A 56398-nucleotide genomic window follows, 5' to 3' on the forward strand; every position below is an offset into this window, starting at 1 on the left:
GGCCTCGGTGAGCGAGCCGCCGCCGTTGTTGCGCAGGTCCATCACCACCCCGTCGACCTTGTCGGTGCGGAACCGCTGCAACAGGCGCGCGACGTCGCGCGTGGCCGAGGCATAGTCGCCGTTGCGGGTGCGGCGACCTTCGAAATCCTGGTAGAAGGCGGGCAGCTCGATCACGCCGATGCGCTTGCCCGGCTGGCCCTCGCCGGTCGGGATCGTCAGCACCTTGGCCTTGGCCGCCTGCTCCTCGAGCCGGATCTTGGCGCGGGTGAGCGTGATGCGCACCGGCGTGCTGTCGAGCACGGCCTCGGCGGGCACCACGTCCAGCCGCACCTGGGTACCGGCCTTGCCCTTGATCTTCTCGACCACGTCGTCGATGCGCCAGCCGACCACGTCCTCCATCGGGCCGCTGCGGCCCTGGCCGACGCCCACGATGCGGTCCCCGGGCGTGAACTTCTCGCTCATCGCTGCCGGTCCGCCGGCGATGATCTCGCGGATCACCACGACGTCGTCCTGCTTCTGCAGCTGCGCTCCGATGCCCTCCAGCGACAGCGACATGCTCTGGTTGAACAGCGCGGCGCTGCGCGGGTTGAAATAGTCGGTATGCGGATCGATGGCGCCGGTGTAGGCGTTGAGGAAGCTCTGGAACGCATCCTCCCTGTTGAGCTGGGCGACGTTCTTGGAGATGTTGGCGTAGCGCTTGTCCAGCGTCTTGCGGATCTCGTCGGGCTTCTTGCCGGCCAGTTTCAGCCGCAGCCAGTCGTTGCGGACGGACTGCTTCCACAGGTGGTCCAGCTCGGCCTGGTCCTTGGCCCAGGCTGCATCCTCGCGATCGTAGTGCCAGCGGTCGTTGCCGCTGAAATCGAAGATGTCCTGCTTGAGCAGCCCGCGGGCGTGCTCGACGCGCTGGTTCACGCGCTGCTGGTAGAGCGCGAACATCGCGAAGGCGGGCCCGGTGTCGCCCTGCTTCAGCGCCTCGCCCATCCTCGCCCGGTAGGGCGCGAACTTCGCGACGTCCGGGGCGGTGAGGAACAGCTTGGCGCCGTCGAGCGACTCCAGGTAGCGCTTGAAGATCTCGGCGGACATCGCCGCGTCCAGGGCGCGCGGCCGGTAGGCGTAGCGGCTGTCCGACAGCAGTCCGTAGACCAGCTTCGAGGTCGTGGCGTGGTCGACGCGCGCGGCTTCACCGATCGCATTGTTGGAGTCGCCCGCGGCTCGGGCCATCAGCCCGAGCGGCGCCGCCAGCGCCAGTGCGATCAGGGAGGTGGACAGGACCTGGGAGAGTTTCATGCGGGGTACGGACCTCTGGGGGATTTGCCGGCTGCGACGGTCTTGCGGGGACGGCCCGGTCGGCGACCGGGGGACCACCATGCGCCTCTCAGGGACGTGCGCACAGTGCTGAAAGTTGCATCCGGACGCTTGCGGGAGCCGAGAATCCACTCTAACCGCCCGTCAAGGCGCGGAGGTGAACGATTCTTCAGCCCGCAGGCACCGCTCGTCGCTTTCACGGGCCCGCTGGCTTCCGGACCACGCAAACGGCCCTGCGCGCCCGTGGGCAGGCCTCACGCCGCGCCGCGGGCACCCTGCGCACGGGCGGCATCGGCCGCCTGCTGGTCGGCGTGGTAGGACGAACGCACCAGCGGACCCGAGGCGACATGGGTGAACCCCAGCGCCATGCCGAAGTCTTCCAGCGCCTTGAACTCGTCCGGCGTCCAGTAGCGCAGCACGGGGTGGTGGTGCGCGCTGGGCTGCAGGTACTGGCCGATGGTGACCATCTCGACGTCGTGCGCGCGCAGGTCGCGCAGCGTGCCCTGCACCTGGTCCATGGTCTCGCCGAGGCCGAGCATGATCCCCGACTTGGTCGGGATCGACGGATGCTGCTGCTTGAACTTCTGCAGCAGCGTCATCGACCACTGGTAGTCGGCGCCCGGGCGGACGTTGCGGTAGAGGTCGGGCACGGTCTCGACGTTGTGGTTGAAGACGTCCGGCGGGTGGGTCGCGAGGATCTCCAGCGCGCGCTCCATGCGGCCCTTGCCGCGGAAATCCGGCGTCAGGATCTCGATGCGGGTACCCGGCGACTGCGCGCGGATCGCGGCGATGCAGTCGACGAAGTGCTGCGCCCCGCCGTCACGCAGGTCGTCCCGGTCGACGCTGGTCACGACGACGTAGGCCAGGCCCATGTCGGCGACGGTCTCCGCCAGGTGGCGCGGCTCGTCGGAGTCCGGCGGTTTCGGACGGCCGTGGGCGACGTCGCAGAAGCTGCACCGGCGGGTGCAGACCTCGCCGAGGATCATGAACGTGGCGGTGCCGTGGCCGAAGCACTCGTGGATGTTCGGGCAGCTCGCCTCCTCGCACACGGTGACCAGGCGGTTCTTGCGCAGCTTGGCCTTGAGGATGGCGACGGCGTTGTTGGACGGGATGCGCACCCGGATCCACGAAGGCTTGCGCAGCACCGGGGCGTCCTCGAACGTCACCGGCGAGCGCGCGATCTTGTCGCCCGCGACCTGCCGCGCACCGGGCACCAGCGACGGCGCGGCATCGGCCTGCAGGACTTGCAGCGGGATCGTGCGGTCGGTCGGGAGGCTCATGGGCACTCGGGTCGGCAGGGACGCGACGGGGTGGCCATTGTAGACCAGCGACGCCGGCCGCCCCTGCGCAACGCACGCGGGCGGTGGCCGCCTTTCAAGCCGCCAACAGCGCTTCCGGGCGCGCGTCGGTGGCCTGCAGCGCCAGTCCGAACTGCCCCGCCAGCTGTTCGAGCAGCACCGGCTTGACCGCGTCGATCCCGCCAGGGCCGCCGAGGTCGTGCAGCGACGTGACCCGCAATCCCGCGAAGCCGCAGGGGTTGATGCGATGGAAGGGTTCCAGGTCCATCGCCACGTTGAACGCCAGGCCGTGGAAGGTGCAGCCGCGGCGCACGCGGATGCCCAGGGCGGCCACCTTCGCGTCGTTGACGTAGACACCCGGCGCGCCATCCCGGCGCGCCGCGCCGATGTTCCATTCCGCGAGGCTGTCGATGACCGCCTGCTCGATGCGGTGCACGTACTCGCGCACGCCCACCTTCAGCCGCTTGATGTCGAGCAGCGGGTAGGCCACGAGCTGGCCCGGCCCGTGGTAGGTCACCTGTCCGCCACGGTCCACCTGCAGCACCGGGATGTCGCCGGGCGCGAGCACGTGTTCCGGTTTGCCCGCCTGTCCGAGGGTGAAGACCGGGTCGTGCTCGACCAGCCAGATTTCATCCGGCGTACCCGCGTCGCGTGCGTCCGTGAATCGCTGCATCGCCCGCCAGACCGGCTCGTAGGGCTGGCGACCGAGGTCGCGCACGATCGCCGGCGTGTTCACCACCCGCGAAACGTGGTGCGACGGCCCCCTGCCCGCGGTGCCGGCAGGCAATGACCGCGCAACCGGCCTACAGGGTCCACTTCACTTCCGGATGCGCGCGCAGTGCGGCATGGGCGCTGTCGTACTGCTCGCGCGAGGCGGCGTGGAACGCCAGGCGCACCGACACGTACTTGCCGCCGCTGGACGCCCGCGTGGCGCACCTCTCGTCGACCACGGTAATGCCTGCCGCGCGCAACAAGGCAGGCAGCGCGTCCTCGAGCCCGGCCTCGGCCAGGCCCATGGCGGTGATCTCGAACTCACCGGGGAACTGGAACCCGTGTTCCTGCGACTGCGGATCGATCTCCATGGCCCGATTATGGCGGCCTTGCGCGTCCAACCCAAGATCCGCGACGCAAGGTCCCTCGGCTTGGCCTGTCGCACGCGGGTTTGGCGTGGCAAGGGGAGAAGGGTGCCCACGGCCTTCCTCCGTGCGGCCCTTGCGCGGCCTGCCCGTCCGGAGGGAGACCCCATGGCGATCCGATTGCTCAAAGTCGTGCTGCTGGCGCTGGTCGCCCTGCTGGCGCTGCTGTATGCCGCCCAGAACGTCGCCAACCTCGACGCCGCGCTGCAGGCCGTCGCCTACGTCCTGCGCATGGACGACCACGCCGTGTACCCCGATACGGTCGGGGTGGCGATCGACAGCCCGGCGGTGGCGGCCCTGGCCCTCTCGGTGATCATCGCGGGGGAAATGGCGGCCGGCCTGTTCGCCGCCAAGGGCGCCTGGGACCTGTGGGCCGCGCGGTCCGACGCCCCCGCCGCGTTCCAGGCCGCCAAGACCTGGGGCCTGCTCGGCTGCGGCCTGGGCCTGGTCGTGTGGATGGGCCTGTTCGCGGTGGTCGGTGGCGCGTTCTTCCAGATGTGGCAGACACCGGCGGGCTCGGCCTCGCTGGCCGGCGCCTTCCAGTACGCCTCGCTGTGCGCGTTCGTCCTGCTGTTCGTCAACATGCCGGACGCGTGACGCCCGGAGGCGCCCGGGGTGCGGCGCTAGACCGAATCCCACCACATCAGCAGTTCGTGCCAGAGGCGCTTGAAGAATCCGCCTTCGGGCACGCCGTCGAGCGCGACCAGGGGCGCCTGCGCCACGACCTTGCCGTCCAGCGAGACCCGCACGTTGCCCACGGCCTGGCCCTTGGCGATCGGCGCCACCAGGACCTTGGGTACGTCCATCACCGGCTTGAGCTGCTCGTACTTGCCACGCGGCATGCTGACCAGCAGCGGGCGGGCGACGCCAAGGCGGACCGCGTCCGCCTCGCCCTTCCAGATCTTCGGCGACGCGATCGCCTTGCCGGCGTCGTAGAGCTTGTGGGTCTCGTAGAAGCGGAACCCCCAGTTGAGCAGCGCCAGCGAATCGTTGGCGCGCTGTTTCTCCGAGGTCGAATGCATGACCACGCTGATCAGGCGCTGGTCGCCCCGCTTGGCGGAGGCCATCAGGCAGTAGCCGGCGGCCGAGGTATGCCCGGTCTTGATGCCGTCGACGCTCGGATCGCGCCACAGCAGCACGTTGCGGTTGCGCTGCGTGATCGGCCCGACGGTGAATTCCTTGATCTTGTTGTGGCTGTAGGCCTCCGGGAAATCGCGGACCAGCGCACGGCCCAGCAGGGCCAGGTCTCGCGGCGTGGAGTAATGGTTCTCGGCCGGCAGGCCATGGGCATTGACGAAGTTCGAGTTCTTCAGGCCGATGCGCTTGGCGTAGGCGTTCATGAGCGCGGCGAAGGCGTCCTCGGACCCCGCGACGTGTTCGGCGAGCGCGATGGCGGCGTCGTTGCCGGACTGCACCACCATGCCCTTTTCCATGTCGACCAGCGGCGCGGTCTTGTTGACCTCGAAGCCGCTGTAGCTGCCGTCGGTGCCGGCGCCGCCGCTGCGCCAGGCGTTCTCGCTCATCATCACCGGGTCGGTGGGCTTGATCTTGCCGGCCTTCAACTCGGCGGCGATCACGTAGCTGGTCATCACCTTGGTGATGCTGGCCGGTTCCATGCGCTTGTCCACGTTCTCGCCCGCCAGCACCTGCCCGGTGGCGTAGTCCATCAGCACCCAGGCCTCGCCGACCACGTCCGGCGGCGGCGGCACGGGCAAGGCATCGCTGAGCGCGGCCGGTGCGGCGGGCTGCGGCTGCGGCGTCTGCGCCACGGCCAGGCCGAAGGCGCCGACCGCGAGGGCGGCCAGCAGTGCGCGACGGGTCAGTACGGAAATCTTCATCGACGACGGAACTCCAGGGGGGCGGCCAAGAGCGGCCGGGAACGAGGGGGCGGGCGCGGACCTTACCCGGGTGGGAGGCGGCGCGCCATCATTCGCGCACCACGTGCGGCATGCCGAAGCCCAGCGCGGCGACCCGGGTGCTGAATTCCGTGACGCTGGCGGCATCCAGCGGACCGACGCGCAACCGCCAGACCGGCTTGCCGTCGGACACGCCGTCCATCAGGCGCGCACCGGCGACGCCGGCGTCGCGCAACATCGCGAGCGCGCGCTCGGCATTGGCGCGCGCGCCAAACGCCGCGACCTGCAGCATCACGCCGGGGGCGTTCGACGCGACCGGCTCGACGAGCCTGGCCGCGGGCGCCGCGGCCCGCTCGGCGGCAATGGGCGGGCCAACGGTGGCGGGTGGTCCGGCCTGGGCAACGGGCGACACCGCACCCGGCGCAGCCGCGCCGTAGGGGTCTGGCTTGCCCGGCTTGCCGGTGGCCACGCGGGCCCGGCGCGCCTTCATCCAGGCGTCGAATTCGTCGGCCGTCATCGCCCGGCCGTCCTGCAGCATGTCGAAGCGCCAGTCGCGGGCATCGGCGGCGGCGACGGTTTCCACGGCCACCGGCACGCCCGCGCCTTCGGCCACCGTGGACGCCGCTACCATTGTCTGCGCATCGGCCGCGGGCAGGGTCGCCACGAGGTCGTCGATGGGCGTGGGCGGCATCGGCTGCGGCCTGCCGGTGGCCACGCGCACGCCCGGCGGCAGGCCGGTGGACGGATCGACCGTCGCCGTCGAGGTGTCCACGGTGGTCGAGCGCGGAACGTCGCGGGGCGTCAATCCGCGCACTTCGACCAACCCGGTCCCACGCGGATGGATGCCGAGCTTGACCGCGGCGGCGAAGCTGAGGTCGATCACCCGTCCCTCGTGGAACGGTCCGCGGTCGTTGACCCGGACCACCACGCTGCGGCCGTTGTCCAGGTTGGTCACGCGCGCGAAGCTCGGCAGCGGCAGCGACCGGTGCGCCGCGGTGAAGGCGTACATGTCGTAGACCTCCTGGCTGGAGGTGCGGCGACCGTGGAACTTGTTGCCGTAGTACGACGCCAGCCCCTGCTCGACGTAGCCGTCGGGGCGGTCGAGCACGGTGTAGTGCTTGCCGAGCACCGTGTACGGCGAGCGGTTGCCGTAACGGGCGCGGGGTTCATCAACCACGTCCGGCTCCGGGATCGCGTCGACGTCGGGCAGTTCCTGCGGGATGCTGTCCTTGACGCCGGGCGCGTACAGGCCGCCGGCGACGTAGTCGCCTCGCTTGCCGGGGTCCTCGCGCGCCGGCGCGTACGGGGAGACCTTGCGGCCCGCGGGCGTGGCCGGTGCGGGCGCGGAGGCCTGCGGTGGCGGCGGGTCGGGCTGCTTCGGTGCGCTGCTGCAGGCGGCCAGCGCCAACAGCGATCCCGCCAGCAGGAAACGTCCCACCCGCGCCCCGCTCATGGCGACGACGGGTTGGCGATCGCCTGCGAGAGCTGGTGCACCGCCATCGCGTACTTGGGCGAATGGTTGTAGCGGCTGATCACGTAGAAGTTGCGGTAGGCCAGCCAATGTTCCTTGCCGCCGTCGCCGTCGAAGGTGAGCAGGGTCGCGCCTTCGGCTTGCGGTTCGCCCGCCCGCGGGCGGTAGCCGCGAGCGGCGAGATCGGCCAGCGGGTACACGGGGTCGAGCCCTTCCGGCTCGAAATCGGCGGCCCCGGGATCGCGTTCCGCACGCGCCACCACCGGACCGCCCCGCTGCCAGCCGTGCACCACGAAGTAGTTCGCGATCGAGGCAAACACGTCCGGCAGGTTGTCGAGCAGGTTGCGTCGCCCGTCGCCGTCCCCGTCCTGTGCCCACAGGCGGTAGCTGGACGGCATGAACTGGCCCATGCCCATCGCGCCGGCGTAGCTGCCCTTGAGGGTGGCGAGGTCGAGCTGCGGTTCGACCTCGGTCAGCGCGAACAGCTGCGCCAGTTCGCCAGCGAAGAACGGCGCGCGCTTGGGATAGCCGAAGGCCAGGGTGTAGATCGCGTCCAGCACGCGGTAGTTGCCGGTGATCTTTCCGTAGCTGGTTTCCACGCCGATGATGGCGACGATGACCTCGGCCGGGACGCCGGTGCGGGCCTCGATCCGGGCCAGCGCCGGGCGGTTGGCGGCCAGGAACTGCCTGCCGCCACGGATGCGGGCGTCGTTGAGGAAGATCGGCCGGTACTCGGCCCAAGTCCGGGTCTTCTCCGCCGGGCGGTTCATCGCGTCGACGATGCCCTGCTTGAACTCGGCCTGCGCGAGCGTGTCGCGGATGCGCTGCGGCGAAACGCCGTAGGTGCGCGCGGTGTAGTCGACGAACGCGTCGATGCGCTGCGCCTGCGGAATGGAGGGATCGGTGACCGACGGCGGCGCGACGGGGCGCTCCGGAGGCTGCGGCACCTTGGGCAACAGCCGGGGCGCCTGCGGCGCCTGGGGCGGGGCGGCCTCCGGCCTGGCCAGCACCTCCACCGGTGGCGGGGCGGTCTGGGTGGCGCAGCCGGCGAGTGCGAACGCGGTCGCCATCGCGATGGAAAAGGGCACGATCGACGCGCGGATCGGGGGGATTCGGTGGCGTTTCGTCATCGTCGGCGAGGTTAACACGCACTCCATTCGACCAAGGGCCCCGCAAGGACGGCGATCGGGCCCATGTTCAGGCGCGAACGGGCCTCGAATCACCGCCTCGTCGGGCGGTGCGCCCTGACCGCCATCACCACGCCCAACCCGGCCAGCAACGAGACCGCGGCGGTGCCGCCGAAGCTCAGCAGCGGCATCGGCACGCCGACCACCGGCAGCAGCCCGGAAATCATCCCGCCGTTGACCACGACGTACACGAAGAACGCGAGCCCGAGGCTGCCTGCCAGCAATCGCGAATACGCGCTGCGCGCCTCGGAGGCGATCCACAGGCAGCGCCCGATCACGAACAGGTACAGCGCCAGCACCGTGGCCACGCCCAGCCAGCCGAATTCCTCCGACAGCACCGCGAAGATGAAGTCGGTGGTGTGTTCCGGCACGTAGTCCAGGTGGGACTGCGAGCCCTTGCCCCAGCCCTGCCCCGTCAGCCCGCCCGAGCCGATCGCGATCTTGGACTGGATGATGTTCCAGCCGGTGCCCAGCGGATCGGATTCCGGATCCAGGAAGGTCAGGATGCGATCCTTCTGGTACGGCCGCAGCAGCCAGAACCAGGCCGCGGGGGCGGCGGCCGCGACGGCCGCGGCGGCGGCGATGAACCACCACCAGGACAGTCCCGCGAGGAACAGGGCGAAAGCACCGCTGGACGCCACCAGCATGGCGGTGCCGAAATCCGGCTGCATCAGGATCAGGCCGGTCGGCAAGGCAATGATCGCGATGGTGGCCACGGTGGTCAGGAAGCGCGGCGGCAGCGTGCCGACATGGAGCATCCACGCCGCCATCATCGGCAGGCTCAGCTTCATCAGTTCGGCCGGCTGGAAGTAGAAGATGCCGAGGTTGATCCAGTGCTGGCCGCTGCGACCGGTGCCCACGAACAGCACCACCACCAGGGGCACCAGCGACAGGGCGTAGACGTAGGGCGTGGCTTCCCGCAAGCGGATGGGCGGGATCCGGGACAGCGCCCACATCACCGCCAGCCCGACGCCGTAGCGCGCGGCCTGCGACACCACCAGCGCTTCGTTCTGGTTGCCGGCGCTGTAGAGCACGGCCAGGCCGATCGCCATCAGGGCCAGCAAGGCCACGCAGAGCGTCCAGTCGAGGGTGCGCGTGAACCGCTCCGCCATTTCCAGCAGCCATTGCAGGATGACGTTCACGCCGGCACGGTCCGTGCCGGCGCAGGTCGGTGCCGGCATCGACGCTGCCTGTCCGCGCGTCCGCGGGCCTTCGCCTTCACCGGGGAAGCGCCGGTGCCGGCGACGCGATCTCGGGCGTCGCCTGGGCGGCGATCCCCGGCGATGCGGACGACACGATGTTGGCGAACAGGGACGCTTCCGGCGCGGCCTCCTCCGACGGGTCGCGCACGGGCTCTGGCATCTCGCCGAGCAGCCAGGCATCGAAGATCTTGCGCGCGATCGGCGCCGCGGTGCTGCCCCCATAGCCGCCATGCTCGACCGAGACCGCCAGCGCGATCCGCGGGTCGTCCGCCGGCGCGTACCCGACGAACAGTGCCTGGTGCCGCAGGTGGTAGGGCAGGTTGCGCGGATCCACGCTGGCGCCGCCCTTGCGGCTGATCTTCTGCGCGGTGCCGGTCTTGCCTGCCATGCGGTACTCGGCGCCGATCGCCATCCGTGTCGCGGTGCCCCGCCCGTGGATGGTGGCGGTCATGCCCTCGCGCACGGCCTGCAGGTGCGCGGGGTTGTCGGTGATGCGGGAGGGCACGGGCTGCGGCACCGGCCGCCAGTCGGCGTCGTAGCCATCGCGCCGCTGCGCCAGCAGGTGCAGGCGGTGCAGGTCGCCGCCGTTGGCGATCGCCGCCGTGCCGCGGGCCAGTTGCAGCGCGGTGGCGACCCAGTAGCCCTGGCCGATACCCGCGATCACCGTCTCGCCCGGATACCAGGGCTCGCGCGTGCGGCTGGCCTTCCATTGCGGGGAAGGCACGATGCCGCTGCTTTCGCCGACCAGGTCGATGCCGCTGGGCTGGGCGAAGCCGTAGCGCCGCATGTAGCGGTCCAGCCGTTCGATGCCCATGTCGTAGGCGAGCTTGTAGTAGTAGTAATTGACCGAACGCGAGATCGAATCGCGCAGGTCGACCCAGCCCCCGCCGCCGTGCGCGTCGCGGTAACCGCGGCGCTGGCCGGGAATGCGGAACTCTCCGGTCGAGAACACCCGGGACTCGGGCGTGCGCAGCCCGCTGTCCAGGCCGGCCAGGGCCACGAACGGCTTCACCGTCGACCCGGGGGGGCCCCCACCGAGCACGTTGCGGTTGAACATGGGCCGGGAGGGATCGTCCACCAACCGGCGGTAATCGGCGCTCGAAATGCCGTTGACGAACAGGTTGGCGTCGTAGCTCGGCAGGCTGACCATGGCCAGCACCTCGCCGTTGCGCGGATCCACGGCCACCGCCGAACCGTGCAACTCGCCGAAGGCCAGCACCATCGCCCGCTGCAGGTCCGCGTCCACCGAAAGGCGCAGGTCGGCGCCGGCAGTGGCCGGCAGCATGCCGACCCGCCCCAGCGCGCGGCCTTCGACGTTGGTCTCGACCTGCTCGTAGCCCACCTTCCCGCGCAGGGCGGCGTCGTAGTAGCGCTCGATGCCGGTGCGCCCGGTGTGGGTGAACACCGCGTGCTCCTCGCCGAACTTCTCGATATCCCCCTCGTCGGTACGGCCGACGTAGCCGATCACGTGCGCGAACAGGTCGCCGTATGGGTAGCGCCGGTTGAGGTAGGGCACCAGCTCCACGCCGGGGAAGCGCCAGCGGTCCACCGCGAAGCGCGCCGCCTCCTCGTCGCTGATGCGCAGCTTCAGGGTGACGGCGCGGAAACTGCGCGTGGCCTTGCGGGTCTTCTCGAACTGCGCGATGTCCTCCGGCGACAGGGCGACGATCTTCGACAGTTCCGCGACCAGTTCCCTCGGGTCACCCGCGTCCTCCGGGGTGACGTCGAGCCGGAAGGCGGGGACGTTGTCGGCGAGGATCCTGCCCTTGCGGTCGTAGACCAGCCCGCGCCCCGGCACCACGGGGCGCAGCTTGATGCGGTTGTCCTCCGAGCGTTTGGCGTAGTCCTCGTGCTCGATGACCTGCAGCTTGAAGTACCACGCGGCCAGTCCCGCCAGCGACAGCAGCACCACGACGAAACCGAACAGGGCACGCATGCGGAAACGCATCGCCTCGACGGCGGGATTGCGCACCCGGCTCGATCGCATGCGCCTCAACGCCTGGCCCTCCGAGAAAACCTCAGTCCGTCCAGCAACACGAACAGCGGCGGCCACAACAGCATCCCCACCAGCGGCGCCCACCAGTACGTCCACGGGAGCAGGGGCTCGCCGAGCGTCAAATGCAGCACCGACGACACGACGCGGTCGTTGAGCAACAGGCCGCCGATCGCCAGCGACTGTTGCGCGAGCGGGAAGAACCGAAGCTGCGCGCGGAAACGCTGCAGGATGAAGGCCATGACCACCAGCCGCAGCGACTGCTCGCCCAGCAGTCCGCCGAAGGCCAGGTCGGCGACCAGGCCGAGCAGGAACACGGTGCCAAGGCCCACCCGCGCGTTGTCCTCGAGCACCCAGAAGGCGAGCACCAGGGCGAGCCAGTATGGCCGCAGCGGCTGCAGCACTTCGGGCAGGGGCAGCAGGCCGAGCAGCAGGGCGAGCAGGATGCTGACCGGCAGCGGCCAGTGGTTGCGGTGGCGGATCACGGCGAAGGTGCCTGCGTCGATGGCGCTCGCACTGCCTGGGGCGGGCCTTCGGCGGGCGGGCCGCTGGCGTCGACGGGGCCTGCGCGATCGAGCGCGGCGGTTGCACCCTCCTCCGCTTGCGCCGCGGCGCCCGTCCGCCGGCTTTCCCTGAGCAGCAGGACGTCGCGACCGCGGTCGAGCTGGGCCGCCGTGCGCACGTCGCCGACCAGGAAGGCGCGGTTGTCGTCGGGCTGCAGCGAGTCGATGCTGCCGACCGGGAACCCGGGCGGGAAGCGGCCGCCCAGGCCCGAGGTGATCAGCACGTCGTCGACGCGCACGTCGCTGGACAGGGGCACGTTGCGCAGCTCCAGCAGGCCGCTGCTGCCGGTTCCGTACGCCACCAGCCGCACGCCGGTGCGTGCCACCGCCACCGGGATCGCGTGGTCGGGGTCGGTCAGCAGCAGGACCACCGCGGTGGTCGGAGTGACTTCGATCACCTGCCCCACGAGCCCGCCGGCGTCGATCACGCTCTGCCCGCGGTGGACGCCGTTGCCGCTGCCGGCATCGAGCAGCAGGCGTTGCCGCGTGGGGTCCAGGTCCACGTCCAGGATCGGGGCAAGTTGCACGTCCAGCCCACCGCGCCGGGCGGCGCCGAGCAGGCCACGGAGGCGCGCGTTTTCCTCGGCCTGGACCTGCAATCGCGTCCGCTCGGCATCCATCCGCAACAACGCGTTGCGCAGGCGCCGGTTCTCCTCGGACAGCCGGGCGCGGGTCGCGGCGTCGTCGCGCACGCTTTCGCCCAGTCGCGACGGCAGGCCCGCGAGCCACCACAGCGGCTGGATCGCCACGCTCGCCTGCTCGCGCGCACGATCCAGCCAGCTACCGCGATGGTCGAGCACGATCAGCGTGATCGACAACGCCAGGTATGCGAGCAGGCGCAGCGTCCCGGCGACATCACCGGGACGGGGGGCGGCGGGAGCTGCGTAGGAAGGCATCTGGCGCGGACTGGGGATCGTGGCGTCGGTGGATTCGCCGGGCCGGGTTCGCGGTCGCGACCCGCGTGCGGGTCACCATCGTAAGCGATCGGACCGTGGGTGTCGGGGTTGGAAGCGAATCGGGAACACGTCACGGCAATCGAGCTGTCGCCATCGCCCATCGGGCGTTCAGATGACGCATCAGGTTCATGCCTCGACGCAACCTGTGGCCCATGGATGGGCCAACGCAAGCGGCGAAGCCGCTTGCGGCCATGGACGAAAATCGCACTTTTCGTTCATGGCTTCGGGGCGGGCCATGGATGGCCCGTCCCCGAACAAGACTATTCCGACGCGAAGAACTCGTTGCCGTGCAGGTCGAGCAACTCCAGCGCCCGGCCGCCACCGCGCGCCACGCAGGTCAGCGGATCCTCGGCGACCTGCACGTGCAGGCCGGTTTCCTCGCTCAGCAGGCGATCCATGTCGCGCAAAAGCGCGCCGCCGCCGGTGAGCACGATGCCGCGTTCGGCGACGTCGGCGCACAACTCCGGCGGCGTCTGCTCCAGCGCCTGGCGCACCGCCTCGACGATGCCTGCCAGCGGTTCCCGCAGGGCCTCGAGCACCTCGCCGGAACGGATCGTCACCATCTTCGGCACGCCCTCGGCCAGGTGCCGCCCGGAGATCTCCATTTCCATCTCGCGCTCCTGCGCGTAGGCGCAGCCGATCTCGAGCTTGATGCGCTCGGCGGTGGTCTCGCCGATGAGCATGCCGTGGTTGCGGCGCAGGTAATTGATGATCGACTCGTCGAAGCGGTCGCCGCCGATGCGCACCGACTGCGAGTACACGACGCCGTTGAGCGCGATCACCGCCACCTCGGTGGTGCCGCCACCGATGTCCACCACCATCGAGCCGCGTGCCTCGGTCACCGGCATGCCGGCGCCGATCGCCGCGGCCATCGGCTCCTCGATCAGCGACACGTCGCGGGCACCCGCCTCGAGCGCCGAATCCTTGATCGCCCGCTTCTCGACCTGGGTCGAGCCGCAGGGCACGCAGATCAGCACGCGCGGGCTGGGGCGCAGGAAGCGCGACTTGTGCACCTTGCGGATGAAGTACTTGAGCATCTCCTCGGTGTAGGTGAAATCGGCGATGACGCCGTCCTTCATCGGGCGATGGGTGGTGATGTTGCCGGGGGTGCGCCCGAGCATCATCTTGGCCTCGCTGCCGACGGCGGCGACCGCCTTCTGGCCGCCGAGACGGTCCTGGCGCACGGCCACCACGGAGGGTTCGTTGAGGACGATGCCCTGGCCGCGGACGAAGATCAGGGTGTTGGCCGTGCCCAGGTCGATGGACAGGTCATTGGAGAACATGCCGCGGAACTTCTTGAACATCGGGGGAATTGATCCGTCTGGAAGGTGGTTCGGGGGGCCCCGCCGGGGGAGCAGCGGCCTGCGGGGGAAACGGCGCGGAACGCGCCAGACCGGCCGCCCAGCCTAGCAATCGGCCTCGGACCCGGCAAGGACGAACACGACAGTTTGCACCATATGCTGGCCGGCATGTGGGTCAACGATTACCCTGAGCGCCCTCGCGGCGCCTGCGTGCCTCCCGCCCCCGCCTCCCCGGCACCCATACCCCCTCCTGGAGCGTTCGACCGATGCCTGCCCTGATCTGCGGTTCCCTGGCCTACGACACCATCATGGTGTTCCCCGACCAGTTCAAGAACCACATCCTCCCGGACAAGGTGCACATCCTCAACGTGTCCTTCCTGGTACCGCGGATGCGCCGCGAGTTCGGCGGCTGCGCCGGCAACATCGCCTACAACCTCAAGCTGCTCGGCGGCGACCCGATGCCGATGGCGACCGTGGGCCAGGACTTCGCGCCCTACCGCGAGTACTTCGAGGAGCTGGAGATCCCGCTGACCCACGTCAAGGAGATCCCCGAGCTGTTCACGCCGCAGGCCTTCATCACCACCGACCACGACAACAACCAGATCACCGCCTTCCATCCGGGCGCGATGATGCGCAGCTACGAGAACCACGTCCGCGACGTGCCCGGCGTCACCATCGGCATCGTCAGCCCCGACGGCCGCGAGGGCATGATCCAGAACGCCCGCGAGTTCGCCGAGGCCGGCATCCCCTTCATCTTCGACCCGGGCCAGGCGATGCCGCTGTTCAACGGCACCGAGCTGCGCGAATTCATCGAGCAGGCCGACTACGTCACCGTCAACGACTACGAGTCGAACCTGCTGCAGGAGCGCACCGGCTGGGACGAGGCGGAGATCGCCGGCAAGGTCCGCGCCTACATCACCACCCGCGGGCCGCAGGGCGTGGTGATCTACGCCGACGGCAAGACCTTCGACGTCCCGCCCGCGCACGAACGCCGGGTCACCGACCCCACCGGCTGCGGCGACGCCTTCCGCGCCGGCCTGATCTTCGGCATCGAGAAAGGCTGCGACTGGCAGACCATCGGCCGCATCGGCAACCTGATGGGCGCGCTGAAGGTCGAGCACCCCGGCACGCAGAACCAGCGCTTCGACTACGACGACTTCGCCGAGCAGTTCAAGCAGCAGTTCGGGTATTCGCTCTGAGTTAATGGAGGCGCGAGGCACGCGGAGCTGCCGACGGCAAGGTCGCCAGCCCCGTGCCGTCGATACGCGCGGGACGGCCGATCAGGTTTCCTCGTCCACGAACAGCACCCCGCGCACCAGATCCTTGCTGTCGGCGCGCCCGCCGAGCGAACCGGCCAGCACGCCGAGCGCGGCGACGAACAGGCTCAGCTTGACGTGGTCGAGCGTCCGCACCGCAGGATCAACCGTCGGCCAGGTCTCCATGAGCTTGCGCGGGAAGATGGTGACGATGCCGAGGTAGGTCAGTCCCATGAACACCGCGAACAGCAGCAGCATCGTCAGTACCAGGCTCAGCGACGTCGCCGCCGTGGTGACCACGGTACTCTCGGCCAGCACCCGGCCCCGGCCGAGCACGCCGCCGAGGGCGAAGGCGCGGTAGAGCACCACCGTGGCTGTCAGCACGGCGACCGCGGAGAACAACGCCAGCTGATAGAGCTCTACCGTGCTGGCCACGTCCCACATCTCGGAGCTGAAGAACAAGACGATGAGCACCGAGAGCGCCGCGGTGATCATCGTGGGCAAGCGCGCGACCAGGCGGAACGGGTTGGCGCGGGCCACCGCGCGGGCGATGCTGCGCCAGTCCCGCGCCAGCGTGTGCATCGCGAAGCGCCAATGCCCGTCGCGACAAGTGCGTTCGTGGGCCTCGGACGGGAGCACCCTTCGCATCCGGTCGCGCTGCGCGTCGGCCAGGCACACCATCCCGGACAGATCGTCCACGCCGGCGAATGCATGCATCACGTTGCGCGGATCATCGGCATGGGGAAGGTTGAGCAGGTGGCCGAAGGTATGCAGCAGCAGCGCGGTCAGGCGAGCGACGACCAGGTCCGTGTCTTCGGGATCGCCCCAAAATGCGGGATCGAGCCGCTTGGTCGACACGACCCCCACGTTGGTCAGCTGGCTCGGCAACGCAAGGGTGTAGGAGAGGGTGGTGGCCGTAAGGTCGACCTCAGTCACGACCAGCAGGAAGTGCGCGTCGCGCTCGAGCTTCTCGCTCATGCCGATGCGAAGGAAGTCCAGCGGCGCGTAGGTACCGGCGGTGGGGGTCAGGTGCGGCCCCTCGAAGGCGAGCAGCGCCACGCGCACGCCCAGCGCCCTGGCCAGGGCCGCCTCCAGCGCTTCGACGGCCCGCGCCACAGACTGGTGGAAGCGCTCGGAATCCCTGCCTTCCACTTCCATCGTCATGACCCCGACCACGTAATTCCGGTCGTTAGGCACCGTTGTCATGGCTGGGCCTCGCGAACGAAAGGGGCGTAAACCCCCGCAGGCGGGGCAGGGGCGCAGCAAGTCGTGCGGTCGCCGGCACCGGCTCGTCGATTACGAAAGGGGGCAAGTCCCTTTGCATCCGTCGCGCGACGGTACGCCTTAAGACGCAAGCGGGGTCCCGCGGCAACGCCGCCGTGTTCCACGCGATGTCTACCGCTGCCCGTACAACCGCATCAACCCCACGACCCCAAGCCCCCACGCCCCGTTGAGCAACAACGCCCCGAGGATCAGCTTCGGGTCGAACCCGCCGGCCATCGGCATGCCCTTGAGCGGCATCACCACCAACAGCGCGACCAGGCTCGGCAGCAGCGCGCCCCAGATCGCGCCCCACAGCCAGCGCGGGCCGCCTCGATATTTGCGCACCAGGGCCCACAGGACGGGACCCCAGACGCCGCCCCAGAACGCGAGCGACAGCACCGCAGGGACGCCAAACGGCGGCACCGCCGCCATGTTCCAGGCCGGGCGCGGGAACACCCCGGCGACGTGGAGCAGGTGGAGGACGCCCTGGTGGAACAACAGCGTCGACACGAATCCGGCGACGAACGCCAGTCCCCATTGCTTCATCACGGCCTCCCCGGGCGCACCCTGACCAGAGTCGAGTGTGCCAGAGACGACGCGCGTCGCGGGCACCCAACACCGGCAGGGAGGCGGCCTGGCCGCGCACCCCGCTTCACATCATGTGCTCGAGCCACAGCAGCTCGGGCGCGGCGAGGCGCTCGAAGTCGACGTAGGCCATGCGCACCGCATCGGTGTGGGAGCCGGCGTTGAACACGATCTCCGGCTGTTCGGCGAGCCTTGAATCGACGTACATCGGCATCTCGTACAGGTGCCCGAACGGCGGCATCGCGCCGACTTCGCAGTCGGGGAAGGCGTCAGTGAACTCCGATTCCTCGGCGAGCTCGACCTCCGCCCCGCCCAGCGCCCGCGACAGGCGCACGAGGTTGACGCGATAGGCAGCCGGCATCACCAGCATCGCCAGCTTGCCGTCGACCTTGAGCATCACGGTCTTGGCGAAGCTCTGCGCGCCGACGTGCGCGGCCTCGGCGGTGTCCTGCGCGGTGATGGCGCGGGCATGGGACACGCGCGCGTAGTCGGCGTGCCGTTCGTTGAGGAAGTGGTGCAGGCGTGGGGAAAGCATGGACGTCTCCGCCGGCGTCATCGTCCAGGGTCCGGTCGGACGTCCGCCGCTTGGCGTACCTGGCGCGCCTCCGTGCGTCGCGCTCCGGCTGCGCGGGCGCTCGCCGCGGGGCCTCGGTGGCAGCCTACTCCCGTGGCGATAAGTTTTCGTGATGCGCTGCGCCACGCGCCCGCCCCACGGGCCGGCGCCGGGCGGGTGAAACCTCGCTCAGTCCCATCCGGGCAACTTGCCGCGATCCAGTCCCGCCACCTCGAAGACCGCCGTGCGCTTGCCGCCGGCCTTGACCGGGAACTCGATGCTGATCTGCTTCGCCTCCCGCGTCATCCGCCACAGCGCGCGCTCGTCGTCGATGAACATGGCAATGGCCTCGTCGGTCTTCGGCCGGTTGGCGGCCATCGCCCGGGGCGCCGCGTCGTCCACCGTCACCTGGACACGGCAACTGGGGTAGCAATCGAAGTCGCCGGCCTGGAGGACCAGGTAGGCGCTGTCGCCCCAGGACGGATGGTCGCGGAAGATCAGGCGCACCGGATGCTTGCCGCTGCCATCGGTGTCCAGCTCCTCTCGGGCGAAGATCGCCGCGGACAACTGCTTCCCGCCCTTCACGGTCTCCACGTTGTAGGACCAGAGCGCCGCCAACCGCATTTCGTCGCGGGCGGCGTTGGCCTGGGCCTCGGCCTCGGCGTGCTGGGGCGCGATCCGCTTCGCCGCGGCGCTGTCGGGGAAACGCGCGAGCAGCAGATCACCCTGCGCCTTGGCCAGCGGCCAGTTTTGCGCCGTGAACGCGGCGTCGAACGCGGCGCCCATCTCGGCCGCCGCCTGTTCGTTCGCTTGCGCCTGCGCCGCGGCGGCGGCTTCCGCCTGCGCGGCGCGATCCTGGCAACCCGGGGTGGCGGCGATCGCCAGCACCAAAGCCAGCAGGATCGATTGCGGAACGGTCTTCGTGCTCATGGCGCCTCCTCCGTGCGCGGCCCGGTCGAACCGCCGGCCCGCGCGTCCTTCGATGCCGGTCGATCGACACCCTCGACCAGCGACCTTACCGCAGCCGCCACGACTTCAGGCGCCTCCAGCAGTGCCATGTGCCCCGCATCGGGGACCAGGAGGGCCTGCGCCCGGGGGATGCGGGCGGCATACAGGCCCATCGCGCCGGGGTCGATGACCTGGTCCTGCTCCCCCCAGGCAAGCAGGGTGGGTTGGCGGATGCGGGCGGCTTCCTCGCCCGGCAGGAACTGTTCTTCGCCCCGGCCGATCTCGTCGAGTACGGCTTGTTCGAAGGCGGCTTCCTGCCGCCGGTGGGCGATGAGTGCCGGCCCCGCCGGCCACGGCATCGGCGGCCGTGCCTCGCGCCGATGGAACAGGAACGACAGGTAGCGCTCCAGCGAGTCGGCATCATGGACGGCGAAGGGGTTCCCGCCGTCGAGCACCTCGCGCGCGAACCGGTTTTCCGCGAACTCGACCCCCGCCGCATCGAGCAGCACCAGGTGGGAGACGAGGTCCGGGTGGCGTGCCGCCACCACCGCCGCGATCCCGCCCCCCATCGAGTGCCCCATCAGCACGACCGGGCCCTCGGCCACCTCGCGCAGGAATCCCGCGACGCGGCCGGCCTGCGCGGCGAAGCCATGCCCGGCGCCCGCGACGCGTTCGCTCTCGCCCCAGCCCGGAAGGTCCGGCGCGACCAGCCGATAGCGTCGCCCGAGCGCATCCGCCAGGCGGTACCAGTTCTCCTTGCTGCCGGTGTAGCCGTGCAGCATGACCAGGGTCGGCGCACCCGAATCGCGGGCGTTGCCCTCGACGTGCACCCAGCGGCACCCATCGATGACCGCTTCACGCCGGACGAAACCCCGCACCAGGCGCTGTCGCGCGAACTCGGCGCGTATGAGCCGATACGGATCCCGGTACAGCCACCAGGCCGCCGTCGCCAACGCGACAAGCAACCCGACAAGCAGCCACCACCCCGCGGCCACGACGCGGCCGGGTCAGCCGCCGCCGGGCTCGGTCCTGGCTTCCGGCGCCGGACGCGTGGCATCGCCATCGGCCGCGGGCATGGCCCCCGGCGCGTCCGCTGCGGGCGGCGGCACCGCTTGCGCATCCGCCGCCGGCATCGCCGGCCCGGCGACCGGCTTGGCCTCGGCGATGACCTTCTGCACCGACGTGGTGGTGATCGGGTGGTAGCCCGCGCGTGCCTTGGCGAACACGTCCCTGGCGAACGCCAGGCCGGATTCGGTCTTCACCAGCGCCTCGTAGGTCGGCATGATCAGCTTGCGCCGGCCGATGGTCTGCAGGAAGGTCGCGATCGCCGGGTTGGCCCGCACGTAGCCGCTGCGCACCGCCAGCGGATACCAGCGCTGCGCGATCTCGCCATTGGGCGTGCCGGTGAAGGTGTAGGCGGTATCGAGCTGCGACAGCTGCTCGATGGTCAGCGTGTCCGGCATCGACTCGAGGAAGTGCACCCACTCCTGCGTGGTCCAGGCCTGGGTGATGGCCGGCGGCGGCAGCTGTCCGCTGCCCAGCCATGCCAGGCGGGCCGAGTCCACCACGTTGAAACGCATCGACCGCACCTGCGGCGCGTCGGCCGGGATGCCGGGATCGTAGAGCCATGCGTCGAATTCGGCCTGGCTGACCTTGTCCGGATGCTTGTCGAGCAGGTTGGCCTTGGCGTAATCGCGGAACTGCGCGCTGGTGATGCTCTGGAACGCGAAGTGGTCGAAGTACGCGCGCAGGAAGGCATCGAACTCGGCGCGGCCGAACTTCTCCTCCAGGTACTGCAGGAACCATGCGCCCTTGTGGTACACGGTGGAGGTCAGGGTGTTGTCGGGATCGTCGAGCTCGCCCGGCTTGATCGCCAGCGCCTGCAGCGGCTTGTTGTCCTCGGTGAACTCCTCGCGCAAGGCGGCGCGATCGATCGCGCGTTCCATGTCGGCGCGTTCGCGGCCGTAGAGTTCCTCGACGATGCGACTCTCGACGTAGCTGGTGAACCCTTCGTTGAGCCAGGCGTCCCGCGACGTCGCGAAGGTCACGAGGTTTCCCGACCAGCTGTGGGCCAGCTCGTGCGCGATCAGGGAGACCAGCGACTGGTCGCCGACGATGATGGTCGGGGTCGCGAAGGTCAGCCGGGGATTCTCCATGCCGCCGTAGGGGAACGACGGCGGCAGCACCAGGATGTCGTAGCGACCCCAGCGGTAGGGACCGTACAGCGCCTCGGTGACCTCCATCATCTTGCCGGTGTCGGCGAACTCCGCCACGGCGGCGTCGACCACGCCCGGCTCCGCCCAGACCCCGGCGCGGTCGGTGATCGGCTTGAACACCAGGTCGCCCACCGCGATCGCCATCAGGTAGGACGGGATTGGCTGCGGCATCGTGAAGCTGTAGTCGCCGTCGCGCGCGGCCCGGGGATCGTTGTCGGCGCTCATCAGCGCCATGACCTCCGGCGGCGTGGTCACGTGCGCGCTGTAGGTGTAGCGCACGGCCGTGGTGTCCTGCAGCGGCACCCAGGAGCGCGCGTGAATCTGCTGCGACTGGCTGAACATGAAGGGCAGCCGTTTGCCCGCCGTCATCTCCGGGGTCAGCCATTGCAGGCCCGACGCCTCCGGCGAGGTCTTGTAGGTCACGCGGATGCGCGCATTGCGGTCCGGCGCCTCGATGGTGAGCTTGCTGCCCAGCAGCTGGTCGGCGTTGGCCAGCGCGTATCGCAGGGGCTGCCACTGGCCGTTGGCCGACTCGCCCTCGACGGCTTCGATCTTCAGGTCGCGCGTGTCCAGCACGAGTTGCGTGGCCGCCGGCGCCTTCCATTCGAGCGTGTAGGTGGCCTTGCCGCCGAGGGTGCGGCTGTCGAAATCCACCGCCAGCTCCAACGCAAGGTCGGTGATCGCGACCTTGTCCGGCTCGGCATAGGAAAATTCGTCACGATCCACCTTGGGAGCCTCCGGGGCAGGCTTGGCGGGCGCCGCGACGGGTTCGACGGCGTCGCGCTTGCAGCCGGCAGCGAACGCGATGGTGCAACACAGGGCGAACAGGGGGAGCAAACGACGGGGGGACAGGCGCATGGGCTGCGGACCGGTGGCGGACGACGGTCGAGTTTACCGTCCCCCCGCCATCCGGACAGGGTCCGCCAGGGCGGGGGCGGCCCCCGCAGGCACGGGATGCAGCCTGGCACCCGGCCGGGGCGCGGCCCGATCTTCACTGCGCACACTCCCGCCGACGAGCCGGTGGCCACCGGAGAACTTCGCTTCGTACATCCTGGAATCCGCCAGCCGGTACAGGCCGTCCATGTCCACGCCCGCCTCGTAGTGCGCGCACCCGGCACTGACGTGGACGGGAACGCGGCTGCCGTCGCGCGTTTCCAGCATTTCGAGCCAGGCGTTCGTCCGGGCCGTCGCGGGTTCCAGGCGGTCATGCAGGCCGATCAGGAATTCGTCGCCGCCCCAGCGCCCGATCCAGTCGTGTTCGCCCAGCAAGCTGGCGCGCGCCAGTTCGACCAGCGAGTGGATCGCCAGGTCCCCGGCGGCATGGCCGTGTTCGTCGTTGATCTGCTTGAGGTTGTCCAGGTCGACGACCAGCAGCACGAAAGGCGTGCGGCCATTGCGGGCGAGCGTCATCGAGTCGGCCAGGGCACGCTCGCACCCCCGGCGGTTGAGGGCGTGGGTCAAGGGATCCTCGACGGCATGCCGCTCCAGCTCGCGCCGCCCGGCATCGATCCCGTGCAGGCAGCGGTTGATTCCGCGCAGCAGCCGCGCCATGTCGTCGTTGCCGACGACGGGCAACCAGCACAGGGTCTGGTCGCGGTGGTAGCGGTCCATCGCATCGGCGGCGCGACGCAGGGGCGCCAGCATCCGGTACAGGTAAAGCCGGGAAAGCAAGACGCCGACGACCACGCCGGCCAGTCCGAGCGCCGCCGCATTGACCAGCTCGTCGGACGCCACCCGCCCGTTCGCCAGCAGCCAGAGCGCCACGCCGGCCAGCGCGATGACGCAGCTGCCGAACACGGCGGCCAGCAGCCTGGTTTCGTACGAGAGCAGGATCCGCCGTGACGCCCACCGATACATCCGCATGCCACCCGACCGTACGCCCGAGGGCACCGGCGGCGATCCTACTCAGGGGCGCGTGGAGGCCCCGGTCACAAAACTGACCCGGGGAAAGCCCGGCCCCCACCCGCGGCTGGCGCCGGCGGCACGGCCGGCGATCAGACCCTGTAGCCGGAATGGATGGCGACGATGCCGCCCGACAGGTCCCGGTGGCTGCAGCGCGCGAAGCCGGCGGCCTCCATCATCGCCTGCAACTGCGCCTGCGGCGGGTGCCGGCGGATGCTCTCGGCCAGGTACTGGTAGCTGTCGGCGTCCTGCGCGCACAGCTTGCCCAGCCGGGGGAGGACCTTGAACGAGTGGAAGTCGTACAGCGGCCTGAACCACTCGGCCCTCACCTGCGAGAACTCCAGCACCCGCGCCTGGCCGCCGACCTTCAGCACGCGCAGCATCTCCCGCAGCGCCGCATCCTTGTCGGTGACGTTGCGCAGGCCGAAGGCGATGGTGGCCAGGTCGAAGCTGGCGTCCGGGAACGGCAGCGACTCGGCATTGCATTGCACGTACTCGAAGCCGCGCACGAAGCCGCGGTCGGTCATGCGATCCCGCCCGACGCGCAGCATGGCGCCGTTGATGTCGCCCAGCACCACGCTGCCGTCGGCGCCGACCCGCTCCCGGAGCAGCGCGGCGACGTCGCCGGTGCCGCCGGCCAGGTCGAGCACGCGGTCGCCGCGCTTGACCTGCGCGGTGCCGACGAAATGCCGCTTCCACATCCGGTGGATGCCGAGGCTCATCAGGTCGTTCATCAGGTCGTAGCTGCCGGCCACGGACGAGAACACTTCGCCGACCAGCTTCTGCTTCTCGCCCACCGGTACCTCGCGGTAGCCGAAATGGGTCGTGTCGCTGCCCTCGCGCCCGGGTTTTTCGTCGATGCCTGCCATGGCGGCGATTATCGCACCCGGCATGGCACCGCCACGGATGCACTAGACTGGCGGCACCGGGGGGCCCATCGATGAGACGAGAGATCCTGCGCCGCTTCAACGTGCAGGTCCGGGGCGACGGCCCCCGGACCCTCGTCTTCGCGCACGGGTTCGGCTGCGACCAGGACATGTGGCGTTTCCTCGTCCCTGCGTTCGAGGCCGACCACCGCGTCGTCCTGTTCGACTACCTGGGCATGGGCAAGGCCGACCGTTCGACCTACGACCCGCGCCGCTACGGCAAGCTGGACGCCTACGCCGAGGACCTGGTCGAGATCGTCCAGGCGCTGGAGCTGGAGCGCGCCGTGCTCGTCGGGCATTCGGTGAGCGGCATGATCGGCGCCCTGGCGGCCATCCGCGCGCCGCGGCTGTTCTCGCACCTGGTGATGATCGGCCCCTCGCCCTGCTACCTGGAGGACGGCGACTACCACGGCGGCTTCCAGCGGGCGGACCTGGAAGGCTTGCTGGACATGATGGTCCACAACGACCTCGGCTGGGCCGATTTACTCGCCCCGACGGTGATGCAGAACCCCGAGCGCCCGGAACTGGCCGCCGAACTGCATGCGAGCTTCTGCGCCACCGATCCGATCGTGGCGAAGCGCTTCGCCGAGGCGACGTTCTTCTCCGACAACCGCGCCGACCTGGCGCGCGTGCCGGTGCCGGCCTTGGTCCTGCAGTGCAGCCACGACAACATCGCCCCGGATGCCGTCGGCGAATTCCTGCACGCCCACCTGCCCGCCAGCCAACTGCATCGCCTCGCCGCGACCGGCCACTGCCCCCACCTGAGCCATCCGGAGGAGACCGCCATGGCGATCCGTGCCTACCTGGCGGCCACCGCCGCCTGAGGCGACGGGACGATGCACGCCCAGCTCGACAATGTCCCTTGCGGAGTGCTGGTGTTCGACGACGACGGGCAGGTCCTGGAGACGAACGCGACGCTGGCGCAATGGCTCGGTTGGGAGGCGGGCGCGCTCGAGGGCACGCCGATCGAATCGCTCTACGCACCCGGCGGGGCGATCTACCACCAGACCCACCTGCTGCCGCTGCTGAAGCTCCGCCGGGACGTGCGGGAAATCTACGTGTCGCTCCGCACCACGTCGGGGGAGGTCCTGCCGGTGCTGGCCAATGCCAGCCGGCGCGAGGACGGCGGCCGCGCGCGCAACACCTGCGTGTTCCTGCCGATGCGGCAGCGCCACCGGTTCGAACAGCAGCTGATCGACGCCCGCGAAGCCGCCGAGGCGGCGCGCGACGCCAAGGCCCGCTTCCTGTCGATGATGGCCCACGAGATCCGCACGCCGCTGTCGGCGATCTCCGGCCTGGCCCACGTGCTGCTGGAGGAATTCCACGGGCCGCTGGCGCACGCGCAGCGCGAGGATGCGCAGATCATCCAAGGTGCGGCGAACGACATCGACCGCCTCGTCGGCGAGATCCTGCGGTTCTCGCGCGCCGAGGCCGGCCTGGACCCGCCCCGCCTGGAACCGGTCGCCATCGACGATGCGCTTGCCGGCGCCGAATCCATCATGCGGCCGCGCTGGCTGGAGGCCGGGCTGGCCTACGAGCGGCGCTGCCCCCCCTCCAGCGGGGAGGTGATCGCCGATCCCGTTCGCCTGCACCAGATCCTGCTCAACCTGCTGGCCAATGCCACGAACCATACGGCCGCCGGCGGCGCCATCGCCATCGAATGCACGGTGGACGCGGAGGCAAGCATGGTCCGCCTGGAGGTCCACGACACCGGCTGCGGCATCGCCGAGAAGGACCTGGCACGCATCTTCGAACCCTTCGCCCAGGTGAACCGGGCCGCGCGCCCGGCGGGCAAGCGCGGCACCGGGCTGGGCCTGTCGATCAGCCGAGAATTCGCGATTGCGATGCACGGCAGCCTGGACGCGCGGAGCGAGCCGGGGAAAGGGTCCGTGTTCACCCTGGCCTTGCCCCTGGCCACCTGACGCCCGCGGACTCGACGCGACCCGTCCCGGCAGACAGACTGGACAACGTCACCGGGATCCTTACCCATGCCATCTCTCCCTGATTACGGCCCGATGCTCGACACGGCCCTCGCCGAAGCCCGCCTGGGGCTGGCCGAAGGCGGGATCCCCATCGGCGCCGCGCTGTACCACCGCGACGGCCGCCTGCTTGGCCGCGGCCACAACCGCCGCGTGCAGGAGGGCGACCCGTCCGTCCACGGGGAGACCGACGCCTTCCGCAAGGCCGGCCGCCAGCGGGGCTACCGCGACACGATCATGGTGACGACGCTGGCGCCGTGCTGGTACTGCAGCGGACTGGTGCGGCAGTTCGGCATCGGCACCGTCGTCGTCGGCGAGTCCGTCAACTTCGCCGGCGGCATCGACTGGCTGCGCGAACACGGCGTCGAAGTGGTCGACCTGGCCGACCAACGTTGCATCGCGATGCTGGGCGAGTGGATCGCCGCGAACCCCGCCGTCTGGAACGAGGACATCGGCGAGGATTGAGGCCCGCGTGCAGGCCGCCACGCGCGGTTTCCGTCCACGCAACACCGGAGTGAACCATGTCGGAACACCACGCTTCGATCCACTGGCGACGCGGCGACGCGGCCTTCAACTACGAGACCTATTCGCGCGACCATGACTGGCGCTTCGACGGCGGCCCGTGCGTGCCGGCCTCCGCCGCGCCCGCCTACCGTGGCAACCCCGGACGCGTCGACCCGGAGGAGGCCTTCGTCGCGGCGGTATCGTCCTGCCACATGCTCACCCTGCTGGCGATCGCCGCACGCAAGCGCTGGATCGTCGAGCGCTACGACGACGACGCCGTCGGCACGATGTCGCCGAACGCCGACGGCCGGCTCGCGGTGACCCGGATCGAGCTGCGGCCCCGGATCGAATTCGCGCCAGGCAGCGCACCCGACGCGGCGCAACTCGCACGCCTGCACGAACAGGCGCACGCGGACTGCTTCATCGCCAACTCGGTGCGAACGGAAGTGGTGGTGCGCCCGCCGCCGTGACGCGCGGCCGTGCCGGCTACAGGATGTAACGGCTCAGGTCCGGATCCTGCACCAGCTCGCCCAGATGGGCATCGACGTAGGCGCGGTCGATGTTGACGGGCGCCGTCCTGTCGGGCGCTTCGAAGCTCAGCGTGTCGAGCAGCCGTTCGAGCACGGTATGCAGGCGGCGGGCGCCGATGTTCTCCTGGCGCTCGTTGACCGTCGCGGCGATCTCGGCGAGGCGTTCGACGGCGTCGTCGGCGAAGGCAAGTTCGACGCCCTCGGTGCCCATCAGCTCGACGTACTGCCGGGTCAGCGAGGCCTTGGGCTCGGTGAGGATGCGCACGAAATCGTCCTTGCTCAGTGCCGACAGCTCGACGCGGATCGGGAAGCGGCCCTGCATCTCCGGGATCAGGTCCGACGGCTTGGCCAGGTGGAAGGCGCCCGAGGCGATGAACAGGATGTGGTCGGTGCGGACCGAACCGTACTTGGTGCTGACGGTGGAGCCTTCGACCAGCGGTAGCAGGTCGCGCTGCACGCCTTCGCGCGACACGTCGGCGCCCATGCCCTCGCTGCGCTTGGCGACCTTGTCGATCTCGTCGATGAACACGATGCCGTGCTGCTCGCAGGCTTCGATCGCGGCCTCGCGCACCTCGTCCTCGTTGACCAGCTTGCCGGCCTCTTCCTCGACCAGCTGCGGGCGCGCGGCGCGGATGCTCAGGGTCCGCTTCTGGGTCTTGCCGCCGCCGAGGCTCGAGAACATCTGCCGCAGCTGCTGGCCCATCTCCTCCATGCCGGGCGGGGTCATGATGTCGACGCCGACGTTGCTCGACAGGTCGAGTTCGATCTCGCGCTCGTCGAGTTCGCCGGCGCGCAACCGGCGGCGCAGTTTCTGCCGCGTCTCCGACTCCTGGCTGGACGGTTCGGCGGCGATGTCGACGGTCGTGCTCTTGGCACCGAAGCCGAACGGCTGGGAGGACTCCCGCTTGGGCAGCAACGCGTCGAGGATCCGGTCCTCGGCGCGGTCCTCGGCCTGGGTGCGGACGCGCGCCTTGGCCTGCTCCCGGTAGAGCTTGACCGCGGTGTCGGCGAGGTCGCGGATGATCTGCTCGACGTCCTTGCCGACGTAGCCGACCTCGGTGAAGCGCGTGGCCTCGACCTTGACGAAGGGCGCGTTGGCCAGCGTCGCGAGCCGCCGCGCGATCTCGGTCTTGCCGACGCCGGTGGGGCCGATCATCAGGATGTTCTTGGGCATGACCTCGTTGCGCAGCTCGTCGTCGAGCTGCATCCGCCGCCAGCGGTTGCGCAGCGCGATGGCGACCGCGCGCTTGGCGTCCGACTGGCCGACGATGTGCTTGTCGAGCTCCTGCACGATCTCGCGCGGGGTCATGGTGGTGTTGGGGGTGGCGGGCTTGTGCATGGGCAGGATCGTCTTCCGGTTTCCGTTTGAACCCTTTTCCCATCTGCGGGAGAAGGTGGCGCGCAGCGCCGGATGAGGGTGCTTGGGGTGGACGAACCGTAGGTTCGTGAACACGCCCCTCTCGCGCCTTCGGGCGCGGGGCTACATCGCGGTCAGAGTTCTTCGACCACGACGTTGCGGTTGGTGTAGATGCAGACGTCGCCGGCGATCTTCAGGGCTTCCTCGACCACTTCACTCGCACCGAGCTCGGTGTGCAGCAGCAAGGCGCGCGCGGCCGATAGCGCGAACGGGCCGCCCGAGCCGATGGCGATCAGGCCATCCTCCGGCTCGATCACGTCGCCGGTGCCGCTGATGATCAGCGACGTCTCCTTGTCGGCGACCGCCAGCAGCGCCTCGAGCTTCCCGAAGCGGCGCTCGGTGCGCCAGTCCTTCGCCAGCTCGACCGCGGCGCGGATGAGTTGGCCGTGCTTCTCCAGCTTGGATTCGAACAGCTCGAACAGGGTGAAGGCATCGGCCGCGGCGCCCGCGAAACCCGCCAGCACCTGTTCGTCCTTGCCCAGCCGGCGGATCTTGCGCGCGTTGGCCTTCATCACCGTGTTGCCGAGGGTGACCTGGCCGTCGCCACCGATGGCGACGCGGCCGTCGCGGCGCACCGAGACGATGGTCGTGGCGTGGAACGTGTCGGGGTGCTGGCTGGGATCCATGCGGCCTCCTGGGTCGAATCCACTGGATGGGGATGGTCGCGGGGGGAAGCAAGGGTGGCTTCCGGCACGTCCGTGCGGTCCGTGGAAGCGGATCGCCGCAGCCAGGCACGGCGCGCGTGCCCCACGATGGCGGGACCGGCCGTCGCCATGCCGCAAGTGCTTGGATTGCCGTTCGCGCAAGTCGCGGGAATCGCGGCGTTCCGCGCCGCGTACCGGGTGCCACCCCGCGCTACCGCCAGCAGGGGCTACGAAGTGCCGCAGGGCAAGCGTTTCGCACACATTACGGGGATTGCGTCCGGGCGGCCCGGAGGGCACCCCCGCCCCCGCTCCTTGTTTCAAGCCGCTACGAATCGCCCGAGGGCTTTCGTTTCGCCCGCGGATGCGCGGCGTCGTAGACCTTGGCCAGGTGCTGGAAATCGAGGTGGGTGTAGATCTGGGTGGTGGCGATGTCGGCGTGGCCGAGCAGCTCCTGCACGCCGCGCAGGTCGCCGGAGGACTCCAGCACGTGGCTGGCGAAGGAGTGCCGCAGCAGGTGCGGATGCACGCGCTTGAACAGGCCCTGGCGCTGGGCGAGCAGGCGCAGGCGCAGCTGCACCGCGCGCGGCGTGATCGGCTTGCCTCCCCGCCCCGGGAACACCGGCGCATCGTCGGCCGCGCCGGTGTCCGCCCGCCAGGCATCGAGCGCATTGCGCGCATGCGATCCCACCGGCACGCTGCGCTGCTTGCCGCCCTTGCCCTGCACGGTGACCAGTCCGTCGGACAGGTCGCGCCAGCGCAACGCGCACAGTTCCGACAGACGCAATCCGGACGAATAGAACAACTCCAGCAACGCCCGGTCGCGCAGGCCGAGCTTGACGTCGGTGGGCACCTCGACGAGCTGCATGGCCTCGTCGACGTCCAGCACCTGCGGCAGCTTGCGAGGTGCCTTGGGCGCGCGGATGCCGGCGGCGGGATTGGCCTGGATGCGCCCATGCTTGAGCAGCCACTGGTAGAAGCTCCGGCAGGCCGACAAGCGGCGCTGCAGGCTCTTGGGCGACAGCCCGCGTCGATGCTCGGCGGCGATGAAGGCCCGCAGCTGTTCGGCGTGGATCGCCTCCAGGCGAGGGACGTCGTGCGCGCTGGACCATTCCGACAGCGCGGCGAGATCGCGACGGTAGGCGTCGAGCGTGTTCGCAGACAGCCGGCGCTCGCCCTGCAGGTGGGACAGGAACTCGTCGATCATCGCCGCCGGCCCGGCGCCACGCCGGCGTCCCCGCTCCCGCGGCGATCGCGGCGGGGCCCGTGCCGCGATTCAGCCATCGAACCGTTGCAGCGCGACCGCGAAGGCTTCGCCCATCATCCGCAGGAACAGGGTGCCCATCCCGGGGTAGAAGCGGTTGGGATCGGCGCTGCCGACCGCCACCAGCCCAACCCCGTCGACCGGCAACAGCGCGGTGGACTGCACTTCGTCCACGCGCGCGCCGTACAGCAGGGCCTGCTTGTCCGGATGCAGGCGGCCGCAGAGGGGTTCGCCGTCCTCCAGGCAATCCTCGAACGGCGCCAGCAGGCGGTCGTCGCGCGGGACGACCTGCAGCCAGTCCTCGCCCTCGAGGCCGTCCACGGCACCGAACAGCACGATGCGCACGAGGTCGCCGTCGAAATCCTCGGCCAGGGTCGCGGCCATCGCCCGCACCGTGCCCGCGGCATCGGGCTGTCGCATCAGCGCCAGCGTCAACTGGTGCGTGCGCACGGCGAGGCGCTCGTTGTCCTGCGAGATGGCATACAGGTCGTGCAGGCGGCGCGTGAGTTCGCGGTTCTTGTCGCGCAGGACTTCGAGCTGGTAGCTGGCCAGCGACGCCGCCGGCCCGTCCTCGCGCGGTACCACCAGGCTCAGCGCCAGGTCGGGGAACTGCTGCAGGAACTTCGGGTGCCTGCGCAGCCAGGCCGCGACCTCGTGCGCGCCGATCTTCTCGTGGCCGTCGCTCATGCGCCGTCCTCCATCGCCATTTCCCCTTCGAATACGAATGCCGCCGGTCCGGTCATGCCGATCGCACCGCTGCCCGGATCATATTGGATGTGCAGGTCGCCGCCCGGCAGCGAGACCGCGACGCCGCCCTGGCCGTCCACGCGCCCCTGCCGGGTGAGCACCGCCACCGCGGCGCACGCACCGCTGCCGCAGGCCAGCGTCTCGCCAGCGCCGCGTTCGCACACGCGCAGGCGGATGCGGTCGCGCGCGAGCACCTGGACGAAGCCGACGTTGACCGATTCCGGGAAGGAGGCGCTGCGCTGCAGCGCCGGGCCCAGCGTGGCGACGGGGGCGTCGTCCACGTCCTCCACCACGACCACGGCGTGCGGGTTCCCCATCGACACCGCCCCGAACGCGACCTCGGTCCCGTCCAGGTCCACGACATACACGTCCTGCTCCCGGTCGGCGCCCGCCAGGGGAATCGACTCCGGCGCGAAGGACGGTGCGCCCATGCCGATGGTGTAGCGCCCCTTGCCGGCGCGTTGCACCGCATGCGTGCCGGACGGACTGTCGAGCCGGAAGTCCTCTCCCGCCGCGCCATCGCGCACCAACCAGGCAGCGACGCACCGCGCGCCGTTGCCGCACTGGCGGGCCGGCGAGCCGTCGGCGTTCCAGATGCGATAGGCGGCGACGGCGCCATCGCTGCGCGCGCGCTCGATCCCCAGGACCTGGTCGCAGCCGACCCCGGTGCGGCGATTGGCCAACGCGCGGCAAAGGCCGTCGCCGGGATTGGACAGCCGCTCCGCGAGCGTGGCGTCCTGCCTGAGGTCCAGCACCACGAAATCGTTGCCAGCGCCTTGCATCTTGCTGAAGCGGATCGCGGAAGCCGGCCGCCCTGCCGCGGCGTGTTCGGTGGCGCGACCCGGTGCCGTCGCGGTGCCCATCGTTCAGTCGCCGGTGTCGCCGTCGTCCGGCACCGGCGGCGCGTCGGGATCCGCCTCGACCGGCGGGTTGTCCGGCGGCAGCGGCTGCTGTTCGGTATCGGCCGGCGTCGGATCGGCAAGCGCGCCGGCATCGTCGACGGCGGCGGCCTCCACCAGTTCCGCATCGTCGGCAGACGGCGGCGGCGGCAATACCAGCGGTCCCTTGTTGCCACAGGCAGCGAGGACCAGCACCAGGGCAAGCGGCAGGACGATCTTGGACATGCACGGTCTCCGGTTCATGGCCGAAGTGTACCCCCTGGCTTCGCGCCGCGGCGCGGTCCGGGGCGCGCGCCGCGGCCCGCGATCGACCGTCCGCCCGGCGCGTGCTCAGCGCGCGGCATGGTCGACCCCGAGCTGGTCGATCAGGAAGGCGTACATCTCCGACAGTTCGCGGTACTTGCGGAACCGGCCGGACTTGCCCCCATGGCCGGCGTCCATGTTGGTGCGGAAGACGACCGGTTGCGTGCCGGTGTCCACGTCGCGCAACCGGGCGACGTACTTGGCCGGCTCCCAGTACTGCACCTGGGAATCCCAGAGCCCGGTGCCGACGAACATCGCGGGGTAATCCTGCCTGCGCAGGTTGTCGTAGGGCGAGTACGACAGCATGTAGTCGTAGAACTCCGCCTGTTCCGGGTTGCCCCACTCGTCGTACTCGTTGGTGGTCAACGGGATGCTGGGGTCGAGCATGGTGGTGACCACGTCGACGAAGGGGACCTGGGTCAGGATCACGCGGTACTTGTCCGGCGCCATGTTGGCGATCGCGCCCATCAGCAGGCCGCCCGCGCTGCCGCCGTAGGCAGCCACGCGATCCTTCGCGGCGTAGCCCCGGGCGACCAGGTCGTCGGTGACGTCGACGAAGTCGGTGAAGGTGTTCTTCTTGGCCAGCAGCTTGCCGGCGTCGTACCACTTGCGGCCCATCTCCTGGCCGCCGCGGATGTGCGCCAGCGCGTACACCATGCCTCGATCGAGCAGGCTGACGGTGGTGACGCTGAAGTTCGGGTCCATCGAGGCGCCGTAGCTGCCATAGGCGTACTGCAGCATCGCCGCCTCGCCGTTCCGCTTGAAACCCTTGCGGTAGACCAGCGACACCGGGATCTTCGTGCCATCGCGCGCGGTGGCCCAGACCCGCTCGGTGACGTACTTCGAAGGCTCGTAACCGAGCACCGGCTGCTGCTTGAGCTGGCGGCGCTCGCCGGTGCGCAGGTTGAGTTCGTAGGTCGTGGCCGGCGTCGTCAGCGAGGTGTAGCTGTAGCGCAGCCACTCGGCATCCGGCTCGGAATTCACGGACAGGCCCATCGAGTACGCGGGTTCGTCGGCCTCGACGTATTCGCCGTCGTCGTCGGCGGCGCCCGGATCGCCACGCAATACGCGGATGCGCTCCAGGGCATTGGAGCGTTCGGCGACCGCCGTGAAGCCGTCGAACAACTCGAAGCCTTCGATGAACACGTCGTCGCGGTGCGCGACCCAGTCCCGCCACTGCTTGCGCGAGCTCGCGCCGGTGGGGGCGGTCACCAGCTTGAAGTTCGGGGACGGCACGCCTTTCTCGTCCGGGGCGTTGGTATGGATCACCCAGCGGCCGTCGTAATGGTCGGCGTCGTATTCGACGTCGCGCTCGCGCGGCGCCAGCACGGTGAACGCGCCGGGATCGGCGGCCGGGGTGCAGCGGGTCTCGCTGGACACGGTGCTCTGCACGCCGATGCAGATGAACCTGTCGTCGCGGGTGCGGCCGATGCCCATGTAGAAGCTGTCGTCCTCTTCCTCGTAGACCACCACGTCCTCGGAAACCGGGGTGCCCAGCACGTGCTTCTTCACCCGGACGGTGAGCAGCGTCTCCGGATCGTTCTCGACGTAGAACAGGGTCTTGTTGTCGTCGGCCCAGACCAGGTTGGCGGAGACCCCGGGGATCTGCTCGGGGTACAGCTCGCCGCTGCCGAGGTCCTTGAAGCGGATGGTGTACTGGCGGCGCCCGTTGCTGTCCTCGGCATAGGCGAGCAGGCGGTTGTCCTGGCTGACTTCCCAGTCGCCGATGTTGTAGTAGTCCTTGCCCTTGGCCAGCGCATTGACGTCGAGCAGCACCTGCTCGTCGGCGTCGGGCGCCTGGCTGGCCTCCAGCATGGATGGCGTCGTCGCGCCGGCGACATCCTTGCGACGCGCGTGGATCGGGTAGTCCTGCCCGGTTTCGTAGCGCGTGTAGTACCACCAGCCGCGCTCGCGGTAAGGCACGCTGCCGTCGTCCTGCTTGATGCGGCCGACGATCTCCTCGTAAAGCGCGTCCTGCAGCGGCTTGAGCGGCGCCAGCACGGCGTCGGCATAGGCGTTCTCGGCCTCGAGGTAGGCGATGACGTCCTTGGCCTGGCGCTTGTCGTCGCGCAGCCAGTAGTACTCGTCGCTGCGTTCCGCGCCGTGCGGGGCCTTGACGGTGTGGGGCTTCTTTTCGGCGTCTGGAGGCGGCGGGAGTTCCGCGGCATGGAGGTGCGAAGTCATCAGGAGGAGTGTGGCCAGGGTGAGTTTGAGGGGATGCATGGTGAGTCCGTTCGGTGATGCCGGATGGATGCGGCCAGCTTCAGGGATGCGACGCCTGCCGCGGGAAGTCCCGAAACCCCGACGCGACGGGCCCGAGACTGTAGCGCGCCTAGGGGACCCGGCCGGGTTTGAGCTGTTGCCAGAGGAAGGTGTAGGCCAACGCATTCATGTGGGCGAGCTGGGCGTTGTTGGCGGCGCCACCGTGGCCGCCTTCGATGTTCTCGTAATAGCGCACGTCGTGCCCCATCGCCTGCATCTTCGCCATCATCTTGCGGGCGTGGCCGGGATGGACGCGGTCGTCGCGGGTCGAGGTCATGAACAGCGTCGCCGGGTAGTCGCCGTCGGCCTCGACCAGGTGGTAGGGCGAGAACTTGCGGATGAACGCCCATTCCCCGGGCTTGTCGGGATCGCCGTACTCGGCCATCCACGACGCGCCCGCGAGCAGCTTGTGGTAACGCTGCATGTCCAGCAGCGGCACCTGCACCACCACCGCGCCGAACAGGTCCGGGTACTGCACGAGCATGTTGCCGGTGAGCAGGCCGCCATTGCTGCCGCCCTGGATGCCCAGGTGCGGGGGCGAAGTCACCTTGCGCGCGATCAGGTCGCGCGCCACCGCCGCGAAATCCTCGTAGGCCTTGTGGCGGTTGGACTTCAGCGCCGCCTGGTGCCAGCGCGGGCCGTACTCGCCGCCGCCGCGGATGTTGGCCACCGCGTACACGCCGCCCTGCTCCAGCCAGCCCTTGCCGACGCCGCCCGAGTAGCCGGGCGTGAGCGAGACCTCGAAGCCGCCGTAGCCGTACAACAGGGTCGGGTTGCCGCCGTCCAGCGCCATGTTCCGGGGCCGCACGAGGAAATACGGGATGCGCGTGCCGTCCTTCGAGGTCGCGAAATGCTGCTCGATGGCGTGCGTCGAGGCATCGAAGAACGTCGGCATGGTCTTGAGCACTTCGGGCTGCCCGCCGATTTCCACCAGCGACAGCGTGCTCGGGGTCAGGTAGTCCGTCGCGGTGAGCCAGACCGCGTCGCTGTCGTCGGCATCGACCGCGGACACCGCCAGCGTGCCGAAGGCCGGTGCGCCGATGAATTCGTCGAGCTTCCAGCCACGCTCGCCCGGCGTCAGCACCGACAGTTTGTTCTTGACGTCGTCCAGCACGTTGAGCACGACGTGGTTCTTCGTCCAGGTCGCGCCGACCAGCGAGGTCGTCCGGCCGGGCTCGAACAGGACCTCGAAGTCGCGCCCACCGGCCATGAAGGCATCGAAATCGATGGCCAGCAGCGCGCCGGCAGGGTAGGTCCTGCCGCCGACGGTCCACGGCTCGCGCAGTTCCACCGACAGCCAGTCGCGCACCACGCCCTTGCCGGCGGAGTTGGGCGCGTCGATGCGGACCAGTGCGCCACCGTCGCCGCGCAGGAACAGCTCGTTTTCGTAGAAGGCGATGGCGCGCGAGACGAAGTCGCGCTCGAAGCCGGGGGTGTCGTCGTGGAAGGCGGCGATGTAGAGGTCGTCGTGCTTGCCTTCATACACGGTCGTCGCCGAGGCCAGCGGCGTGCCCCGCGACCACTGCTTGACGATGCGCGGGTAGCCCGATGCGGTGAGGCTGGGCGCGCCGTCGGCCGCGGGGCCGAAGTCGGTGTAGACGTAGACGGTGTCGCGATCGATCCAGCCCAGCGCGCCCTTGGCCTCGGGTCGGAAGAAGCCGTCCTCGACCCATTGCTTGCCGACCAGGTCGAACTCGCGGGTAACGTCGGCGTCGGCGCCGCCTCGCGAAAGCGCGACCAGGCAGCGCTCGTGGGGCGCGTCCGGCGTGGCTGGCCGCAGGCAGTCGGCCCCATGCCAGACCCAGTTCTCGCCCTCGGCCGCGTTCAGCGCGTCGAGGTCGATCAGGGTTTCCCACCGGGGCTTGGCCTTGCGGTATTCCTCCAGCGTGGTGCGGCGCCATAGCCCGCGCTCGTGCCGCGCGTCCTTCCAGAAGTTGTAATAGTGGTCGCCGATCTTCTCGACTGCCGGGATCTTGGCGTCGGAATCCAGGATGGCGCGGATCTGGGCTTCCAGCCGGGTGAACTCGGGCGTGGTCGCCAGCTCGGCCTCGGTCCTGGCGTTTTCGGCGCGCACCCAGTCCAGCGCCCTGGCGTCCTCGACGCCCTCCAGCCATTGGTAGGGGTCGGGCACGGTGGGCTCCTGGGCTTGGGCGTGTGGCGGGGTCGCCGCAATGCCGGCGATCGACAGCACGGCAAGGCAGGCGGCCAACAGGTTCGGCATGGACTCCATTCCTTCGGGTTTTCCGGTTCCAGCAGTGGACGGCGGCCCGCAACGCTAGCACAGGCCCTAGCCGCGCCCGCCGTGCCGAAAGTCCGGCAAATCCCGTTCAGGCGGCGTGCGCGCGGCGCGGCGTGCGCGGCGCGGCCACGCCGCGACGGCGTGCCTGCGCAAGGGTGCGCCGGCGCGGCGGTTGGGCACCCACTGGCTCGGCGCTGGCACCGGCTTCGGCCAGGGCATCGCGACGCGCCGCCCAGAGCGCGCACCAGGCGCTGGCCGGCAGCGCCAGCAGCCAGAACGGGATCCAGCCGATGCCCGCATGGAAGCCGCGTGCCTGCGGCAGCGAGACCACCGCCACCAGGGCAACGACGAACACCCCCGCCACCGCCTGCAGCATGGGGGACGTGGCGCTGGCGCCAGGGCCGAGAGGCCTCCGGTTGGCGGGATGCCGGGGGCAGGATGGAAGCGCGTGTCGTGCCATGGCTGGACTCCGGGATCGTGGAAGGCCAGCATCCGCGCGCCGCATCTCAAGGCCTGCGACCGCGGGAACCGTGCGGCCATTGACGCCTCCTTCGCCCGTATTCAGCGACGCTGCCCCCACTCCGCCTGGAAATCCCGCATGACGACCTCCATCGCCCGCCTGCCACTCACGGCATCCTTCGCCACGGCGGGCCTCCTGCTCTGCCTCGGCCTGCTGGGCGCTTGCGCCACGACGGCCATGCCGGCGAGCGTCGACGAAACGCCGGTCGACCTGACCCGTTTCATGGGCCGCTGGCATGTCATCGCCCACGTCCCGTACTTCGGCGAGGCCGGCCATGTCGCCAGCAGCGACACCTACACGCTCCAGGAAGATGGCGGCATCGAGGTGCTGTACCGGTACCGCAAGGGATTCGACGAGCCGGAGGAGACCGTGGCCTCGCGGGCGACGGTCAAGCCAGGCAGCGGCAACCGGCTGTGGACGACCTGGTTCTTCCACGTGGTACCCACCAGGTTCCGCATCCTGGAAGTGGCACCGGATTACTCCTGGGCGCTGGTCGACTACCCGGGCCGCGACCTGGCGTGGGTGTTCGCGCGCGAGCCGGTGATGGACAAGGCGCAATACCGCGAACTCGAAAGCCGCATGCGCGGCCATGGCGTCAACACCGACAAGCTGCGCCGCGTGCCGCAGGTGCGCGGGCAGGTCGGCATGCTCGGGTTCGCCGATCCCAGGAAGCCCTGAACACGGCGCGCAACCCGGCGCGCGCGTCCGTGGGCGTGGTGGTCGATGCCCGCAACCCAATGCCCGTAAAGCTGCCGGCGGCGACCTGGTACCCGCGATCGCCGCCCCGGCCTCGCTGACCCCTCAATAGCCGGCCTCGGAGAGCGCCTTTTCCGCCTCCATGCGGCCGATCGCGATCAGTTCCCGGGCGCGCCAGAACTCGTAGAACTGGCAGGCGTCGCGGGGGATGCGGATCACCAGCTCCGGCGGGTCCAGTGCCAGCTGCACGCGCGCGATCTGCGCCTGCATCGTGTCCAGCGCGCGCGCCATGGTCTCGGCGAAGCCCATCCGGTCGGGATCGTTGCCCAGGCGGCGATGAAACCATTGCGCCAGCCGGCGGCCGCGTGGCGCCGGCCCGTTGCCCTGCGGTGTGTCGGCGGGCCTCCCCGGCGGTCGCCGCGGCCAGCCGTGCATGTCCACCGCGATCAGCCGGTGCGCGTCGGACAGCCGTGTGGCCGCGATCGGCAGCGGCGCCAGCAGACCGCCGTCGACCAGCTCGCGCCCGTGCACCACGTGCGGGGTGAAGACGCCGGGAACGGCGAAGGAGGCGCGCAAGGCGTCCCACAGCGGCCCGCTGCGCAGCCACACCTCGCGCTGGCGCTCGAGGTCGACGGCCACCGCGGTGAACTGGACGGGCAAGGTCTCGATGTCCGGATCGCCCACCACCTCGCGCATCGCATCGACGAGGCGACGGCCCGCGACCAGGCCCGGCCGCGCCACCACGGGGTCGAGCAGGCGCAGGAACTGCCCGCGCGTCATGCCCTCGATCGCCTCGCGGAACGCACGCAACCTGCCGGCCGCATGGATGCCGCCGACCAGCGCGCCGCTGGACGCGCCGGCGATGGCGACGATCTCGAACCCGCGTTCGTCCAGCACCTCCAGCACGCCGATCTGCGCCATGCCGCGCGCACCGCCGGCGCCCAGCGCCAGCGCGACCTTCTCCCTGCGGGCGATCTTCGGTGCTTCGGCGGGCGTCATGTCGCGTCGGGCGCCGCCCGGTCAGCGGTCATAGTTGGACAGGGCGAGCGCCAGCAGGGACTTGGCCTGTTCGCGCAAGGCCGGCGGTTCGACGATCTCGGCGTCGCTGCCGTAATGCAGCACGTCCATCAGCAGCTCGCGCGGCGCGCTGTAGGGGATCTTCAACTCGTAGCGGCCGTCGGGCAGGAAGCGCCCTTGCTGTTGCGAATGCCAGTGCTCGTCGGCGACCCAGCGCGCGGCCTTGGCGCTGAACAGGATCGTGGCCGTGCCCTTGGGCGGCCCGGAGAAGATGCCGTAGCTCCCGGCCAGGTGCTGGTTGAGCTCATCCTCGGCGATGTCGCGCGCGGCGTCGTCGAGCGCGCGCGCGGCGGTGATCCGGTCGACCGAGAAGCTGCGCAGGCCGTCGCGCTCGTGGTCCCAGGCGTCGAGGTACCAGTTGTCGCGGTAATGGGTGATGCGTTGCGGCGACACCGTGCGCCGCGTGCGCTGGTCGGTGGAACGCGCGCGGTAGTCGAAGGCCAGTTGCCGGCGCTCGAGCACCGCGGTGCACACGCTGCGGAAGGCATGCTCGTCCATGCGCCGGGTCCGGTGCGGGATGACCCGCACGCGCTCGACCGGCCAGCGCTTGCCGCCGGCCTGTTCTGCCAGGAGCGACTCCACCCGCTGCTGCAGCGGCGCCAGCGCGCCCGACAGCACCCCGCCCGTGGTGCGCGACAGCAACTGTTGCGCGGCCAGCAGCGCGTAGAGCTCTTCCGAGTTCAGCCACAAGCCCGGCAGTTCGAAGCGCGCGCCATCGCTGGTGTCGTAGCGGAACCCCGCCTCGCCGTCGCCGACCACCGGCGCCATCAGCGCGTCGCGCAGGAAGGCCAGGTCGCGGTAAACGGTGGCACGAGAGCAACCAAGTTCCTCCTGCAACCGGGGCACGGTCACCGGGTAACGCGCGGCCTTCAGGGTGCGGTGCAGGGCGGTGATGCGTTCGTAGCGATCCATGGCAGGAGTGTGCCGGATCGGCGCCGGGGCCGCGAGCAGGGGGCCGCCGGCCCACTACGGCGCATCCACCTCGCTTGGGGCGGCGTAGCTGCGTCGCGACGGCGGCGCATCCTTTTGCCCGCCCGCCGCCTCTTGTTCGTGGCATGGTGGCATGACGCGGACGCCTGGGTTCGCCGCGACGGCGCCATTCCCTCCCCCATGGACAAGGCTCCCTATGCGTGACGAAGCGATCCAGCAGTACTACGGCAGCACCCTGGCCGGCAGCGGCGACCTCAAGACCGGCGCCTGTTGCAGCCCGGATTCCATCCCCGACTACCTGCGGGGCTGGCTGGGCGAACTGCCGCGAGAGGTCAACGAGCGCTTCTATGGGTGCGGTTCGCCGATTCCCGCCGCGATCGCCGGCGCGACCGTGCTCGACCTCGGCTGCGGCACCGGCCGCGACGCGTTCCTGGTGTCGCGGCTGGTCGGCGCAGAGGGCCGCGTGATCGGCCTGGACATGACCCCCCGGCAACTCGAGGTGGCCAGGCGCGCCCAGGCCGCGCACCGCGACACCACCGGCCTGGACAACCTGGACTTCCGCGACGGCGTCATCGAGGACCTCGCCGCCGCCGGGATCGCGGACGCCTCCGTCGACGTGGTGATCTCCAATTGCGTGCTGAACCTGTCCTCGGACAAGTCGCGCGTGCTGGCCGAGGTCTTCCGCGTGCTCAAGCCCGGCGGCGAGCTGTTCTTCGCCGACGTCTACGGCGACCGCCGCATCCCGCCCGAACTGCTCGACGACCCCGTGCTGCGCGGCGAATGCCTGGCCGGCGCGCTGTACCCGGAGGATTTCCGCCGCATGCTGGCGCGGCTGGGCGTCGACGACCACCGCGTCGTCGCGCGCAGCCCGGTGCCCCTGCTGGATGCGGACATCGAGGCGCGCATCGGCATGATCGCCTTCGAGAGCCTCACCGTGCGCGCGTTCAAGCTCGAACTCGAGGACCGCTGCGAGGATTTCGGGCAGTTCGCCACGTACCGCGGCGACATCCCGCACCATCCGCACCGCTTCGTGCTCGACGACCACCACGTGTTCGAGCGCGACCGGCCGATGGCGGTGTGCGGCAACACCGCGGCGATGCTGTCGCAGACCCGCTACGCGCCGCACTTCGAGGTCAGCGCGCGGCGCGCCCACTTCGGCCTGTTCGACTGCGGCCCCACGCCGGCGGGCGGCGAGGCCGGCGCCGCCGGCTGCTGCTGAGGCGGACCGATGGGCGCGAAGAAAATCCTGCTGCTGGTCGTGGTCGTGGCCGCCGCGCTGGCGCTGTACTTCGGCGGCGGTTCGGAATACCTCACCCTGGCGAGGATGCAGTCGCTGCTCGGCACGGCACGCGCCTACGTCGACGCCAACCCGCTGGGCGCGGCACTGGGCTTCGGCGCGATCTACATCATCGTCACCGCCCTGTCGTTGCCGGGCGCGACTTTGCTGACCCTGTTCTGCGGCGCGGTGTTCGGCCTCTGGCAAGGGCTGCTGATCGCCTCGTTCGCGTCCAGCATCGGCGCCACGCTGGCGATGCTGGTGTCGCGGTACGTCCTGCGGGACAGCGTGCGTGCGCGCTTCGGCGAACGGCTCAAGCGCATCGATGCCGGCATCGAGCGCGAGGGCGGCTTCTACCTCTTCGCCCTGCGGCTGGTGCCGGTGTTCCCGTTCTTCGTCATCAACCTGGCGATGGGCCTGACCGCGATCCGAGCCTGGACCTTCTATTGGGTGAGCCAGCTGGGCATGCTCGCCGGTACCTTCGTCTACGTGAACGCCGGGCGCGAGCTGGGCGAGCTCGAATCGCTGTCCGGCATCCTCAGCCCCGGCCTGCTGCTGGCCTTCGCCGCGCTCGGGCTGCTGCCACTGGTCGCGCGCAAGGCGCTGGACTGGCTGCGCGCGCGCAAGGTCTACGCGGGCTGGGACAGGCCCAGGCGCTTCGACCGCAACCTGGTCGTGATCGGCGCCGGCGCCGCGGGCCTGGTCACCAGCTACATCGCCGCGACGGTGCGCGCCAAGGTCACCCTGATCGAGAAGGCGGAGATGGGCGGCGACTGCCTCAACCGCGGCTGCGTACCGTCCAAGGCGCTGATCCGCGCGGCGCGCGCGGCGGCGGAAGCCAACGAGGGCGGTCGCTTCGGCATGCAGGCGGGCAAGACCGAAGTCGATTTCGCCAAGGTCATGCAGCACGTCCGCGAATCGATCCGCACCATCGAGCCCCACGATTCGCCGGAGCGCTACCGCAAGCTGGGCGTGGAGGTGATCCACGGCGAGGCGAAGCTCGTCTCGCCGTGGGAAGTCGAGGTCGATGGCAGGACGCTCAGCGCGCGCCACATCGTGATCGCCACCGGGGCCCGCCCCTTCGTGCCGCCGATCGACGGCCTGGACGGCGTGCCGTACCGCACCTCGGACACGATCTGGGACCTGGACGCGCTGCCGAAGCGCCTGCTGGTGCTCGGCGGCGGCCCGATCGGCTGCGAATTGGCGCAGAGCTTCGCCCGGCTGGGCAGCGAAACAACACTGGTGGAGATGGCCGACCAGTTGCTCGGCCGCGAGGACGCCGACGCCGCCGCCGTGGTGCAGGCGGCGCTGGAAGCCGATGGCGTGGAGGTGCTGCTTGGCCACAAGGCGGTGCAGGCGAAGGCTGGCGAACCCCACACGTTGCGCGTCGAGCACGCCGGCGAATCCAGCGAACTGCCCTTCGACGTGCTGCTGGTCGCCATAGGCCGCACCGCCAATGTCGAAGGCTACGGACTGGACGCGCTCGACATCCCTCTGCGCAAGAACAAGACCATCGAGACCGACGAGTTCCTGCGCACCCGATATCCCAACATCCTCTGCGTCGGCGACGTCACCGGGCCGTACCAGCTCACCCATGCCGGCGCGCACCAGGCGTGGTACGCGGCGGTCAATGCGCTGTTCGGCGGCTTCAAGTCGTTCCGCGCCGACTATTCCGTCATGCCGGCCTGCACCTACACCGAGCCGGAACAGGCGCGGGTCGGGCTGGGCGAGCGCGAGGCGAAGGAGACCGGCACCGAGGTCGAGGTGGTGAAATACGCCATGTCAGAGCTCGACCGCGCCGTGGCCGAGGCCGCGACCGCCGGGTTCGTCAAGGTGCTGGTCGCGCCGGGCAAGGACAGGATCCTGGGCGCCACCGTGGTCGGCGAGCGCGCCGGCGAGACCATCGCCCTGTTCGCGCTGGCGATGAAGCAGGGCATCGGCCTGGACAAGATCCTGGGGACGGTCTTCGCCTATCCCACCTTCGCCGAAGCCGCGAAGGCGGTGGCGGGCGAGCGCCGCAAGCGGCACAAGCCCGACAAGTTGCTGGACTGGGTCGAGCGCTACCACCGCTGGCAACGGGGCGGCCCGTGAAGGCATCGACAACGCCCCGCCACGGCTTCCGGTGCCGACGCATGCTGACCGCCGGCGCCTTGCTGCTGTCGGTCCTGTGGACATCCGTCGCCTGGCCTGCCTTCGCGCAGCAGCCGGCCGCCTTCTCCTCAGCCACTGCAGGCCAGGCACCGCCCGCCGGATGGAGGCTGCAACCGATCCCCAGCGTCGCCAGGCAGACGCGCTTCGACCTCGTCGAGGACGACGGCCGCACCGTGCTGCGCGCTCGCGCCGACGACGCGGCCGCGTCGCTGCGCCATGCGATCAGCGTCGACCCCGCGCGCACCCCACTGCTGCGCTGGCGCTGGAAGACCGACCGGGTGCTGGCCAAGGCCGACATGGCGTCGAAGGCCGGCGACGACTACGCCGCGCGGCTGTACGTGTTCTTCGACCGCACGCCGGCGCAGATGTCGTTCGGCGAGCGCGCCCTGTACCGCATTGGCCGCGCCCGCTACGGCGACCAGTTGCCTGCGGCCGCCCTGAGCTACGTCTGGGACAACCGCCAGCCGGTCGGCACCCTCCGCGACAACGCCTACACTGGCTTCGTGAAGATGGTGGTCGCCAGCACCGGCAAGGCGCGCGAGGGGCAGTGGGTCTCGCTGTCCCGGGACGTCGCCGCCGACTACCGGCGCGCGTTCGGCGGCGAGCCGCCGCGCATCACCGGCGTCGCTGTCGCCGTGGATACCGACAACACCGGCGAATCGACCATCACCTGGTTCGGCGACATCCGCTTCGAGCCGGCGGGAGCCGTGCCGTGAACGCCGTCGTCTCGCCCATCCTTCCCTTCGCACGCAAGCTCGAGCGCGAGGGACTGACGCTCGACCGCACGCCGCTGGAGATCCTGCAGGTCAACCTGACCGCGCGCTGCAACTTGGCCTGCACGCACTGCCACGTCGAGTCCGGGCCAAAGCGCCGCGAGGCGCTGGACGCGCGCGGCGTGGCGCGGCTGGTCGAACTGATGGACACGGCGCCGGCCCTGCACACGCTTGACCTCACCGGCGGTGCGCCGGAGTTGCACCCGCAGTTCCGCGAACTGGTCGCCGCCGGGCGCGCGCGCGGGCTGAAGGTGATCGACCGCTGCAACCTGACCGTGCTGTTCGAGCCGGGGCAGGAAGACACCGCCGGGTTCCTCGCACGACAGGGCGCGGCCGTGGTCGCCTCCCTGCCCTGCTACACGCCGGAGAACGTCAACAAGCAGCGCGGCAAGGGCGTGTTCGGCCAGAGCATCACCGCGCTGCAGGAACTCAACAGGCTTGGTTACGGACAGGCCGATTCAGGCCTGGAACTCGATCTCGTCTACAACCCGATCGGCGCGATGCTGCCGCCTTCGCAGGCTTCGCTCGAGGCGGACTACCGCCGCCGCCTGCACGACGACTTCGGCATCGCCTTCAACCAGCTGTTCACCATCACCAACATGCCGATCAAGCGCTTCCTGCACGAACTCGAGCGCGACGGCCACCTCGACGACTACATGCAGCTGCTGGTCGACCACTTCAATCCGCGGGCGGCGCTGGGGGTGATGTGCCGCAACCTGGTGTCGGTGGGCTGGGACGGAAGCTTGTACGACTGCGACTTCAACCAGATGCTCCGCATCGACCTGGGCCGCGCCCGCACCACGCTGTGGGACATCGAACGCCTGGACGAGATCGAAACCCGGCCGATCGCTTTCGCGCGCCACTGCTACGGCTGCACCGCCGGCAGCGGCAGCAGCTGCGGCGGCGCGCTGGCCTGACGGCGAGCGATGATCGAACGGGGCCATGGCGCTGAGGCAGCGACGGACGGCACGACATTGCTGCCAACAGGCGCCGCGCCCTGCATGACGCGTGCAAACCAGGGCGCCGACCCGCTGGCGCGCATGTCGATCGTGGTGCCGGTCGGGCCCGGGGACACCACTTGGCCGCCGCTGCTCGCCGCGCTGCGCCGTGATGCGCCGGGGGCGCAACTGATCCCGGTGTTCGCCGAAGGCGATCCGCAGCAATCCCCCGCCGATGCGCTGCGCGCCCCGGCCGGTCGCGCACGACAACAGAATGCCGGGGCGTCCGCCGCCACGCGCGACTGGCTGTGGTTCGTGCATGCCGACACCCGCCTCGCGCCCGATGCGCTGCCGGCGCTGCGCGACTGGCTTGCGCAGGCACCCGCCGCGCTGGGCTGGTTCCGCCTGCGCTTCGCCGACGACGGTCCGCCGGCCATGCGCTGGAACGCACGCGGGGCCAACTGGCGCGCGCGCGTGCTGGGCCTGCCGTTCGGCGACCAGGGCCTGCTGCTGCCGCGCGCCGCGTTCCTGGCGCTCGGCGGCTTCAATCCGGCGCTGGATTCCGGTGAGGACCACGCCCTGGTCTGGGCCGCGCGCCGCGCCGGGCTGCCGCTGCGCGCCATCGATGCCGACCTGCTGACCAGCGCCCGCAAGTACGCCATGCACGGCTGGCTGCCGACCACGCTGCACCACCTGCGCCTGACGGTCGCGCAGGCGTGGCGCGAGGCGCGTCGACGATGAGGGGCAAGCGATGAGGCAGCGTGCGGTCACCCGCATCGGCCTGGCCATCTTCGTCAAGACGCCGGGCCATTCGGCGCTGAAGACGCGGCTGGCCACGGCGATCGGTCGCGACGATGCCGAGGCCTTCCATCGCCTGGCGGCCCACGCCGTCGCCGCCGTCGCGCGCGCGGCACGGGCGCGGATTCCCGGCATGGCGCCGATGTGGGCTGTGGCCGAAACCGACGCCTTGGACGCGCCCGACTGGGCCGGGTTGCCGCGCGTGGCCCAGGGCGATGGCGACCTGGGCGCACGCATGCGACAGGTGACGCAAGCGCTGTGCGCCACGCACGGTGCCGCGCTGCTGCTCGGCGCAGACGCGCCGCAGCTGTGCAGCGACGACCTGGTCGCCGCGTTGGAGGCGCTGGATGCGCACGAGCACGTCATCGGCCCCAGCGCCGACGGCGGGTTCTGGTTGTTCGGTACGCGCGTCCCGGTGCCGGCGGCCGCCTGGTCCGGGACGCCCTGGTCGCATCCGGACACCGCCCGCACCTTCGTCGCCGCCCTGGGCGCGCCGATCATGCAACTGCGGACGTTGCGAGACGCCGACACCGCCGGCGACCTGCCGCCGCTGCTGGCCGCGCTGGATGCCCTGCCCGACCCGCTGCCCGAGCAGGCCCGCCTCGCCCAGTGGCTGCGCAAGCTGCAAATGCCGCGGTAGTGGTGCCCGCGCACGCGGCGCGGGAGGCCAAGGCTCGCGCCAAGCGCCGCAAGGCACGCGCGGCTTTCGCCGGCTGCCGTGGCGTCAGCTCATCCGCGCCGACCCCGGTCCACGAACGGTTCGCGCAATAGGGCACCGAAGCGTGTCGCCTGTTCGCCACCGACGCCCTGTACCCCGATCCGCAGCACCGGATCGCGATGCGCGGCTGCGTAGCTGCCGAAGGCACGATCCCAGAGGCTGAGGTTGAAGCCGAAGTTGCGGCGCTGTTCCGCGCCATGGACGGAATGGTGGATGCGGTGCATGGCCGGGGTCACCAGCAACCGGCGCACGACGCGATCGAAGCCCGCGGGCAGGGAAAGGTTGGCGTGCGTGAACAGCGCGAAGCTCGACAACAGCACTTCGAACACCAGCATCGCCAATGGCGCCACGCCCAAGGCGACCGCCAGCGCGACCTTGTACGCCAGCGACAGCAGGATCTCCAGCGGATGGAAACGCAGCGCCGAGGTTGCGTCCAGCGTGGCGTCGGTGTGGTGCACCCGGTGCAAGCGCCACAGCACCGGGAAGGCATGCAGCCACCGGTGCTGCCAGTAGATCGCCAGGTCGAGCAGAACCAGCGCCAGCCCGAACTCCAGCCACGCCGGCCACGCGGTGGCATTGAAAAGGCCCAGCCCCCGCGATTGCGCCCACAGCGCCGCGCCCACCGCGCCGGCGGGCAATAGCAAACGCGCGAGCAGGGTGTCGACCAATGCCAGCCCGCCGTTCGAGGGCCAGCGGTGCTTGCGGCGCACAGGCGGGTTGGGACCGCGGCGCCAGGCCTCGATCGCCACGAGCAGCACCAGCACCGCGAGGAAGATCGCGACGCGGATCACGCCAGGCGTATTCAGCAGGTGCTCCATGCCGGCAGTCTAGCCGCAGGGTCGGGTGGCCGGGGCGGGCGGGGCGTTGCGTTCATCGGTCTGTCCCGTGATCGAAGGCGATGCCAGCATGTCCCAGGAAACCAAGACGACCGCCCGCCTCCCATGGCTCTTCGCGATGGCACTGCTTGCACTGTGCGGCATCGCCCAGGCCGGCCCGAAGGAAGACGTCACCGCCGCGATGCAGAAGCTGCTCGCCGCGAGCAGCTGGCACGCCACCATGCACGTCAAGGGCCCGCAGGCGATGAGCAACGCCCTGGACTTCCAGGCCCCCGACCGCTTCCGCATCACCCTGCAAGGCATCGGCACCCAGTACATCATCGGCGACACCATGGTCATGACCATGCAGGGCCGGACCATGCGCGTGCCCTTGCAGAAGGACATGCTCGGCCAGTACCGCGACCCGGCCAGGCTGCGCGAGCACAACGCCACGATGACCGTGCAGGCGCTGGGCAAGGACCAGGTGGCCGGCAAGCCGGCGGCCAAGTACCGGGTACGCAACCCCAAGGATGGCGACCTCGACGTGCTGATGTGGATCGGCGGCAACGGCTATCCGGTGCAGATCCAGGTCGACGGCAAGGCCAATGGCCAGGCCTCCACCACCGTGATCCGCTATTCGCGCTTCAACGATCCCGCGATCAAGGTCTCCGCCCCCTGAGCTAGCCACGCGGCGGTGTTGGGTTCCGGCTACGGGACAGGAGCGTGGCCGCGCGGCGGCCAGGCGAAGTGCGCGTGGCGGTCCGGCCGCCGCCCTCGTCGCCACCGGCAGGGGCAGGCACAATGGCGCCATGTCCGAGCCCACGCTCAACCTCTCCCCGTCCCCCGGCGACGAGGTCAAGACCACGACGTGCTACATGTGCGCCTGCCGTTGCGGGATCAAGGTGTGGCTGCAGGACGGGCGGATCCGCTACATCCAGGGCAACCCCGCGCATCCGGTCAACCGCGGCGTGCTGTGCGCCAAGGGCGCGGCGGGCATCATGCAGCACTATTCCCCGGCGCGGCTGTCGAAGCCGTTGCTGCGCACCGGCGAACGCGGCAGCGGCGAGTTCCGCGAAATCGAATGGAACGAAGCCCTGGAGATCGCCACCGGCTGGCTGGCGCCGATCCGCGAACGCAATCCGGACGAGCTCGCCTTCTTCACCGGCCGCGACCAGTCGCAGGCCCTGACCGGCTGGTGGGCGCAGCAGTTCGGCACCGTCAACTACGCCGCGCATGGCGGTTTCTGCTCGGTCAACATGGCCGCCGGCGGCTTGTACACGCTGGGCGGCAGCTTCTGGGAGTTCGGCGAGCCGGACTGGGAGCACACCCGCTACTTCATGCTCTGGGGCGTGGCCGAGGACCATGACTCCAATCCGCTGAAACTCGGCATGGGACGGCTCAAGGAGCGTGGCGCCAAGATCGTGGCGGTCAACCCGGTGCGCAGCGGCTACGGCGCGATCGCCGACGAGTGGATCGGCATCCGCCCCGGCACCGACGGCCTGTTCGCCTTCGCGCTCATCCACGAACTGCTCAAGGCCGACCGCATCGACCTCGACTACCTTGTGCGCTACGCCAACGCGCACTGGCTGGTGGTGCGCAACCCCGGCGGCGCGGACGACGGGTTGTTCGCGCGCGATGGCGACGGCAATCCCTTGTGTTGGAATCGCGATGCGCAGGGCGCAGGCGCGCAAGCGGCCGCGGATGCCATCGACATCGCCCCCGCCGTCGTTGGCGAGTGCACCCTCGCCGACGGCCGCATCGCGGTGCCGGTCTTCCAGCTGATCGCCGAACGCTACCTCGACCCGCAGTATTCGCCCGAGGCCGTCAGCGAGCGCTGCGGCATCGACGCCGACACCATCCGCCGCGTCGCGCGCGAGCTCGCGGAAGCGGCGTTCGACAGCAAGCTGTCGCTGCCCGTCGCCTGGACCGATGCCTGGGGCCGGGAGCACGCCGAGATGGTCGGCCGCCCGGTGAGCATGCACGCCATGCGCGGCATCAGCGCGCACAGCAACGGCTTCCATACCTGCCGCGCACTGCACCTGTTGCAGCTGCTGCTGGGCGCGGTGGACGCGCCGGGTTCCTTCCGTTACCAGCCGCCCTTCCCGAAGCCCATCCCGCCGGGCAATCGTCCCGGCAAGTCGCGCCGCGAGGACGGCACCCTGGACGCCGCGCCGCTGGGCTTCGTGCATGGTCCCGAGGACCTGCTGGTCGACGACGAAGGCAACCCGCGGCGCATCGACCACGCCTTCTCCTGGGCCTACCCGCTGGCCGCGCACGGCATGCTGCACACGGTGATCCGAAACGCGCACGCCGGCGATCCCTACAAAATCGATACCCTGCTGATGTTCATGGCGAACATGAGCTGGAACTCGGCGATGAACACGCGCCAGACGATGCAGTGGCTGACCGACAAGGACGCGTCCGGCGCCTATCGCATCCCGCGGATCATCTACTCCGACGCCTACGCCAGCGAGATGGTGGCCTACGCCGACCTGGTGCTGCCCGACACCACCTACCTGGAGCGCTTCGACGCGATCAGCCTGCTCGACCGGCCGATCTCCGATGCCGACGGCGCGGCAGACGCCATCCGCCACCCGGTGTTCGAGCCCGAAGGCCAGGCCGATGCCGACGGCCGGCCCCGCGACGTCCGGGGTTTCCAGTCGGTACTGCTCGAACTCGGCGCACGGTTGGGCCTGCCGGGCATGGTCCATGCCGACGGCTCGCCGGCCTATCGCGACTACGCCGATTACATCCTCCGCCACGAACGCACGCCCGGCGTCGGCCTGCTCGCCGGCTGGCGCGGCCAGGATGGCGACCAGCACGGCCGGGGCGCGCCCAACCCCGGCCAGCTGCAGCGCTACATCGAGAACAACGGCTACTGGCGCGAGGAAATCCCCGAGTCCGCGCGCTATTTCAAGATGGGCAACCGCGACTACCTGCGCTGGGCGCATCGGTTCGGGTTCGTGCCCTCCGAGGCGCCGATCGTGCTGCAGCTGTACGCGGAGCCGCTGCAGAAGTTCCGCCTCGCCGCGCTCGGACACGGCGCGCACCAGCCCCCGGATGCGCATCGAGAGCGCGTAGCCACCTATTTCGATCCATTGCCGATCTGGTATCCGCCGTTCGAACAGGCAGAAACCGCGGCCGAGGCCTTCCCGCTCCACGCCGTCACCCAGCGACCGATGTTCATGTACCACGCCTGGGGTTCGCAGAATGCCTGGCTGCGCCAGATCGCGGCACGCAATTGGCTTTACCTGCATCCGGACGCCGGCGCGCGCCACGGTGTCGGCGATGGCGACTGGATCGACGTTGCTTCCCACCACGGCACCATGCGCGTGCAGGCGAAGTTCGCGCGCAACGTCCAGCCGGACACGGTGTGGAGCTGGAACGCGATCGGCAAGCGCAAGGGCGCGTGGCGGCTGGCCAAGGATGCGCCGGAGGGCGAGAAGGGATTCCTGCTCAACCACCTGATCTCCGACCGCCTGCCCCGCTCCGCCTACGCCAATGCGGACCCGGTCACCGGGCAGGCGGCCTGGTTCGACCTGCGTGTCTCGATCCGCGTGGCCGACGTCCAGGCCGAAGGGTCGCAACCCCAGTTCGGAACCCTGCCGACGGGCGACGCCCCCGCCGGTCCGCTGCGCTATGGTGCGCGCATGCGCGCTTCGCGCGAGGGGAGTGAATGATCGAGCTGTGGCTGACCCTGATGGTGATGGCGGGCACCGTCTACCTGTTCGTCACCGACAAGCTCCCGGTCGACGTCGTCGCCCTGCTGGTGCTCTCCAGCCTCCTGGTCCTCGGACTGGTCTCGCCGCGGGAAGCGTTGTCCGGCTTCAGCAGCCAGGCGACGATCACGGTGGCGGCAATGTTCGTGCTCAGCGCGGGGCTGCAGCGCAGCGGCGCGCTGCGCGCGGTCGGCGAGCAACTGGCGCGGATCCGATGGCGCTGGCTGTTCGCGCTGGTGATGATGATGCTCGTCGGCAGCATCTCGGCCTTCGTCAACAACACCGCGGCGGTCGCGGTGTTCCTGCCGCTGGTGATCGCCGCGACCACGGCCAACGGCTGGGCGCCGTCTCGGTTCCTGATCCCGCTGTCGTTCGCGGCGCAGTTCGGCGGCGTCTGCACCCTGGTCGGCACCTCGACCAACCTGCTGGTCGACTCGCTGGCCCGCCAGACCGGCCGCACCGGCTTCACCATCTTCGAGTTCGCGCCCCTGGGGATCCTGTTCGTGGTCGTCGGCATCGCCTACCTCATGATCGCGCGCAGTTTCCTGCTGCCCGAGCTCGGCGTCGCGCGCCCGGACAAGGACGACCACGCCGGCCGCTACGTCGCCGAACTGGTGGTCCCCGAACAGTCACCGGCGATCGGCAAGCGCGGCTCCGAGGTGGTCCCGGTCGACTTCGACGGCGTGTTCATGCTCGAGATCCTCCGCGGCCGTCGACTGCTCCCGTCGCCCCGGGGCTCCACCGTCGAGGAAGGCGATCGCCTGCTGGTCCGCGGCGAGTGGAACCGGATCCAGTCGTTCCGCAGGAAGATGAAACTGGCGCACGACCGCGTCGCCTCCGACCTGGACGGCGACATCGGCACCGAACGCCTGCATGCCGAGGTAATGGTCTCGCCCGGGTCGCACCTGGTGAACAAGAGCATCAAGTCCGTGCGCTTCGGGCACACCTACCGTGCACGCGTGCACGGCATCCACCGGCACATGACCGTGCGCCAGCCGCTGGACGAAGTGCCGCTGGCGGTGGGCGACGTGCTCCTGATCGATGCGCCCGAGACCGCCATCGAGGACCTGCGCGCGGACCGCGGCCTGATCGTGCTCGGCAAGCGACCGCAGGAGCAGGTCGACACCCGCCGCGCCGCGACCGCGCTGGCGATGCTGGTCCTCGCCATCGGCACCGCCGCGCTCGGCTGGCTGCCGATCGTCGCGTCCGCACTGCTGGGCTGCGTGGGCCTGGTCCTGTTCCGCTGCCTGGAGCCGGAGGAAGCGTACGCCGCGATCGACTGGCGCGTGGTCATGCTGCTCGCGGGCGTCCTGCCCCTGGGGCTGGCGCTGCAGAATTCCGGCGGCGCGGACTGGGTGGCCCAGCACGCCATCGGCGTGTTCGGCCAGTACGGCCCGGTGGCCACGCTGGCGGCGATCTACCTGCTCACCGCGGTGATGACCGAGGTGATGAGCAACAACGCCGCCGCCGTGCTGGTGGTGCCGATCGCCATCGCCGCCGCCGAAGGGCTGGGCGTGGATGCCAAGCCGATGCTGGTCGCGGTGGCCTTCGCCGCCTCCACGAGTTTCGCCACGCCGATCGGCTACCAGACGAACACGATGGTCTACACCGCCGGCGGCTACCGCTTCACCGACTTCACCCGGATCGGCCTGCCGCTGAACTTCATCTTCTGGATGATGGCCATCGTGCTGATCCCGCGTTACTTCCCCTTCTGATGCGCCCCGGCCGCATGCCACCGTGCATCCTCCATCCCTTCCCCGGCCGCGAGGTGCAAACCCGATGCTGATGTTGTCCAGGCTGGTGCGCAACTGCTGCCTGCTCGCCGGCGCGATCGGCGCCGTGGCCTGCCTGTGGGCGCTGGTCGACCCGTCGATCCTGCCGGTGTTCGTCGAGCGCGACGCGTTCGCGCCGCCTTCCCCGCGCTGGCGCGCGGCGCTCGGCCTGGTGTTCTCGCTCGCCCTGCTCGGCTACGGCACGGGCGTGCTGCGCCACCGGGAGTTGCCATGACCGGCCTGCCGCCCCCGTCGAAGAAGAAGCTGGGCCTGGTCATCGACCTGGACACCTGCGTCGGCTGCCACGCCTGCGCCACCAGCTGCAAGGAATGGAACGCCGGCGGCATCGCCGGGCCGCTGACCGACGAGAATCCCTACGGCAAGGATCCCTCCGGCGTCTGGTTCAACCGCGTCCACAGCTATGAGCTCGCCGCCACCGAGGGCTGTGGCGCGGGCGCCGAACCCGGGCCGCCCCAACCCGAGATGACCCTGCATTTCCCGCGCAGCTGCCTGCATTGCGAGACGCCGGCCTGCGTCACCGTCTGTCCCACGGGTGCCAGCTACAAGCGCGCCGAGGACGGCATCGTGCTGGTCGACGAGGACAAGTGCATCGGCTGCAAGCTGTGCAGCTGGGCCTGTCCCTACGGCGCGCGCGAATACAGCGAAGTCGAAGGGGTGATGAAGAAGTGCACCCTGTGCGTGGACCGCATCTACAACGACAAGCTGCCCGAGTCCGAACGCGAGCCGGCCTGCGTCCAGGCCTGCCCGACCCGCGCCCGCCACTTCGGCGACCTTGGCGACCCGGACTCGAAGGTGTCGAGACTGGTGGCCGAACGCAATGGCGTGGCCTTGATGCCGGAACTCGGCTACCAACCGGTCAACCGCTACCTGCCGCCGCGGCCCAGGCGCGCGGGCGGCGACACCACCGACGGCACCGATGCGCCGGCCGATGCCCCCCTGCCGACGCCGCTGCGCTGGCTCGATCGGCTGCTGCGCCGATGACCGGTTCCCCGCACCGGCGTGACGCGCCACCATTGGTCCGCCGTTCCGCCCTAGCCGTTCCTCTCGCGAGCACGCCATGCACCCAGCCCTCTCGGTGATCTTCTTCACCACGCTTTCGGGCGCGGGTTACGGCCTGCTGGCCTGGCTGGGCCTGTCGATGGCGCTCTTCTCGCTGCGCGGGCCTCCGCCCGGTTCGCTGCAGGACCTGCAGCTCGCGGGCCTGGCCCTGGGGCTGGCGCTGTCGACGATCGGCCTGCTGTGTTCGCTCGCGCACCTGGGCCAGCCGCAGCGCGCCTGGCGCGCGATGTCGCAGTGGCGCACCTCCTGGCTCTCGCGCGAAGGCCTGCTTGCCTTGCTGACGCCGCAGCCGGCGCTGGCGATCGCCGCCGTGCTGCTCTGGACCCGGCCCGATCCCGCGCAGGCGGCCTTGCTGGGCGGACTCGGCGCGCTGCTGGCCCTGCTGGCGCTGGCGACGGTCGCCTGTACCGCGATGATCTACGCCTCGCTCAAACCGATCCCCGCGTGGCGCCATCCGCTGGTGGTGCCGGTTTACCTGCTCTTCGCCCTGTCCACCGGCCTCGGGCTGCTGGCGGTATTGATGGCCTGGTTGCTGGGTGGCGAAGCCCCCGCGACGCTGTTGCCGGTGCTCGCCTTGCTGGGCGCGCTGTCGCTGGCGCTGAAGTGGTGGTACTGGCGCGGCATCCGCGATGCCCCGCTTCCGGCAACGACGGGCGACGCCATCGGCCTGCCCGGCCGCACGGCGACGGTCTTCGAACGTCCGCACACCGAAGCCAACTACATCACCCGGGAAATGGCGTTCACCCTGGCCCGGCGCCATGCGCGCACGCTGCGCATCCTGGCCGCGGTTGCCTTGCTCGGCCTGCCGCTGCTGGCGCTTGGGCTGTCAGCCACCGGGGTCGCGCCGCCGCTTGCCGCGCTGGGACTGGCCGCGGCCGGCGGCCTGCTCGGGGCCTTCGTCGAACGCTGGCTGTTCTTCGCCGAGGCCCGCCACATGGTCACGCTGTACTACTGAGCCCCCCGCTCAGGGCAGCGACGGCAGGAACTGCGCGGCGCCCGCCTCGAGCAGGGAATGGGCGACATGGCGGCCCAGCGCCTCGGCATCGCCCACGCTCGCCGAAGCCTGCGCCCGCGCCACCCGGCCGTCGACGGCCGAGCCGACCAGGCCCTGCAAGGTCAACAGCCCCGCATCGAGGCGCGCGAACGCCGCCACCGGCACGTGGCAGCTGCCGTGCAGCGCGCGGTTCATGGCACGCTCGGCCTCGACGCAGGCACGGGTGTCGGCATGGTCGAGCGCCGCGCACAGCGCCTGCACGCGGGCGTCCCTGTCACGGGTCTCGATCACGATCGCGCCCTGCGCCGGTGCCGGCAACCACCTCGGCGCATCCAGCCGGGCACGGATGCGCGATGCGAACCCCAGCCGTTCCAGCCCGGCACAGGCCAGCACGATGGCGTCGTAGTCGCCGTCGTCCAGCCTGGCCAGGCGCGTGTTGACGTTGCCGCGCAGGTCTCGCAAGGCCAGGTCGGCGCGAAGCGCGCGCAACTGCGCCTGCCGGCGCAGCGACGAGGTCCCCACGCGCGCGCCCGCCGGCAACGCGTCGATGCCGTCGTGGTGGTTGCTGACGAAGGCATCGGCATGGTCGGCGCGAGGCAGGATCGCCGGCAGCGCGAACGGACCTTCCAGGTCCATCGGCACGTCCTTGAGCGAATGCACCGCGCAATCGGCCTCGCCGCGCAGCATCGCCAGCTCCAGTTCCTTGAGGAACAGGCCCTTGCCGCCGATCGCCGCCAGGGAGCGGTCCAGCACTTCGTCGCCGCGCGTGGACAGCGGCACCAGCGAGACCATGAGTCCCGGATGCGCGTCGCGCAACGCCTCGGCAACGTGCTCGCTCTGCCACAGGGCGAGCGGACTCTTGCGGGTGGCGATGCGCAGCGTCTCCATGCCGGCATTATCGCCGGAGCCGGGGGCTTGCGGCCGCTAGAGGTGCTTCACGGTGTCGCGCAGCTGGGCCACGCAGCGGCGGCTGACCTCGAGCGGGTGGTCCCCGTGGTGCAGGATCGCATGCACGTGGCCGTTGGGGTCGCGCCTGAGCTCGAGGATCTCGTGCCGCGCCACCAGGCAGTTGCGGTGGATGCGCAGGAAGCGGTCGCCGAACTCGTCCTCCAGCGACTTCAGCGACTCCTCGATCAGGTCCTCCCCGCGCGCGTGGTGGACCACCACGTACTTTTCCTCGGCCTGCAGGTAGTAGACATCCTCGACGGGGATCAGGCGCAGGCTGCCGCGCAGCCGGGCGCACAGGTGGGTGCGGTGCTTGCCGCCATCGCCGGCGTGGTCGCGGCCGATGGTGAAGGTCCGGGCGCGCTCGATCGCGGCCTGCAGGCGCTCGGCGCGCACCGGCTTGACCAGGTAGTCGACGGCCGCCGCATCGAAGGCCGACAGCGCGTGCGCGTCGTAGGCGGTGCAGAAGACCACCGCCGGTCGCGGCTCGAACG

Annotated in this window: 52 protein-coding genes and 1 pseudogene (2 of these 53 only partly in view); 19 read left to right on the top strand and 34 right to left on the bottom strand. The window is 70.2% G+C overall.

Annotation, left to right across the window (positions count from 1 at the left end):
* From ABD970_RS01575 to ABD970_RS01590, 4 genes are all read right to left on the bottom strand, one after another.
* Positions 1-1287 carry the 5' portion of a carboxy terminal-processing peptidase gene (locus ABD970_RS01575; protein WP_345293743.1) on the bottom strand. The gene continues 909 nt to the left of window position 1, outside the view, so only the first 1287 of its 2196 coding nucleotides appear in the window; its start codon is at positions 1285-1287; its stop codon lies off the left edge, out of view.
* A gap of 272 nt (positions 1288-1559) precedes the next feature.
* Positions 1560-2585 (bottom strand): lipoyl synthase, encoded by a 1026-nt coding sequence (lipA, locus tag ABD970_RS01580; protein WP_345293744.1) that lies wholly within the window; start codon positions 2583-2585, stop codon positions 1560-1562.
* Between the two features lie 94 nt (positions 2586-2679).
* Positions 2680-3342, bottom strand: coding sequence for a lipoyl(octanoyl) transferase LipB (gene lipB, locus ABD970_RS01585; RefSeq protein WP_345293745.1), 663 nt, complete (start codon positions 3340-3342; stop codon positions 2680-2682).
* Between the two features lie 64 nt (positions 3343-3406).
* Positions 3407-3685 (bottom strand): DUF493 family protein, encoded by a 279-nt coding sequence (locus ABD970_RS01590; RefSeq protein WP_345293746.1) that lies wholly within the window; start codon positions 3683-3685, stop codon positions 3407-3409.
* Positions 3686-3847: 162 nt separating this feature from the next.
* Here ABD970_RS01590 and ABD970_RS01595 point away from each other — a divergent pair, with 162 nt between their 5' ends.
* Complete coding sequence (locus ABD970_RS01595; RefSeq protein ID WP_345293747.1) at positions 3848-4336, top strand: DUF2165 family protein; 489 nt, start codon at positions 3848-3850, stop codon at positions 4334-4336.
* Positions 4337-4362: 26 nt separating this feature from the next.
* Here ABD970_RS01595 and ABD970_RS01600 read toward each other — a convergent pair whose 3' ends face one another.
* The 8 genes from ABD970_RS01600 to ABD970_RS01635 form a co-directional block, all read right to left on the bottom strand.
* Positions 4363-5577: a D-alanyl-D-alanine carboxypeptidase family protein gene (locus ABD970_RS01600; RefSeq protein WP_345293748.1), complete on the bottom strand. Its 1215-nt coding sequence runs from the start codon at positions 5575-5577 to the stop codon at positions 4363-4365.
* Between the two features lie 88 nt (positions 5578-5665).
* Positions 5666-7048 (bottom strand): septal ring lytic transglycosylase RlpA family protein, encoded by a 1383-nt coding sequence (locus ABD970_RS01605; RefSeq protein ID WP_345293749.1) that lies wholly within the window; start codon positions 7046-7048, stop codon positions 5666-5668.
* Complete coding sequence (gene mltB, locus ABD970_RS01610) at positions 7045-8157, bottom strand: lytic murein transglycosylase B (protein WP_425563049.1); 1113 nt, start codon at positions 8155-8157, stop codon at positions 7045-7047. Before mltB ends, ABD970_RS01605 begins: the two co-directional genes overlap by 4 nt.
* A 128-nt stretch (positions 8158-8285) precedes the next feature.
* Positions 8286-9395 (bottom strand): rod shape-determining protein RodA, encoded by a 1110-nt coding sequence (gene rodA / locus ABD970_RS01615; protein ID WP_345294536.1) that lies wholly within the window; start codon positions 9393-9395, stop codon positions 8286-8288.
* Positions 9396-9471: 76 nt separating this feature from the next.
* The gene (gene mrdA, locus ABD970_RS01620; RefSeq protein WP_345293751.1) at positions 9472-11442 is read right to left on the bottom strand and encodes a penicillin-binding protein 2; all 1971 of its coding nucleotides are present in this window, start codon (positions 11440-11442) and stop codon (positions 9472-9474) included.
* A 5-nt stretch (positions 11443-11447) separates the two neighbouring features.
* The gene (mreD, locus tag ABD970_RS01625; RefSeq protein WP_345293752.1) at positions 11448-11933 is read right to left on the bottom strand and encodes a rod shape-determining protein MreD; all 486 of its coding nucleotides are present in this window, start codon (positions 11931-11933) and stop codon (positions 11448-11450) included.
* Entirely contained in the window at positions 11930-12907 is a 978-nt protein-coding gene (gene mreC, locus ABD970_RS01630) for a rod shape-determining protein MreC (RefSeq protein ID WP_345293753.1), read from the bottom strand. Before mreC ends, mreD begins: the two co-directional genes overlap by 4 nt.
* 320 nt (positions 12908-13227) lie before the next feature.
* Complete coding sequence (locus ABD970_RS01635; protein WP_345293754.1) at positions 13228-14271, bottom strand: rod shape-determining protein; 1044 nt, start codon at positions 14269-14271, stop codon at positions 13228-13230.
* A gap of 263 nt (positions 14272-14534) precedes the next feature.
* On the opposite strand from ABD970_RS01635, the gene ABD970_RS01640 reads away from it, so the two are divergent.
* Positions 14535-15467, top strand: coding sequence for a carbohydrate kinase family protein (locus tag ABD970_RS01640; RefSeq protein WP_345293755.1), 933 nt, complete (start codon positions 14535-14537; stop codon positions 15465-15467).
* Between the two features lie 81 nt (positions 15468-15548).
* On the opposite strand, the gene ABD970_RS01645 is transcribed toward ABD970_RS01640, so the two are convergent.
* The 8 genes and pseudogenes from ABD970_RS01645 to ubiE all read right to left on the bottom strand — a co-directional run bounded on the left by ABD970_RS01645 (position 15549) and on the right by ubiE (position 23860).
* Positions 15549-16730 (bottom strand): hypothetical protein, encoded by a 1182-nt coding sequence (locus tag ABD970_RS01645; RefSeq protein ID WP_345293756.1) that lies wholly within the window; start codon positions 16728-16730, stop codon positions 15549-15551.
* Positions 16731-16919: 189 nt separating this feature from the next.
* Complete coding sequence (locus ABD970_RS01650) at positions 16920-17333, bottom strand: hypothetical protein (RefSeq protein WP_345293757.1); 414 nt, start codon at positions 17331-17333, stop codon at positions 16920-16922.
* A gap of 106 nt (positions 17334-17439) precedes the next feature.
* Complete coding sequence (locus ABD970_RS01655) at positions 17440-17907, bottom strand: aminoacyl-tRNA deacylase (protein WP_345293758.1); 468 nt, start codon at positions 17905-17907, stop codon at positions 17440-17442.
* A 207-nt stretch (positions 17908-18114) separates the two neighbouring features.
* The gene (locus tag ABD970_RS01660; RefSeq protein ID WP_345293759.1) at positions 18115-18855 is read right to left on the bottom strand and encodes a hypothetical protein; all 741 of its coding nucleotides are present in this window, start codon (positions 18853-18855) and stop codon (positions 18115-18117) included.
* A complete protein-coding gene (locus ABD970_RS01665; RefSeq protein ID WP_345293760.1) occupies positions 18852-19838 on the bottom strand; it encodes an alpha/beta fold hydrolase in 987 nt (328 codons plus the stop codon). The genes ABD970_RS01660 and ABD970_RS01665 overlap by 4 nt, the downstream gene beginning before the upstream one ends.
* A 135-nt stretch (positions 19839-19973) precedes the next feature.
* Positions 19974-21947: pseudogene (locus ABD970_RS01670) on the bottom strand (M1 family metallopeptidase); the annotation flags it as partial.
* Between the two features lie 33 nt (positions 21948-21980).
* Positions 21981-22952, bottom strand: coding sequence for a GGDEF domain-containing protein (locus ABD970_RS01675; protein WP_345293762.1), 972 nt, complete (start codon positions 22950-22952; stop codon positions 21981-21983).
* 131 nt (positions 22953-23083) lie between these two features.
* Positions 23084-23860, bottom strand: a complete 777-nt coding sequence (gene ubiE / locus ABD970_RS01680) for a bifunctional demethylmenaquinone methyltransferase/2-methoxy-6-polyprenyl-1,4-benzoquinol methylase UbiE (RefSeq protein ID WP_345293763.1) — start codon at positions 23858-23860, stop codon at positions 23084-23086.
* A 71-nt stretch (positions 23861-23931) separates the two neighbouring features.
* Between ubiE and ABD970_RS01685 the strand changes: the two genes are divergently transcribed.
* From ABD970_RS01685 to ABD970_RS01700, 4 genes are all read left to right on the top strand, one after another.
* Complete coding sequence (locus tag ABD970_RS01685; RefSeq protein WP_345293764.1) at positions 23932-24741, top strand: alpha/beta fold hydrolase; 810 nt, start codon at positions 23932-23934, stop codon at positions 24739-24741.
* Positions 24742-24753: 12 nt separating this feature from the next.
* Positions 24754-25839, top strand: coding sequence for a PAS domain-containing sensor histidine kinase (locus ABD970_RS01690; RefSeq protein ID WP_345293765.1), 1086 nt, complete (start codon positions 24754-24756; stop codon positions 25837-25839).
* Between the two features lie 66 nt (positions 25840-25905).
* Positions 25906-26361 (top strand): nucleoside deaminase, encoded by a 456-nt coding sequence (locus ABD970_RS01695; RefSeq protein ID WP_345293766.1) that lies wholly within the window; start codon positions 25906-25908, stop codon positions 26359-26361.
* 56 nt (positions 26362-26417) lie between these two features.
* Entirely contained in the window at positions 26418-26870 is a 453-nt protein-coding gene (locus tag ABD970_RS01700) for an OsmC family protein (RefSeq protein ID WP_345293767.1), read from the top strand.
* 16 nt (positions 26871-26886) lie between these two features.
* Here ABD970_RS01700 and hslU read toward each other — a convergent pair whose 3' ends face one another.
* The 9 genes from hslU to ABD970_RS01745 all read right to left on the bottom strand — a co-directional run bounded on the left by hslU (position 26887) and on the right by ABD970_RS01745 (position 37078).
* On the bottom strand, positions 26887-28269 hold the full coding sequence (gene hslU, locus ABD970_RS01705) for an ATP-dependent protease ATPase subunit HslU (RefSeq protein WP_345293768.1): 1383 nt from the start codon (positions 28267-28269) through the stop codon (positions 26887-26889).
* A 152-nt stretch (positions 28270-28421) separates the two neighbouring features.
* The gene (gene hslV / locus ABD970_RS01710; RefSeq protein WP_345293769.1) at positions 28422-28973 is read right to left on the bottom strand and encodes an ATP-dependent protease subunit HslV; all 552 of its coding nucleotides are present in this window, start codon (positions 28971-28973) and stop codon (positions 28422-28424) included.
* A 343-nt stretch (positions 28974-29316) separates the two neighbouring features.
* Positions 29317-30264: a tyrosine recombinase XerC gene (gene xerC / locus ABD970_RS01715; protein ID WP_425563050.1), complete on the bottom strand. Its 948-nt coding sequence runs from the start codon at positions 30262-30264 to the stop codon at positions 29317-29319.
* Positions 30265-30939 (bottom strand): DUF484 family protein, encoded by a 675-nt coding sequence (locus tag ABD970_RS01720; RefSeq protein ID WP_345293771.1) that lies wholly within the window; start codon positions 30937-30939, stop codon positions 30265-30267.
* Positions 30936-31862: a diaminopimelate epimerase gene (gene dapF, locus ABD970_RS01725; RefSeq protein ID WP_345293772.1), complete on the bottom strand. Its 927-nt coding sequence runs from the start codon at positions 31860-31862 to the stop codon at positions 30936-30938. Before dapF ends, ABD970_RS01720 begins: the two co-directional genes overlap by 4 nt.
* Before the next feature lie 3 nt (positions 31863-31865).
* A complete protein-coding gene (gene lptM, locus ABD970_RS01730) occupies positions 31866-32123 on the bottom strand; it encodes an LPS translocon maturation chaperone LptM (RefSeq protein ID WP_345293773.1) in 258 nt (85 codons plus the stop codon).
* 105 nt (positions 32124-32228) lie between these two features.
* Positions 32229-34424 carry a S9 family peptidase gene (locus tag ABD970_RS01735; RefSeq protein ID WP_425563025.1) on the bottom strand — a complete coding sequence of 732 codons (2196 nt, stop codon included), beginning with the start codon at positions 34422-34424 and terminating at the stop codon, positions 32229-32231.
* A 109-nt stretch (positions 34425-34533) separates the two neighbouring features.
* Positions 34534-36684, bottom strand: coding sequence for a prolyl oligopeptidase family serine peptidase (locus ABD970_RS01740; protein ID WP_345293775.1), 2151 nt, complete (start codon positions 36682-36684; stop codon positions 34534-34536).
* 106 nt (positions 36685-36790) lie between these two features.
* Entirely contained in the window at positions 36791-37078 is a 288-nt protein-coding gene (locus ABD970_RS01745; RefSeq protein WP_345293776.1) for a hypothetical protein, read from the bottom strand.
* A 222-nt stretch (positions 37079-37300) separates the two neighbouring features.
* Between ABD970_RS01745 and ABD970_RS01750 the strand changes: the two genes are divergently transcribed.
* Positions 37301-37900 carry a lipocalin family protein gene (locus ABD970_RS01750; RefSeq protein WP_345293777.1) on the top strand — a complete coding sequence of 200 codons (600 nt, stop codon included), beginning with the start codon at positions 37301-37303 and terminating at the stop codon, positions 37898-37900.
* Positions 37901-38023: 123 nt separating this feature from the next.
* Here ABD970_RS01750 and ABD970_RS01755 read toward each other — a convergent pair whose 3' ends face one another.
* Entirely contained in the window at positions 38024-38917 is an 894-nt protein-coding gene (locus tag ABD970_RS01755) for a patatin-like phospholipase family protein (protein WP_345293778.1), read from the bottom strand.
* A gap of 21 nt (positions 38918-38938) precedes the next feature.
* Positions 38939-39907 (bottom strand): helix-turn-helix transcriptional regulator, encoded by a 969-nt coding sequence (locus ABD970_RS01760; RefSeq protein WP_345293779.1) that lies wholly within the window; start codon positions 39905-39907, stop codon positions 38939-38941.
* Positions 39908-40121: 214 nt separating this feature from the next.
* Here ABD970_RS01760 and ABD970_RS01765 point away from each other — a divergent pair, with 214 nt between their 5' ends.
* From ABD970_RS01765 to ABD970_RS01790, 6 genes are all read left to right on the top strand, one after another.
* A complete protein-coding gene (locus ABD970_RS01765) occupies positions 40122-41144 on the top strand; it encodes a methyltransferase domain-containing protein (protein WP_345293780.1) in 1023 nt (340 codons plus the stop codon).
* A 9-nt stretch (positions 41145-41153) separates the two neighbouring features.
* Positions 41154-43292, top strand: coding sequence for an FAD-dependent oxidoreductase (locus ABD970_RS01770; protein WP_345293781.1), 2139 nt, complete (start codon positions 41154-41156; stop codon positions 43290-43292).
* Between the two features lie 41 nt (positions 43293-43333).
* Complete coding sequence (locus ABD970_RS01775) at positions 43334-44068, top strand: DUF3047 domain-containing protein (protein ID WP_345293782.1); 735 nt, start codon at positions 43334-43336, stop codon at positions 44066-44068.
* Positions 44065-45042, top strand: coding sequence for an arsenosugar biosynthesis radical SAM (seleno)protein ArsS (gene arsS, locus ABD970_RS01780; protein ID WP_345293783.1), 978 nt, complete (start codon positions 44065-44067; stop codon positions 45040-45042). Before ABD970_RS01775 ends, arsS begins: the two co-directional genes overlap by 4 nt.
* Before the next feature lie 84 nt (positions 45043-45126).
* Positions 45127-45804, top strand: a complete 678-nt coding sequence (locus tag ABD970_RS01785; protein WP_345293784.1) for a TIGR04283 family arsenosugar biosynthesis glycosyltransferase — start codon at positions 45127-45129, stop codon at positions 45802-45804.
* Between the two features lie 10 nt (positions 45805-45814).
* The gene (locus ABD970_RS01790) at positions 45815-46501 is read left to right on the top strand and encodes a TIGR04282 family arsenosugar biosynthesis glycosyltransferase (protein WP_345293785.1); all 687 of its coding nucleotides are present in this window, start codon (positions 45815-45817) and stop codon (positions 46499-46501) included.
* An 89-nt stretch (positions 46502-46590) separates the two neighbouring features.
* Here ABD970_RS01790 and ABD970_RS01795 read toward each other — a convergent pair whose 3' ends face one another.
* Positions 46591-47397, bottom strand: coding sequence for a sterol desaturase family protein (locus tag ABD970_RS01795; protein WP_345293786.1), 807 nt, complete (start codon positions 47395-47397; stop codon positions 46591-46593).
* Between the two features lie 88 nt (positions 47398-47485).
* Between ABD970_RS01795 and ABD970_RS01800 the strand changes: the two genes are divergently transcribed.
* From ABD970_RS01800 to ABD970_RS01825, 6 genes are all read left to right on the top strand, one after another.
* Positions 47486-48073, top strand: coding sequence for a LolA family protein (locus ABD970_RS01800; RefSeq protein WP_345293787.1), 588 nt, complete (start codon positions 47486-47488; stop codon positions 48071-48073).
* A gap of 130 nt (positions 48074-48203) precedes the next feature.
* Positions 48204-51074: a molybdopterin oxidoreductase family protein gene (locus ABD970_RS01805; RefSeq protein ID WP_345293788.1), complete on the top strand. Its 2871-nt coding sequence runs from the start codon at positions 48204-48206 to the stop codon at positions 51072-51074.
* A complete protein-coding gene (locus tag ABD970_RS01810) occupies positions 51071-52828 on the top strand; it encodes an SLC13 family permease (RefSeq protein ID WP_345293789.1) in 1758 nt (585 codons plus the stop codon). Before ABD970_RS01805 ends, ABD970_RS01810 begins: the two co-directional genes overlap by 4 nt.
* A 64-nt stretch (positions 52829-52892) precedes the next feature.
* Positions 52893-53120, top strand: a complete 228-nt coding sequence (locus ABD970_RS01815) for a hypothetical protein (protein WP_345293790.1) — start codon at positions 52893-52895, stop codon at positions 53118-53120.
* Positions 53117-53887, top strand: a complete 771-nt coding sequence (locus ABD970_RS01820; RefSeq protein WP_345293791.1) for a 4Fe-4S dicluster domain-containing protein — start codon at positions 53117-53119, stop codon at positions 53885-53887. Before ABD970_RS01815 ends, ABD970_RS01820 begins: the two co-directional genes overlap by 4 nt.
* Before the next feature lie 76 nt (positions 53888-53963).
* Positions 53964-54920 (top strand): dimethyl sulfoxide reductase anchor subunit family protein, encoded by a 957-nt coding sequence (locus ABD970_RS01825; protein ID WP_345293792.1) that lies wholly within the window; start codon positions 53964-53966, stop codon positions 54918-54920.
* 9 nt (positions 54921-54929) lie between these two features.
* Here ABD970_RS01825 and hemC read toward each other — a convergent pair whose 3' ends face one another.
* Both hemC and ABD970_RS01835 read right to left on the bottom strand, forming a co-directional pair.
* Positions 54930-55847: a hydroxymethylbilane synthase gene (gene hemC / locus ABD970_RS01830; protein WP_345293793.1), complete on the bottom strand. Its 918-nt coding sequence runs from the start codon at positions 55845-55847 to the stop codon at positions 54930-54932.
* 36 nt (positions 55848-55883) lie between these two features.
* Positions 55884-56398 carry the 3' portion of a LytR/AlgR family response regulator transcription factor gene (locus ABD970_RS01835; protein WP_345293794.1) on the bottom strand. It continues 208 nt past the right edge of the window, so the window shows 515 of its 723 coding nt (coding positions 209-723); its start codon lies off the right edge, out of view; its stop codon occupies positions 55884-55886.

Origin of the sequence: Luteimonas vadosa (assembly GCF_039543545.1) — a bacterium.
GTDB lineage: Bacteria > Pseudomonadota > Gammaproteobacteria > Xanthomonadales > Xanthomonadaceae > Luteimonas > Luteimonas vadosa.

Coding starts and splice junctions, on each gene's coding strand:
- lipA (WP_345293744.1), bottom strand. CDS start 2,585: ATGAGCCTCCCGACCGACCGCACGATCCCGCTGCAAGTCCTGCAGGCC.
- ABD970_RS01590 (WP_345293746.1), bottom strand. CDS start 3,685: ATGGAGATCGATCCGCAGTCGCAGGAACACGGGTTCCAGTTCCCCGGT.
- ABD970_RS01595 (WP_345293747.1), top strand. CDS start 3,848: ATGGCGATCCGATTGCTCAAAGTCGTGCTGCTGGCGCTGGTCGCCCTG.
- ABD970_RS01600 (WP_345293748.1), bottom strand. CDS start 5,577: ATGAAGATTTCCGTACTGACCCGTCGCGCACTGCTGGCCGCCCTCGCG.
- ABD970_RS01605 (WP_345293749.1), bottom strand. CDS start 7,048: ATGAGCGGGGCGCGGGTGGGACGTTTCCTGCTGGCGGGATCGCTGTTG.
- mrdA (WP_345293751.1), bottom strand. CDS start 11,442: ATGCGATCGAGCCGGGTGCGCAATCCCGCCGTCGAGGCGATGCGTTTC.
- mreC (WP_345293753.1), bottom strand. CDS start 12,907: ATGCCTTCCTACGCAGCTCCCGCCGCCCCCCGTCCCGGTGATGTCGCC.
- ABD970_RS01635 (WP_345293754.1), bottom strand. CDS start 14,271: ATGTTCAAGAAGTTCCGCGGCATGTTCTCCAATGACCTGTCCATCGAC.
- ABD970_RS01640 (WP_345293755.1), top strand. CDS start 14,535: ATGCCTGCCCTGATCTGCGGTTCCCTGGCCTACGACACCATCATGGTG.
- ABD970_RS01645 (WP_345293756.1), bottom strand. CDS start 16,730: ATGACAACGGTGCCTAACGACCGGAATTACGTGGTCGGGGTCATGACG.
- ABD970_RS01650 (WP_345293757.1), bottom strand. CDS start 17,333: ATGAAGCAATGGGGACTGGCGTTCGTCGCCGGATTCGTGTCGACGCTG.
- ABD970_RS01655 (WP_345293758.1), bottom strand. CDS start 17,907: ATGCTTTCCCCACGCCTGCACCACTTCCTCAACGAACGGCACGCCGAC.
- ABD970_RS01660 (WP_345293759.1), bottom strand. CDS start 18,855: ATGAGCACGAAGACCGTTCCGCAATCGATCCTGCTGGCTTTGGTGCTG.
- ABD970_RS01675 (WP_345293762.1), bottom strand. CDS start 22,952: ATGCGGATGTATCGGTGGGCGTCACGGCGGATCCTGCTCTCGTACGAA.
- ubiE (WP_345293763.1), bottom strand. CDS start 23,860: ATGGCAGGCATCGACGAAAAACCCGGGCGCGAGGGCAGCGACACGACC.
- ABD970_RS01685 (WP_345293764.1), top strand. CDS start 23,932: ATGAGACGAGAGATCCTGCGCCGCTTCAACGTGCAGGTCCGGGGCGAC.
- ABD970_RS01690 (WP_345293765.1), top strand. CDS start 24,754: ATGCACGCCCAGCTCGACAATGTCCCTTGCGGAGTGCTGGTGTTCGAC.
- ABD970_RS01695 (WP_345293766.1), top strand. CDS start 25,906: ATGCCATCTCTCCCTGATTACGGCCCGATGCTCGACACGGCCCTCGCC.
- ABD970_RS01700 (WP_345293767.1), top strand. CDS start 26,418: ATGTCGGAACACCACGCTTCGATCCACTGGCGACGCGGCGACGCGGCC.
- hslU (WP_345293768.1), bottom strand. CDS start 28,269: ATGCACAAGCCCGCCACCCCCAACACCACCATGACCCCGCGCGAGATC.
- hslV (WP_345293769.1), bottom strand. CDS start 28,973: ATGGATCCCAGCCAGCACCCCGACACGTTCCACGCCACGACCATCGTC.
- ABD970_RS01720 (WP_345293771.1), bottom strand. CDS start 30,939: ATGAGCGACGGCCACGAGAAGATCGGCGCGCACGAGGTCGCGGCCTGG.
- dapF (WP_345293772.1), bottom strand. CDS start 31,862: ATGGGCACCGCGACGGCACCGGGTCGCGCCACCGAACACGCCGCGGCA.
- lptM (WP_345293773.1), bottom strand. CDS start 32,123: ATGTCCAAGATCGTCCTGCCGCTTGCCCTGGTGCTGGTCCTCGCTGCC.
- ABD970_RS01735 (WP_425563025.1), bottom strand. CDS start 34,424: ATGCATCCCCTCAAACTCACCCTGGCCACACTCCTCCTGATGACTTCG.
- ABD970_RS01740 (WP_345293775.1), bottom strand. CDS start 36,684: ATGCCGAACCTGTTGGCCGCCTGCCTTGCCGTGCTGTCGATCGCCGGC.
- ABD970_RS01745 (WP_345293776.1), bottom strand. CDS start 37,078: ATGCTGCAGGCGGTGGCGGGGGTGTTCGTCGTTGCCCTGGTGGCGGTG.
- ABD970_RS01750 (WP_345293777.1), top strand. CDS start 37,301: ATGACGACCTCCATCGCCCGCCTGCCACTCACGGCATCCTTCGCCACG.
- ABD970_RS01755 (WP_345293778.1), bottom strand. CDS start 38,917: ATGACGCCCGCCGAAGCACCGAAGATCGCCCGCAGGGAGAAGGTCGCG.
- ABD970_RS01760 (WP_345293779.1), bottom strand. CDS start 39,907: ATGGATCGCTACGAACGCATCACCGCCCTGCACCGCACCCTGAAGGCC.
- ABD970_RS01765 (WP_345293780.1), top strand. CDS start 40,122: ATGCGTGACGAAGCGATCCAGCAGTACTACGGCAGCACCCTGGCCGGC.
- ABD970_RS01770 (WP_345293781.1), top strand. CDS start 41,154: ATGGGCGCGAAGAAAATCCTGCTGCTGGTCGTGGTCGTGGCCGCCGCG.
- ABD970_RS01775 (WP_345293782.1), top strand. CDS start 43,334: ATGCTGACCGCCGGCGCCTTGCTGCTGTCGGTCCTGTGGACATCCGTC.
- ABD970_RS01785 (WP_345293784.1), top strand. CDS start 45,127: ATGACGCGTGCAAACCAGGGCGCCGACCCGCTGGCGCGCATGTCGATC.
- ABD970_RS01790 (WP_345293785.1), top strand. CDS start 45,815: ATGAGGCAGCGTGCGGTCACCCGCATCGGCCTGGCCATCTTCGTCAAG.
- ABD970_RS01795 (WP_345293786.1), bottom strand. CDS start 47,397: ATGGAGCACCTGCTGAATACGCCTGGCGTGATCCGCGTCGCGATCTTC.
- ABD970_RS01800 (WP_345293787.1), top strand. CDS start 47,486: ATGTCCCAGGAAACCAAGACGACCGCCCGCCTCCCATGGCTCTTCGCG.
- ABD970_RS01805 (WP_345293788.1), top strand. CDS start 48,204: ATGTCCGAGCCCACGCTCAACCTCTCCCCGTCCCCCGGCGACGAGGTC.
- ABD970_RS01810 (WP_345293789.1), top strand. CDS start 51,071: ATGATCGAGCTGTGGCTGACCCTGATGGTGATGGCGGGCACCGTCTAC.
- ABD970_RS01815 (WP_345293790.1), top strand. CDS start 52,893: ATGCTGATGTTGTCCAGGCTGGTGCGCAACTGCTGCCTGCTCGCCGGC.
- ABD970_RS01820 (WP_345293791.1), top strand. CDS start 53,117: ATGACCGGCCTGCCGCCCCCGTCGAAGAAGAAGCTGGGCCTGGTCATC.
- ABD970_RS01825 (WP_345293792.1), top strand. CDS start 53,964: ATGCACCCAGCCCTCTCGGTGATCTTCTTCACCACGCTTTCGGGCGCG.
- hemC (WP_345293793.1), bottom strand. CDS start 55,847: ATGGAGACGCTGCGCATCGCCACCCGCAAGAGTCCGCTCGCCCTGTGG.